Annotated in this window: 71 protein-coding genes (1 of these 71 only partly in view); 51 read left to right on the top strand and 20 right to left on the bottom strand. The window is 41.8% G+C overall.

The window, feature by feature from the left end:
- From H6F42_RS16895 to H6F42_RS16745, 31 genes are all read left to right on the top strand, one after another.
- A protein-coding gene (locus H6F42_RS16895) for an HAD-IIB family hydrolase (RefSeq protein ID WP_190400536.1) crosses the window boundary here: on the top strand, positions 1-1,493 show its 3' portion. The gene continues 229 nt to the left of window position 1, outside the view; the window shows 1,493 of its 1,722 coding nt (coding positions 230-1,722); the start codon falls outside the window, past its left edge; its stop codon occupies positions 1,491-1,493.
- Positions 1,494-1,614: 121 nt separating this feature from the next.
- A complete protein-coding gene (locus H6F42_RS16890; protein WP_190400535.1) occupies positions 1,615-2,481 on the top strand; it encodes a DUF2382 domain-containing protein in 867 nt (288 codons plus the stop codon).
- 127 nt (positions 2,482-2,608) lie between these two features.
- Positions 2,609-3,043 carry a DUF2382 domain-containing protein gene (locus H6F42_RS16885; protein WP_190400534.1) on the top strand — a complete coding sequence of 145 codons (435 nt, stop codon included), beginning with the start codon at positions 2,609-2,611 and terminating at the stop codon, positions 3,041-3,043.
- A complete protein-coding gene (locus H6F42_RS16880; protein WP_190400533.1) occupies positions 3,040-4,140 on the top strand; it encodes an iron-containing redox enzyme family protein in 1,101 nt (366 codons plus the stop codon). Before H6F42_RS16885 ends, H6F42_RS16880 begins: the two co-directional genes overlap by 4 nt.
- Before the next feature lie 173 nt (positions 4,141-4,313).
- A complete protein-coding gene (locus H6F42_RS16875; protein WP_190400532.1) occupies positions 4,314-5,051 on the top strand; it encodes a DUF3891 family protein in 738 nt (245 codons plus the stop codon).
- Between the two features lie 14 nt (positions 5,052-5,065).
- Positions 5,066-5,833, top strand: a complete 768-nt coding sequence (locus H6F42_RS16870; RefSeq protein WP_190400531.1) for an SAM-dependent methyltransferase — start codon at positions 5,066-5,068, stop codon at positions 5,831-5,833.
- A gap of 224 nt (positions 5,834-6,057) precedes the next feature.
- Entirely contained in the window at positions 6,058-6,228 is a 171-nt protein-coding gene (locus H6F42_RS16865; protein ID WP_190400590.1) for a chlorophyll a/b-binding protein, read from the top strand.
- 111 nt (positions 6,229-6,339) lie between these two features.
- Entirely contained in the window at positions 6,340-7,101 is a 762-nt protein-coding gene (locus tag H6F42_RS16860; protein ID WP_242018486.1) for a fatty acid desaturase, read from the top strand.
- A gap of 139 nt (positions 7,102-7,240) precedes the next feature.
- Positions 7,241-8,755: an FAD-dependent oxidoreductase gene (locus H6F42_RS16855; RefSeq protein WP_190400530.1), complete on the top strand. Its 1,515-nt coding sequence runs from the start codon at positions 7,241-7,243 to the stop codon at positions 8,753-8,755.
- 59 nt (positions 8,756-8,814) lie between these two features.
- Complete coding sequence (gene rd, locus H6F42_RS16850) at positions 8,815-9,018, top strand: rubredoxin (RefSeq protein WP_190400529.1); 204 nt, start codon at positions 8,815-8,817, stop codon at positions 9,016-9,018.
- 253 nt (positions 9,019-9,271) lie between these two features.
- Positions 9,272-9,808, top strand: a complete 537-nt coding sequence (locus H6F42_RS16845; RefSeq protein WP_190400528.1) for a Dps family protein — start codon at positions 9,272-9,274, stop codon at positions 9,806-9,808.
- 149 nt (positions 9,809-9,957) lie between these two features.
- The gene (locus H6F42_RS16840; RefSeq protein WP_190400527.1) at positions 9,958-11,091 is read left to right on the top strand and encodes an alpha/beta hydrolase; all 1,134 of its coding nucleotides are present in this window, start codon (positions 9,958-9,960) and stop codon (positions 11,089-11,091) included.
- A gap of 32 nt (positions 11,092-11,123) precedes the next feature.
- On the top strand, positions 11,124-11,471 hold the full coding sequence (locus tag H6F42_RS16835) for a hypothetical protein (RefSeq protein ID WP_190400526.1): 348 nt from the start codon (positions 11,124-11,126) through the stop codon (positions 11,469-11,471).
- Between the two features lie 11 nt (positions 11,472-11,482).
- The gene (locus tag H6F42_RS16830; RefSeq protein WP_190400525.1) at positions 11,483-12,154 is read left to right on the top strand and encodes a glutathione S-transferase; all 672 of its coding nucleotides are present in this window, start codon (positions 11,483-11,485) and stop codon (positions 12,152-12,154) included.
- Between the two features lie 57 nt (positions 12,155-12,211).
- Positions 12,212-12,484, top strand: a complete 273-nt coding sequence (locus H6F42_RS16825; protein WP_190400524.1) for a hypothetical protein — start codon at positions 12,212-12,214, stop codon at positions 12,482-12,484.
- 343 nt (positions 12,485-12,827) lie between these two features.
- On the top strand, positions 12,828-13,754 hold the full coding sequence (locus H6F42_RS16820) for a diguanylate cyclase (protein ID WP_190400523.1): 927 nt from the start codon (positions 12,828-12,830) through the stop codon (positions 13,752-13,754).
- Between the two features lie 211 nt (positions 13,755-13,965).
- Positions 13,966-14,148 carry a CsbD family protein gene (locus tag H6F42_RS16815; RefSeq protein ID WP_190400522.1) on the top strand — a complete coding sequence of 61 codons (183 nt, stop codon included), beginning with the start codon at positions 13,966-13,968 and terminating at the stop codon, positions 14,146-14,148.
- Between the two features lie 370 nt (positions 14,149-14,518).
- Positions 14,519-14,671 (top strand): lmo0937 family membrane protein, encoded by a 153-nt coding sequence (locus tag H6F42_RS16810; protein ID WP_190400588.1) that lies wholly within the window; start codon positions 14,519-14,521, stop codon positions 14,669-14,671.
- Positions 14,672-14,711: 40 nt separating this feature from the next.
- A complete protein-coding gene (locus tag H6F42_RS16805) occupies positions 14,712-15,014 on the top strand; it encodes a hypothetical protein (protein ID WP_190400521.1) in 303 nt (100 codons plus the stop codon).
- Positions 15,015-15,030: 16 nt separating this feature from the next.
- The gene (locus H6F42_RS16800; RefSeq protein ID WP_190400520.1) at positions 15,031-15,576 is read left to right on the top strand and encodes a hypothetical protein; all 546 of its coding nucleotides are present in this window, start codon (positions 15,031-15,033) and stop codon (positions 15,574-15,576) included.
- Between the two features lie 451 nt (positions 15,577-16,027).
- Positions 16,028-16,528 (top strand): DUF2231 domain-containing protein, encoded by a 501-nt coding sequence (locus H6F42_RS16795; RefSeq protein ID WP_190400519.1) that lies wholly within the window; start codon positions 16,028-16,030, stop codon positions 16,526-16,528.
- Complete coding sequence (locus tag H6F42_RS16790; RefSeq protein WP_190400518.1) at positions 16,525-17,124, top strand: DUF2231 domain-containing protein; 600 nt, start codon at positions 16,525-16,527, stop codon at positions 17,122-17,124. Before H6F42_RS16795 ends, H6F42_RS16790 begins: the two co-directional genes overlap by 4 nt.
- 8 nt (positions 17,125-17,132) lie before the next feature.
- A complete protein-coding gene (locus tag H6F42_RS16785; RefSeq protein WP_190400517.1) occupies positions 17,133-18,029 on the top strand; it encodes a cytochrome c oxidase subunit II in 897 nt (298 codons plus the stop codon).
- A 16-nt stretch (positions 18,030-18,045) separates the two neighbouring features.
- On the top strand, positions 18,046-18,573 hold the full coding sequence (locus H6F42_RS16780) for a type IV pilin-like G/H family protein (protein ID WP_190400516.1): 528 nt from the start codon (positions 18,046-18,048) through the stop codon (positions 18,571-18,573).
- Between the two features lie 68 nt (positions 18,574-18,641).
- Complete coding sequence (locus H6F42_RS16775; RefSeq protein WP_190400515.1) at positions 18,642-18,866, top strand: hypothetical protein; 225 nt, start codon at positions 18,642-18,644, stop codon at positions 18,864-18,866.
- Positions 18,859-19,284, top strand: coding sequence for a putative toxin-antitoxin system toxin component, PIN family (locus tag H6F42_RS16770; protein WP_190400514.1), 426 nt, complete (start codon positions 18,859-18,861; stop codon positions 19,282-19,284). The genes H6F42_RS16775 and H6F42_RS16770 overlap by 8 nt, the downstream gene beginning before the upstream one ends.
- A 110-nt stretch (positions 19,285-19,394) precedes the next feature.
- Complete coding sequence (gene ctaD, locus H6F42_RS16765) at positions 19,395-21,074, top strand: cytochrome c oxidase subunit I (protein WP_190400513.1); 1,680 nt, start codon at positions 19,395-19,397, stop codon at positions 21,072-21,074.
- On the top strand, positions 21,061-21,675 hold the full coding sequence (locus tag H6F42_RS16760; protein ID WP_190400512.1) for a heme-copper oxidase subunit III: 615 nt from the start codon (positions 21,061-21,063) through the stop codon (positions 21,673-21,675). The genes ctaD and H6F42_RS16760 overlap by 14 nt, the downstream gene beginning before the upstream one ends.
- Before the next feature lie 84 nt (positions 21,676-21,759).
- A complete protein-coding gene (locus H6F42_RS16755) occupies positions 21,760-22,860 on the top strand; it encodes an acyltransferase (protein WP_190400511.1) in 1,101 nt (366 codons plus the stop codon).
- A 29-nt stretch (positions 22,861-22,889) separates the two neighbouring features.
- Entirely contained in the window at positions 22,890-24,401 is a 1,512-nt protein-coding gene (locus H6F42_RS16750) for a GMC family oxidoreductase (protein WP_190400510.1), read from the top strand.
- Between the two features lie 714 nt (positions 24,402-25,115).
- Positions 25,116-25,628 (top strand): hypothetical protein, encoded by a 513-nt coding sequence (locus tag H6F42_RS16745; RefSeq protein WP_190400509.1) that lies wholly within the window; start codon positions 25,116-25,118, stop codon positions 25,626-25,628.
- A 399-nt stretch (positions 25,629-26,027) separates the two neighbouring features.
- Here H6F42_RS16745 and H6F42_RS16740 read toward each other — a convergent pair whose 3' ends face one another.
- From H6F42_RS16740 to H6F42_RS16710, 7 genes are all read right to left on the bottom strand, one after another.
- Positions 26,028-26,294, bottom strand: coding sequence for a type II toxin-antitoxin system RelE/ParE family toxin (locus tag H6F42_RS16740; protein ID WP_190400508.1), 267 nt, complete (start codon positions 26,292-26,294; stop codon positions 26,028-26,030).
- The gene (locus tag H6F42_RS16735; RefSeq protein ID WP_190400507.1) at positions 26,291-26,500 is read right to left on the bottom strand and encodes a hypothetical protein; all 210 of its coding nucleotides are present in this window, start codon (positions 26,498-26,500) and stop codon (positions 26,291-26,293) included. The genes H6F42_RS16740 and H6F42_RS16735 overlap by 4 nt, the downstream gene beginning before the upstream one ends.
- Before the next feature lie 37 nt (positions 26,501-26,537).
- On the bottom strand, positions 26,538-26,720 hold the full coding sequence (locus H6F42_RS16730) for a hypothetical protein (protein ID WP_190400506.1): 183 nt from the start codon (positions 26,718-26,720) through the stop codon (positions 26,538-26,540).
- A gap of 1 nt (position 26,721) precedes the next feature.
- Complete coding sequence (locus H6F42_RS16725; protein WP_190400505.1) at positions 26,722-27,051, bottom strand: hypothetical protein; 330 nt, start codon at positions 27,049-27,051, stop codon at positions 26,722-26,724.
- The gene (locus H6F42_RS16720; RefSeq protein WP_190400504.1) at positions 27,035-27,316 is read right to left on the bottom strand and encodes a hypothetical protein; all 282 of its coding nucleotides are present in this window, start codon (positions 27,314-27,316) and stop codon (positions 27,035-27,037) included. The genes H6F42_RS16725 and H6F42_RS16720 overlap by 17 nt, the downstream gene beginning before the upstream one ends.
- Positions 27,317-27,414: 98 nt before the next feature.
- Positions 27,415-27,714 (bottom strand): type II toxin-antitoxin system RelE/ParE family toxin, encoded by a 300-nt coding sequence (locus tag H6F42_RS16715; RefSeq protein ID WP_199289090.1) that lies wholly within the window; start codon positions 27,712-27,714, stop codon positions 27,415-27,417.
- Positions 27,711-27,968, bottom strand: a complete 258-nt coding sequence (locus tag H6F42_RS16710; protein WP_190400503.1) for a type II toxin-antitoxin system ParD family antitoxin — start codon at positions 27,966-27,968, stop codon at positions 27,711-27,713. The genes H6F42_RS16715 and H6F42_RS16710 overlap by 4 nt, the downstream gene beginning before the upstream one ends.
- Positions 27,969-28,180: 212 nt before the next feature.
- Between H6F42_RS16710 and H6F42_RS16705 the strand changes: the two genes are divergently transcribed.
- Together H6F42_RS16705 and H6F42_RS16700 are read left to right on the top strand one after the other, a co-directional pair.
- On the top strand, positions 28,181-28,408 hold the full coding sequence (locus H6F42_RS16705) for an addiction module protein (RefSeq protein WP_190400502.1): 228 nt from the start codon (positions 28,181-28,183) through the stop codon (positions 28,406-28,408).
- Positions 28,401-28,700: a type II toxin-antitoxin system RelE/ParE family toxin gene (locus H6F42_RS16700; protein ID WP_190400501.1), complete on the top strand. Its 300-nt coding sequence runs from the start codon at positions 28,401-28,403 to the stop codon at positions 28,698-28,700. Before H6F42_RS16705 ends, H6F42_RS16700 begins: the two co-directional genes overlap by 8 nt.
- Before the next feature lie 106 nt (positions 28,701-28,806).
- On the opposite strand, the gene H6F42_RS16695 is transcribed toward H6F42_RS16700, so the two are convergent.
- From H6F42_RS16695 to H6F42_RS16685, 3 genes are all read right to left on the bottom strand, one after another.
- Positions 28,807-29,088 (bottom strand): type II toxin-antitoxin system mRNA interferase toxin, RelE/StbE family, encoded by a 282-nt coding sequence (locus tag H6F42_RS16695; protein WP_190400586.1) that lies wholly within the window; start codon positions 29,086-29,088, stop codon positions 28,807-28,809.
- Entirely contained in the window at positions 29,069-29,299 is a 231-nt protein-coding gene (locus H6F42_RS16690; RefSeq protein WP_190400500.1) for a hypothetical protein, read from the bottom strand. The genes H6F42_RS16695 and H6F42_RS16690 overlap by 20 nt, the downstream gene beginning before the upstream one ends.
- A 72-nt stretch (positions 29,300-29,371) precedes the next feature.
- Positions 29,372-29,575 (bottom strand): hypothetical protein, encoded by a 204-nt coding sequence (locus H6F42_RS16685; RefSeq protein ID WP_190400499.1) that lies wholly within the window; start codon positions 29,573-29,575, stop codon positions 29,372-29,374.
- Positions 29,576-29,594: 19 nt separating this feature from the next.
- Here H6F42_RS16685 and H6F42_RS16680 point away from each other — a divergent pair, with 19 nt between their 5' ends.
- Both H6F42_RS16680 and H6F42_RS16675 read left to right on the top strand, forming a co-directional pair.
- Positions 29,595-29,861: a BrnT family toxin gene (locus H6F42_RS16680; protein WP_190400585.1), complete on the top strand. Its 267-nt coding sequence runs from the start codon at positions 29,595-29,597 to the stop codon at positions 29,859-29,861.
- Between the two features lie 5 nt (positions 29,862-29,866).
- The gene (locus tag H6F42_RS16675; protein WP_190400498.1) at positions 29,867-30,127 is read left to right on the top strand and encodes a BrnA antitoxin family protein; all 261 of its coding nucleotides are present in this window, start codon (positions 29,867-29,869) and stop codon (positions 30,125-30,127) included.
- Here H6F42_RS16675 and H6F42_RS16670 read toward each other — a convergent pair.
- Positions 30,120-30,278: a hypothetical protein gene (locus H6F42_RS16670; protein WP_190400497.1), complete on the bottom strand. Its 159-nt coding sequence runs from the start codon at positions 30,276-30,278 to the stop codon at positions 30,120-30,122. The genes H6F42_RS16675 and H6F42_RS16670 overlap by 8 nt on opposite strands.
- Before the next feature lie 36 nt (positions 30,279-30,314).
- Here H6F42_RS16670 and H6F42_RS16665 point away from each other — a divergent pair, with 36 nt between their 5' ends.
- Positions 30,315-30,935 (top strand): type I restriction enzyme HsdR N-terminal domain-containing protein, encoded by a 621-nt coding sequence (locus tag H6F42_RS16665; protein WP_190400496.1) that lies wholly within the window; start codon positions 30,315-30,317, stop codon positions 30,933-30,935.
- A gap of 41 nt (positions 30,936-30,976) precedes the next feature.
- Here H6F42_RS16665 and H6F42_RS16660 read toward each other — a convergent pair whose 3' ends face one another.
- Positions 30,977-31,309, bottom strand: coding sequence for a DUF5615 family PIN-like protein (locus tag H6F42_RS16660; RefSeq protein WP_190400495.1), 333 nt, complete (start codon positions 31,307-31,309; stop codon positions 30,977-30,979).
- A complete protein-coding gene (locus H6F42_RS16655; protein WP_190353320.1) occupies positions 31,306-31,536 on the bottom strand; it encodes a DUF433 domain-containing protein in 231 nt (76 codons plus the stop codon). Before H6F42_RS16655 ends, H6F42_RS16660 begins: the two co-directional genes overlap by 4 nt.
- Positions 31,537-31,734: 198 nt before the next feature.
- On the opposite strand from H6F42_RS16655, the gene H6F42_RS16650 reads away from it, so the two are divergent.
- The 3 genes from H6F42_RS16650 (at position 31,735) to H6F42_RS16640 (ending at position 33,622) form a co-directional block, all read left to right on the top strand.
- Entirely contained in the window at positions 31,735-32,031 is a 297-nt protein-coding gene (locus H6F42_RS16650) for a type II toxin-antitoxin system Phd/YefM family antitoxin (protein ID WP_190400494.1), read from the top strand.
- Positions 32,012-32,281 carry a Txe/YoeB family addiction module toxin gene (locus tag H6F42_RS16645; RefSeq protein ID WP_190400493.1) on the top strand — a complete coding sequence of 90 codons (270 nt, stop codon included), beginning with the start codon at positions 32,012-32,014 and terminating at the stop codon, positions 32,279-32,281. The genes H6F42_RS16650 and H6F42_RS16645 overlap by 20 nt, the downstream gene beginning before the upstream one ends.
- A 354-nt stretch (positions 32,282-32,635) precedes the next feature.
- The gene (locus H6F42_RS16640; RefSeq protein ID WP_190400492.1) at positions 32,636-33,622 is read left to right on the top strand and encodes a YegS/Rv2252/BmrU family lipid kinase; all 987 of its coding nucleotides are present in this window, start codon (positions 32,636-32,638) and stop codon (positions 33,620-33,622) included.
- On the opposite strand, the gene H6F42_RS16635 is transcribed toward H6F42_RS16640, so the two are convergent.
- The gene (locus H6F42_RS16635) at positions 33,619-34,290 is read right to left on the bottom strand and encodes a phosphatase PAP2 family protein (protein WP_190400491.1); all 672 of its coding nucleotides are present in this window, start codon (positions 34,288-34,290) and stop codon (positions 33,619-33,621) included. The two genes, H6F42_RS16640 and H6F42_RS16635, sit on opposite strands and share 4 nt — an antisense overlap.
- Positions 34,291-34,628: 338 nt before the next feature.
- Between H6F42_RS16635 and H6F42_RS16630 the strand changes: the two genes are divergently transcribed.
- The 3 genes from H6F42_RS16630 (at position 34,629) to H6F42_RS16620 (ending at position 37,566) form a co-directional block, all read left to right on the top strand.
- Complete coding sequence (locus tag H6F42_RS16630; RefSeq protein ID WP_190400490.1) at positions 34,629-35,246, top strand: Uma2 family endonuclease; 618 nt, start codon at positions 34,629-34,631, stop codon at positions 35,244-35,246.
- 92 nt (positions 35,247-35,338) lie between these two features.
- Positions 35,339-36,322 (top strand): tRNA-dihydrouridine synthase family protein, encoded by a 984-nt coding sequence (locus tag H6F42_RS16625; RefSeq protein WP_190400584.1) that lies wholly within the window; start codon positions 35,339-35,341, stop codon positions 36,320-36,322.
- Between the two features lie 50 nt (positions 36,323-36,372).
- Positions 36,373-37,566, top strand: coding sequence for an esterase-like activity of phytase family protein (locus H6F42_RS16620; RefSeq protein ID WP_190400489.1), 1,194 nt, complete (start codon positions 36,373-36,375; stop codon positions 37,564-37,566).
- Between the two features lie 171 nt (positions 37,567-37,737).
- Here the strand turns inward: H6F42_RS16620 and H6F42_RS16615 are convergent, their stop codons facing one another.
- Entirely contained in the window at positions 37,738-38,868 is a 1,131-nt protein-coding gene (locus H6F42_RS16615) for a HAMP domain-containing sensor histidine kinase (protein WP_190400488.1), read from the bottom strand.
- Between the two features lie 244 nt (positions 38,869-39,112).
- Between H6F42_RS16615 and dxs the strand changes: the two genes are divergently transcribed.
- Positions 39,113-41,035, top strand: coding sequence for a 1-deoxy-D-xylulose-5-phosphate synthase (dxs, locus tag H6F42_RS16610; RefSeq protein ID WP_190400487.1), 1,923 nt, complete (start codon positions 39,113-39,115; stop codon positions 41,033-41,035).
- A 91-nt stretch (positions 41,036-41,126) separates the two neighbouring features.
- Here dxs and H6F42_RS16605 read toward each other — a convergent pair whose 3' ends face one another.
- The 4 genes from H6F42_RS16605 to H6F42_RS16590 are packed head-to-tail and all read right to left on the bottom strand — an operon-like array spanning position 41,127 to position 44,758.
- On the bottom strand, positions 41,127-42,884 hold the full coding sequence (locus H6F42_RS16605; RefSeq protein WP_190400486.1) for a DUF3352 domain-containing protein: 1,758 nt from the start codon (positions 42,882-42,884) through the stop codon (positions 41,127-41,129).
- A 47-nt stretch (positions 42,885-42,931) separates the two neighbouring features.
- Positions 42,932-43,180 carry a hypothetical protein gene (locus H6F42_RS16600; RefSeq protein ID WP_190400485.1) on the bottom strand — a complete coding sequence of 83 codons (249 nt, stop codon included), beginning with the start codon at positions 43,178-43,180 and terminating at the stop codon, positions 42,932-42,934.
- Positions 43,162-43,923 (bottom strand): SprT family zinc-dependent metalloprotease, encoded by a 762-nt coding sequence (locus tag H6F42_RS16595; RefSeq protein WP_190400484.1) that lies wholly within the window; start codon positions 43,921-43,923, stop codon positions 43,162-43,164. The genes H6F42_RS16600 and H6F42_RS16595 overlap by 19 nt, the downstream gene beginning before the upstream one ends.
- A gap of 4 nt (positions 43,924-43,927) precedes the next feature.
- On the bottom strand, positions 43,928-44,758 hold the full coding sequence (locus H6F42_RS16590) for a hypothetical protein (RefSeq protein WP_190400483.1): 831 nt from the start codon (positions 44,756-44,758) through the stop codon (positions 43,928-43,930).
- Positions 44,759-45,148: 390 nt separating this feature from the next.
- On the opposite strand from H6F42_RS16590, the gene H6F42_RS16585 reads away from it, so the two are divergent.
- From H6F42_RS16585 to H6F42_RS16550, 8 genes are all read left to right on the top strand, one after another.
- Positions 45,149-45,829, top strand: coding sequence for a pentapeptide repeat-containing protein (locus H6F42_RS16585; RefSeq protein ID WP_190400482.1), 681 nt, complete (start codon positions 45,149-45,151; stop codon positions 45,827-45,829).
- Positions 45,830-46,019: 190 nt separating this feature from the next.
- Positions 46,020-46,826 carry a nitrate ABC transporter permease gene (gene ntrB, locus H6F42_RS16580; protein WP_347272325.1) on the top strand — a complete coding sequence of 269 codons (807 nt, stop codon included), beginning with the start codon at positions 46,020-46,022 and terminating at the stop codon, positions 46,824-46,826.
- A gap of 15 nt (positions 46,827-46,841) precedes the next feature.
- Positions 46,842-48,242 (top strand): CmpA/NrtA family ABC transporter substrate-binding protein, encoded by a 1,401-nt coding sequence (locus H6F42_RS16575; RefSeq protein WP_190400481.1) that lies wholly within the window; start codon positions 46,842-46,844, stop codon positions 48,240-48,242.
- Positions 48,243-48,275: 33 nt separating this feature from the next.
- The gene (locus H6F42_RS16570; protein WP_190400480.1) at positions 48,276-49,091 is read left to right on the top strand and encodes a nitrate ABC transporter ATP-binding protein; all 816 of its coding nucleotides are present in this window, start codon (positions 48,276-48,278) and stop codon (positions 49,089-49,091) included.
- Positions 49,092-49,224: 133 nt separating this feature from the next.
- Positions 49,225-51,285 (top strand): M48 family metalloprotease, encoded by a 2,061-nt coding sequence (locus H6F42_RS16565; RefSeq protein ID WP_190400479.1) that lies wholly within the window; start codon positions 49,225-49,227, stop codon positions 51,283-51,285.
- Between the two features lie 212 nt (positions 51,286-51,497).
- Positions 51,498-51,938, top strand: coding sequence for a hypothetical protein (locus H6F42_RS16560; RefSeq protein WP_190400478.1), 441 nt, complete (start codon positions 51,498-51,500; stop codon positions 51,936-51,938).
- Between the two features lie 364 nt (positions 51,939-52,302).
- Positions 52,303-54,144, top strand: coding sequence for an AIPR family protein (locus H6F42_RS16555; RefSeq protein WP_190400477.1), 1,842 nt, complete (start codon positions 52,303-52,305; stop codon positions 54,142-54,144).
- 86 nt (positions 54,145-54,230) lie between these two features.
- Positions 54,231-54,383, top strand: coding sequence for a hypothetical protein (locus H6F42_RS16550; RefSeq protein ID WP_190400476.1), 153 nt, complete (start codon positions 54,231-54,233; stop codon positions 54,381-54,383).
- Between the two features lie 33 nt (positions 54,384-54,416).
- Here H6F42_RS16550 and H6F42_RS16545 read toward each other — a convergent pair.
- Positions 54,417-54,894: IS630 family transposase (locus tag H6F42_RS16545; RefSeq protein WP_190400475.1), on the bottom strand; the 478-nt coding region annotated here is incomplete at its 5' end.

Here is a 54,894-nt window from a genome sequence, read left to right as displayed (position 1 = left end):
AAGAAATATTGTTAGGTAGTTTGCCACCTGAGAAGTTTGTGCAGGCTTTGCGATCGCGTAATATTGAACCCCTTGCCGTTGGCAAAGTGATCGTGGCAACATGGGAACCTAATGAAATGGAAGTACTCACCGTAATTAGAGAACTGGGATTAGATCTACAGGTAATCTTTAATAAAGGTGCAGTAATGGTTTTGCCAGCAGGCATAAACAAAGCTTCGGGACTAAGTGAAGCTCTTGACCGAATGGGATTGTCTGTCCGTAATACTGTGGCAGTTGGTGATGCCGAGAATGATCTATCTTTTCTCAAATTATGTGAGCTTTCGGTAGCCGTTGCCAATGCCCTCCCATCAGTCAAGAGTGAAGTAGATTGGGTAACGGACGAGAATCGAGGTGAGGGTGTAGTTGAATTAATAGAGAGATTATTAACTCTAGACCTGACAGACGATCTTCGAGAGTCTTCTATTTTGCCCGATCGCCATCGCATCTTATTGGGTAAACTTGATGGCGATCGCGATGTCTATATTCAGCCACTTAACCGCAATATTATGTTGGCTGGAATCTCGGGGGGCGGTAAATCAACCTTAGCCACAGGATTAATCGAGCGGTTTATTGATAAGAGCTACCAAGTCTGCATCATTGATCCTGAAGGAGACTATCAAAGTTTTGATAAAACAGTTATCTTGGGCAATGCTCAACAGATTCCGACTTCCGCAGAAGTGTTAACAGTTTTAAGTAAGCCCGAACAAAACTTAATCGTAAATTTAATGGGAGTGAAAATCAATGATCGCCCCTTATTTCTCGCTCAATTATTACCTTCTCTATTAGAAATGCGGGTGCGAACTGGACGACCTCATTGGATCGTTATTGATGAAGTACATCATATGTTTCATGCAGATTGGAATGCCGCAGTTACTTTGCCGCAGTCTGTTAATGGCATTTTGATGGTGACAGTTCATCCTGAGCATGTGGCAACTTCGGCTTTGTCTCTTATTGACACCGTGATTGCTGTCAAGTCACCCATGCAGACCTTTAAAGATTTTTGCACCACGGTAGGACATCCCCTACCTAATGATCCCCTTTCCCTAGAACTGGCTTCAGGATCGGCAGTTGCTTGGTTTCTGACAACTGAAGATCAACCATTTCAATTTGAAGTCATCCGCCCTCTGCAAGAACGTCAGCGTCATATGCGGAATTATGCGGAAGGGAATTTGGGCAACGATCGCTGTTTCTTTTTTAGAGGCGAAAATAATCAGCTAAACCTCAAAGCGCAGAACCTAATTATGTTTATCCAATTAGCGGCAGGCGTAGACGATCGCACTTGGTTACATCATTTGCATCTCCAAGATTATTCCAGATGGTTGCAAAATTCGATTAAGGATAAATCCTTGGCGGCTGAAGTCAGCGAGATTGAAACTGACACCAATCTCTCCCCCACTGATAGCCGCGATCGCATTAAATTAGCGATCGAAAAACGCTATACTTTACCTGCTTAAACTGAAAGGCATTACATTCTATTTCATATCAAATCAATTTAATCAAATCATCCACAAAGTCGAACTCTCTATTAATAATCTAGTTTTTAGAGCGAAACAAAATTATTTGGGAATGAATCATATGACAGTATGTAAGATTAAAGACTTTGATCCAAACTATCAAAAACACTTTGATGGCATTGATTTGACTGGATTCGATGTCTACACTGGACAAGAAAAAGTCGGCTCTATCGCAGATATTCTGGTCGAAGAAAATGGAAGTTTACGCTATTTGGTAATTAATACGGGCGTATGGGGACTGGGCAAGAAGGTTCTTCTACCAATTGGGAAAGCTAGGTTTGATCATAAATCTAAACGGGTTTATATTGATGCTTTTAGTAAAGCCCAAGTGGAAAGTCTTCCTAACTACAATGAAAACGATGTAGTTGATCGCAGCTACGAAGAGAAAGTGAGAAACGGATATCGTCCCACTGGCATGAACTCCACTGCATCATCTGCGGGAGCGGGATTTGTAGCACATCCTGCTGATGAGCAAGAGAAAGATGCTGCCATGTATGAATTGAACGATAGCGATCATCAAAACTTGAAACTCTATGAAGAGCATCTGATTGCTGACAAACAACGCCGCAAGACGGGAGATGTGATTGTCGGCAAACGTGTTGACACCGAAAAAGCAGCAGTCTCGGTTCCTCTTGATAAAGAGAGAGTGATCGTGGAGCGAAACACTCCCAAAGATGCTCATGTAGCAGTTACAGTCAATGCAGGAGCCTTTCAAGAAGGAGAAATTGCGCGGATGGAGGTTTTTGAGGAATCTGTTGACATTCGCAAAGAAGCCTTTGTTCGCGAAGAGGTAAATGTGAAAAAGATTGTTGAGAAAGAAACTGCCACTGGAGAAGAGCAACTCCGCAGTGAGCATGTAGAAGTAACAGGTGATGGTAAAGCTATTGTTCGAGATGATGCTAAGACTGCTGTAAAAGCTAGGCAGTAAATCCACCAGAATTATTGCGATCGCCCTTACAAAGCCTTTTGCGGAAATAAAGCCCAGATTTTTGTTCAAAGTGTTGCTTGGCGCTACTTGGAACAAAAATCTGATTTAATTTATATTCTCCAATATTATGGATGTTGATAAAAAAGACAATCTAATTCCACCTATCTCTTTATTAGAGGAGCGTTTAATTGCTTGTATAAATAGACATAAAGTGGGAGAGATAATTATTCGTAAAGAAGTTGTGACTCAGATTATTGAGATTCCTATTCGTCGCGAAAAATTAATAGTAGAACAAATTTCTCCTGAGCATAAACAAATTGCGATTATTGATTTGGATAGTGATCAAGATTCATTGGTTCAAATAAATGAAACAACTATTTCCGAGTCTTCTACGCTAATAGTCAAAAGTGAGTTCGACTCTATTAAGTTAGCGCATAAGTTTTTAGAAGCGATCGCGAATTTACCTGACCCAAGAATTACAGGGCTAGATATTGAAATTAAAGTAGCAGATGCTTTTACGCAAAAAACCTGTCAAGAAGTGTTAACAGATTCTTTATTATGATATTAGTCCCACCTTCTCCATTCTCCTCTAAGCAAAAGTTTGGTAGCTTATTGCCGATTGTCCAACTATCTAGTTATGAAGCAACCGATCAACAATTTGCTTGGCTGCTCACCCTAGAAAATTTAGACGAGCAGGTGAAAAAACAACCAAATTTGATTGAAAATTTTGAAAAATTTCTCTCCTTAGCTTTAATTGAAGCCTATACAGAAAGCTCAAATTCCGAACAAGCAAACTGGTTTTTGCAGCGATCGCTATATAGAATCAATCGGCTCAATCTGTTTTGGTTCGATTCTTTACAGTTATATACCAATGAGCGATCCACTTATGTAAAAGAAGTCCGCGATCGCATTGAGTCAGTCTGGCAAGCATGGGAATTAACCCAAGTGGATATTCAAAAAATCCCGCTATCAGAGGTTAAACCAGCTTTGCAAGAACGGGCTGAGGTCGATTTAAATCCGTTTATATCTGAGTCAAAGCGGTATCTACGAGAGGATATAAACTTAATGGGATATCGCCTATTGTTAGCGATCGCCTCTTTAGATGGATTAGTGGAAGCTAGTCGCCTTTCAAGGATTTTGGGTGGCGCGAGTAACGAAATTCAGTCCACTCTGATGCGCGTACTGCTCGAAGAATATGGCAATGGTCGACTTTCGAGAAAGCATTCTACTTTTTTTGCTCAAATGATGGCGGAATTAGGTTTGAACACCGAACCCGAAGCTTATCTGGATCTTGTGCCGTGGCAAGTTTTGGCAAGTATCAATCACAATTTTTTGTTAACTGAGCGCAAACGCCATTTTCTCCGCTACAACGGTGGACTGACCTATTTTGAGATAGCGGGACCCGCAATTTATACCGATTATTTGGAGGCAGCGAAACGAATGAGACTTTCAGATGCGGCTATGGGCTATTGGGAATTGCATATTCGGGAAGATGAACGTCATGGGCAATGGATGCTTACCGATGTAGCTCTACCCTTAGCGGAGATGTATCCCGATGATGCTTGGGAATTAGTACTGGGCTATGACCAAGAAAAATTTATGGGCGATCGGGCGGCGGCAGCAGTCACGACGCTAATTCAAAACTCTAATTTTAAATAACTGATTTTACGTGGAACAAAATCACCCTCACCCCTAGCCCCTCTCCCAAAAGGGGAGAGGGGAATAAAAAATTAGTTTTACTCCCCCTCTCCTCTAATGGGAGAGGGGGCTGGGGGGTGAGAGCAATTTAAATTTTGCGTAAGTCCTAAATTATTCAACCTAGAGAAAAATTTATGATCGTAAATCTGACTACAGAGGGATGGGAGGTGATTTATCATCGCGCTCATGCCTTGTTAGCCGCTCAACTAGGAGGTCAATGGCAACGCGCTAACGTTCCCATTCGCTTTTACGAAACTCTTGCGGCAATCTCGCATCATGATGATCTCGAAAAAGAGTGGCTCGACAATCACTTAACCGAATGCGGCGCTCCCTTAGACTTTACTCTCGCCCAAATACCTCCCGAAGTATCTTTAGAGAAGCTAAAAAAGCACCTTGAGAATTCTTGCTATCGCGGTCGATGGGTAACGATGCTAACTTCTATGCACATTTGTTTTCTCAATCAAAACAAAAAAGAAGTCTCCGATGAGTGGCATGATTTTTTGGAAACTCAAATAAAAGACCAAAATCAGTGGCAAAAGGAGTTAGGGATTTCTAAGGAAGAAGCAGAACGCAGTTATCAGTTTATGCAATGGTGCGATCGCCTGTCCTTAATCTTGGTGCAAAGACAAGTGCCAGAAGATGGGCGAGCCGTAGAGATTACCAGTGGTATTCGCCAGCAACGTTACGATCTGCGCTGCTTGGAAAACAAACATTTAACGGTGGAGCCTTGGCCCTTTGAGGAGAGAGAGTTTACCGTAAATGTGGAATGCTGCCATCTGTCCGATCTTAAATACGATGACAATCAAACCTTGATCAAAGCTCTCAAGCAAGCGCCGATCACCAGCTTGGAATGGATATTTTCTAAAAAATAAATATTGAGAATTATATGAATAGATCTTTATTGCGTTCTAAACCAGTCAAAACCTACACATCCGAACATGTACCTGAACACATCCCTCAAGAGATATTTTTCTGTCCTGAAGAGTCACTGTTCTATTCTCAATGTCTCGAAAGAATGGTGTTGAATACTTGCGAAGATTGCAATTCTATTGTGGAGTTTGGCGCAGGAGATGGTAGCCCCGTAATTAATAGCCTCCTCAAGAGTCAATTTAGTGGCTTAATTCAGGGCTATGAGTTAAACGCTAAATCCTGTGAAGTGGCTCAGTTTCGGATTGACCGCTATAAGCTTAGTGACAAATATGTTGTGCATAATTCTTGCTTTTTCCAAAGTAATTGGCAATCCGAAGGCAATTACTTGATCTCTAATCCTCCCTATCTGCCAGCAATCAACAATGATCTCTATATGCCTGCTTTGCATGGTGGAACCGATGGGTCATCAATAACTAAGCAACTTCTTGGGATGAAGTGCCAAAATGCAATGCTGATGATTTCCGCATATTCTGATCCTGTGGACACCATTGAGTATGCGATCGCTCAAGGTTATCAGGTGCAGGATTTTATTACTTCACCGATGAATTTTGGGTATTACAGTTCTGAACCTCAGGTAAGGCAGAGAATATCCGAAATGCATAAGCATGGCAAGGCTTTCTATTCTTCAAACATCTATATTCTCGCGGGTGTTCTGTTTAAGAAGTACGCTCCATGGAATGTAGATTTGTCTTCTGAGTTGATTAAGATCATGACTGCATTATGAATCTATTCATCTTGATGTTTTTTATTAACATTTGAGAGCTATTTATACAAAATATACGTTCTCATTTATTCTATAACCTGATTTCTATCACTGATGTGTAATTCTAGAAGGAAGTCGTAAGACTGAATCAATTTTATAATTTTGGAACAACTACTATGCAAACTGAAACACCTACAACTAGCACATCTCAAACAATCACCCCACAGGCTGATAGAGTTAATGGAATGTCTCGCAATGCTTGGATTCTCGGATTTACTCCTCAAGCAGAACTTTGGAACGGTCGTTTTGCCATGATCGGCTTTGTATCAGCGATCGCGATCGAATTGTTCACCCATAAAGGTGTTCTTGCGTTTTGGGGTATTTTGTCCTCAGGCGCAGTTCCACCAGTTTCCTAAACTGAATTACACAGTCCCAGAATAAAGCAAAAAGGAGGGGGAATCCCCCCCTCAAAAACATCAAATTACTTTGAGGTTAAACATTTTAAACCTCCATTAAAAATATTTCCTATGAATCTAACTTCAGAAAATTCCGACCCTTCGATGCATCCTCTATTTGATGACTCGAAAATTGGTATGACTGGAGTAGCGATCGCTCTATTGATTATTATCATTTGGGCGATTAGTTTTTGGTTCTTATTGAATTCTGTATCTATGGAACGGATTTCTTGGGGTTGGCTAGGAGCGATGATAGGGTGGCAAACTTTTCTTTGTACAGGGCTTTTTATCACAGCCCATGATGCGATGCATGGCGCAATTTTGCCAAAGCATCATCAAATTAACAACTGGATTGGTTCTTTTGCCCTCTTGTTGTATGGTTTCTTCTCCTATGAGCAGATATCAAAAAAGCATTTGCAACATCATCACGCTCCCGCTACAGATTCTGATCCTGACTTTCATGATGGCACACATAAAAATGCGATCGCTTGGTACATCTGCTTTATGCAAAGGTATTGGAGTTGGTGGCGATTAGCAGTTTTACTGATTGCCTATGTAAGTATGCATAGCTTTCTGAATATTGCCTATGCCAATTTAATTCTATTTTCAATAGTTCCCACGATTTTAAGTTCGATTCAGGTTTTCTATTTTGGGACTTTTTTACCCCATCGCGAACCAATCGGTGGTTATCAAAATTCTGCTCACGCTCAAAGTATTTATCGTCCTCTCTTGTGGTCATTGCTAACTTGCTATCATTTTGGCTATCACCAAGAGCATCATTCACATCCCAATATACCTTGGTGGAAACTTCCTTCATTACAATTTATTTCATAATCAACCAAATCATTCAATAAACCAAACCCTGACTTGTGATAGTTAGCGTAAGGAAATACCTTCCAATTCCAAGTATTAAATTAGGAAGATATTCTATGAACTTTGCACAGTATTTTCACGCGCCAGTTCTTAATTCGCCATGAAAAATCTATCTGAAAAACACGCCTCCTTTTGGATTGACTCCACTCCCGCAACTACCTATCCTTCTCTTGAAAATAGGGTCACAGTGGATGTAGCGATTATCGGCGGCGGTATTGTCGGACTGACCGCAGCAACACTGTTAAAAAAGGCTGGAAAAACTGTCGCGATCATTGAGTCTAGACAGATTGCCGCAGGTGTCAGTGGTCATACAACTGCGAAAGTGACAGCATTACATCAATTAATTTATGCTGATTTAATTAAGCAAATTGGAGAGCAAAAAGCAAAACTTTATGCAGAATCTAATCAAGCTGCGGTTGAGCAAGTGGCAAATTTTGTCGCTGATGAGCAGATTGATTGTGATTTTAGTCGTCAAAGCGCTTACACTTTTGCGGAACCAGATAGCGAACTGGAGCTAGTTAAACTTGAAGTGGAAGCTGCTCATAAATTAGGACTTCTCGCCAGCTTTGTTACCGAAACATCATTGCCCTTTGCGATCGCAGGAGCAATTAAGCTGGATAACCAAGCTCAGTTTCATGTTCGCAAATATTTACTCCATCTTGCTAAAAATATTACTGGCGATGGCAGTTACTTATTTGAGAACACCAGAGTTCAGAAGGTTGATGAAGGTGATTCCTGTTACGTTGTTACCGATCTGGGGGTAATTACCGCCAAGGATGTAATCGTCGCAACGAATCTACCGATTCTAAATTTAGGACTTTTCTTCGCTAAAACCTATCCCGAACGCTCCTACATCGTGGGCGCAAAAATTGAGGCTGCGATCGCACCCGAAGGAATGTATATCGGTAGTGGCGAAAATTCGCATTCGATTCGTACTACTCCCTATGAGGATGGACTACTCCTATTGGTTGGCGGTGAAGGTCACAAAGTTGGCACAGTTACTAATACGGAAGAGTGTTATCAAAAACTAGAATCCTATGCTCGCGATCGCTTCAACATTGACACCTTTGCTTACCGTTGGTCAAACCAAGATATGGTGTCATTTGACAAGCTTCCTTTCATTGGCAACTTGACTCCTTTTAACAAGCATATCTATGTCGCCACAGGATTTAGTCTCTGGGGCATGTCGAAGGGAACCATGTCTGCGATGATCCTGACTGACTTAATTCTCGGAAAAGAAAATCCCTACGCAGATTTATATGACTCGCTGCGGGCGACTCCATTTGTAACAGTGGAATCGGTCAAACAAGAAGCTGATGTGGTAACTCGCTGGATTGGCGATCGCTTTAAAGGGTTATTGTCTAATTCTTTTAGCGAAGTAGCTAAAGGTGAAGCAAAACTACTGACTATCGACAATGAGAAAGTGGCTGCTTATCGCGATGAAGAGGGAACTGTCCACTCTGTCTCGGCGACTTGTTCTCACCTCGGTTGTATCGTGAGTTGGAACAACGCTGAGAAAAGTTGGGATTGCGCTTGTCACGGCGCAAGGTATAGCTGCGAAGGCAAGGTGATTCAAGGACCTGCTGTCAAGGACTTGGAGCCAGTCGTTAGCTAAATTCACCATCAAGTATGTGCTTCTAAAAACATTTTATATTTAGGAATTTGGAGTCAAAAATGGAAAAGTATATCTGTAAAACTTGTGGATATGTCTACGATCCTGCGATCGGCGATCCCGCCTCAGGTATTGAACCTGGTATTCCCTTTGGAGCCTTGCCCGATGATTGGGTTTGCCCCAATTGTGGAACCCCCAAATCTGACTTTGAGCCAGAAGATGCACCCGCAACCGATGTTCCACTAATGGAACCAGCCCTAGTCTAATCTTCTATTTATTAAAGATCCCCCCAGTCCCCTTAAAAAGGCATTCATATACTTGACACACCTAATATCTAGACCCCCCTCAGTCCCCCCTTGGAAGGGGGAGAACTCAGACTTCCCCCCTTCCAAGGGGGACTGAGGGGGGTAAGAATTTGGTAAAGGGCGTCAAGTATATTAACGCCCTTTTTAAGGGGGATTGAGGGGGATCTCTTCCAGTCTTTAACCAACATCATTTATTAATTCAAGGAGATCTATTATGAAAAACATCAACATTGGACTAACCGAAACTCAACGTCAAGGCGTGATCGACCTCCTTAACAATGACTTAGCCGATAGCTATTTGCTCCTCGTCAAAACCAAAAAATATCATTGGGATGTCGTGGGACCTCAATTTATGACCTTGCATAAACTATGGCAAGCGCATTATGAAGCCCTTACGATTAATGTCGATGCGATCGCCGAACGGATTAGAATGCTCGGTGGTTATCCTGTCGGCACAATGGAAGGATTCCTGAAAATCTGTTCTCTCAAAGAACATGCTGGTAAAATCCCCACTACAACAGAGATGGTATCGTACTTGCTAGATGATCACGAAAAAGTTATCCGTAACTTGCGTGATCATATCGAGAAATGCTCTGAGAAATACAAAGATGATGGAACTGCCGACTTCTTAACAGGTTTAATGGGACAACATGAAGAGATTGCATGGATGCTCCGTTCTTTTATCGAAGGTGAATCTTTAGAATCTAATGGTGCAAAGCCAGAACCTAATAAGAAAACTGTCGGAGTTTAAGAAACTCCAATGTTGAACAAGAAGGGGCAATTCATGAATTGCCCCTTCTTGTTCAACTTGTATAGCTGTCGTCAACCCAAAAAAAGGAGTAGCGGCGCTTCGTGCCGCCACTCCTTTTTTGGATTTAGAGTAAACCAATAATTAAATATATGTCTATTTTCCCCCTAGCTCCCCTAATTATCATACTGCTCGGAATACTTTCTACAGCATTGCTTGGTTTCGGCTTGTATTTTGTCATTGGTTGGTATCTGGGTTGGATTACAGTGGTTGCTCTGCTTGTTACAGGCATTGTCATGCTAGTTTTTAGCCTATTAGGACGCTTTATCATCCTAGCGTTGCTAGCTAGTCCCGCCGAAAATGAACCCACACCTTCGCGTTCCAGAGAAGTTGAACAAATCCATCGACCTGATGGAACCAATATTCACGTTGAATTTTTTGGCGATCGCGATGCACCACCGATCATTTTTACCCACGGATGGAGTTGTAATAGTACGCATTGGTACTACATCAAACAAGCTTTAGAAAATGAATTTCGTTTAATCCTATGGGATGTACCGGGAACAGGGAAATCTGGAGAAGTTCCTGATAACGACTATAGTATGGAGAACTTAGCGACTGATCTGGAAGCTGTCCTCGATTTAGCAGGCGATAAACCAGCGATTATCTTTGGACATAGTATGGGTGGCATGATTTTGTTAACATTCTGTCGTCTCTTTCCTCAGCATTTAGGAACGCGGGTAGCGGGGCTTGGTTTAGTTAATACCACTTTTACAAATCCTGTGCATACGGCTCCCCTCACAAACATTTTGCGAGCCTTACAAAAGCCACTATTGGAGCCAATCCTTTACATAATGATTGCTTTATCGCCAATTGTTTGGGTGCAAACATGGTTGAGCTATTTGAATGGAACTTCACATATTACTGGAAGACTTTCTTCCTTTGCAGGTCGCCCAACTATGGGGCAGTTGGACTATTTAATGAATCGCTCTGCACGAGTCTCACCTTCAGTCTTAGGGCGACAAATGTTAGGGATGATGCATTATGATGCCACTGGAGTTCTAGAGAAGATTCAGATACCAACCTTGATCATTTCTGCAAATAAAGATGCGGCTACAGTTGTTGAGTCAAGTCACTATATGCATGAGCAGATAAAAAACTCGGAATTAGTAGTTCTCGCACCTTCGGGACATATGAGTATGATGGAACAACATGAAGAATTTGTTGAAGCAGTAGCTAGTTTTGCCCGTCGATGCACTCGTTCGACTTATTCTTCTGTAAACTAATGGAAAACATATTTTTCATTAAAGGCTAGGCAATGTTTAAACTACCTACTAAGTTATTTGTCGCTCTATTAGCGATCGCAACCACATTCCTAATGCTCTATTTGCAGCCATTGTCAGCAAAGGCTATTTTGTCTAATTCAGTGACTACTCCTCAACCTAAATTGATTGCAACTGCGGCAACTGCGCCTCGCCTCGAAAACGCAATTTTGGGTGGCAAACCGATCAGTGTTCTCTATATAACTCGTAATAGTGATACGGTGTTGGTACGGTGTTATCCCAATTATCAGCCAGTCATGAAGATTCGGGCGATGGGTAGTAAACCTAATGCAAATACTCAACAGGAAGGGGTTATGACCTGTCAACCTACTTCCACAAAATAAGAGAAAATTTCATGATCACCGTTCATCACTTAAATAACTCCCGTTCCCAACGGGTACTTTGGCTACTAGAGGAACTGGAACTCCCCTACGAAATCAAGCGCTACGAACGTGATCCCAAAACCATGTTGGCTCCCCCATCTTTACGGAAAGTACATCCCCTCGGTAAATCACCTGTGATTACTGATGAAGATCTAACCGTGGCGGAATCGGGAGCCATTGTCGAGTATCTAGTCGATCGCTATGGCAATGGACGCTTAAAACCTGCGCTAGGCACGCCAGAACATTTACGCTACACCTACTGGCTTCACTATGCCGAAGGTTCGGCGATGCCGCCGCAATTACTGAAGCTTGTCTTCGATACAATTGACAAGACTCCTATGCCCTTCTTTGTGCGCCCGATCGCTAGATCAATCACAAATCGCGTCAAAAGTTCATTTATTGATCCTCAGATCACTCTGCACCTAAACTATATGGAGGCAGAGATTGGGAAAAGTACATGGTTTGCGGGTAATGAATTTACCGCCGCCGATATCCAAATTAGCTTTCCATTGGAAGTAGCAGTAGCACAGGGTAATCTCAGGGCTAGTCGTCCCAAGCTTGTAGCATTTTTGAAGAGTATCCAAGCACGTCCAGCCTATCAACAAGCCCTAGAGCGTGGTGGAGATTACGATCTTTTGAGTTAAGCCAAGCGCTGTCGTTATTTTTGGACTTTTAAAAACCACAGAAGAGAGAGAAATTTAATGGGAAATACAATATTTGATCAAGTGTTTCGCGATCGCGAAGGCGAAATTGTTCTTGCCCAGATGCCGAATTTGCCTATCATTGTTTGGATTGTAGCTACTGTATTAAAGCTAATTTTTACAACAGGTAAAATTTCTATCGGATTAGAAGTAATCGCTTTTGGCTCTTTATTTACTTGGGCTTGGGAAGAATTATTTCAAGGCGTTAATTACTTTCGGAGAGCCTTAGGACTTATTGTGTTGGTCAGCCTGATCCTATCAAAAATTCAATAACTGTAATCGCAATACATACAGTTAAAATCCCGACAAATCCCTAAGAAGTCTTCTTTGCAGACTTCTTAGGGATTTGTCGGGAATACACAAAATCATACCCCCCACTAAATAAAGACGGCACTTCGTGTCGTCTTTATTTAGTGGGGGGGGTAATAGATCCCAACTATCAGCATTTTAATCGTAACTTATTGTAAAGATTTGTAATGTTTCTATACAGATCATTCAACTTCTACTTAGCTCAAACATGATTTACATCATCAAAATGACATGGTGATACTTGTAAACAGGATTTAGTAAGAATTTCAGAAGATCTACTTTAATTTTATTAGTGTGGGAGAATATTATGGAAAATGAAATTAAAGATAGTTCCAGTACAACTGATACATCGAATCAGGCGGTAAATACTAAAACCACTCCTCTTAAAAATGCACTTGATCAAAACGAAGAAATCAAAGAAAATGTCCAGCAAGCTGCGGGTCAGCTTAGTACAGTAAATGCAGTTCTCAAAAATGATGAGAAAATTATTCCTCCATTTCCAACCATCGAAGAAGTAATTGCTCAAAACGAAGAAGCTGAGAGAAAGGTGGTAAAAGCTGCGGAAGATCTACATCAGGTTAATACCACACTCACCAAACAAGTGGCTGATAGAATCAGAATTGAATCTGAACTGAAGCAAACCCAGAAAGATCTATTCGAGTTGCGTACCGATTTATCAAAATCCCAAGCCAAAGAGAAAGATGCGCTACATATCGCACTTCATGATTCACTAACAGGGCTTCCAAATCGTTTATTACTGGAGCAGCGTCTTGATCATGGCTTGACTCAGTCAAGACGACATGGGTGGAAACTTGCACTCATGTTTATCGATCTCGATAAATTTAAAAATATTAATGACTCTTATGGTCATGACATTGGCGATAAGGTCTTGATCACCGTAGCAAAGCGTTTACAAGATTTTGTGCGCGGTGAAGATATCGTTAGTCGATGGGGAGGCGATGAATTTATCTGCATTTTATTAGATGTCAAACTCGAAGATGAAGTCATTAACCTTGCAAAAAGAATGATTGCTCGAATTTCTGAGGACTGTGATTTTGACGGAATTATTGTTTCTATAAGTGCCACGATTGGGATTGCTATATGTCCTCAAGATGGAGAAACGGCTGAAATCCTCTTTAAACAGGTTGATAGAGCGATGTATAGATCGAAAGGTACAGACCAGAGCGTTATGCTTTTCAATGAAGCCATTTTGGATGTTCCCAAGATTGAATAGGTAAGGACGAGAAAAAATTTATGACAAAATCTCTACAGGTGAGTCGATCCCTGTTTCACACCGCCAAGTCCGATATCTGTAGGTAAAGGTTTGTATCGTAATCAATCATTTCATTCAAGAAATCAAACAGTCCTCTGTCATAGTCGCTCCATAAACCAGAGGGGTTAATTCCTCTCTAGTAAATATTGTCCAATCTAGGAGTACATCAATCATGAGTTTAGAAAATAGAGTTAAAGCTGCTGCTAAAAATGTTGAAGGCAAAGTGCAAGAGATTGTCGGTGATGTAACAGGAAATACTAAGGATAAGATCGAGGGCAAGGCTAAGCAAGCTGAAGCAAACGTGCGTAATGCTGCTGAAGATGTCAAAGATGAAGTCAAAAAAGTCATTGACTAATTTGTCTAATTGCCATTGCCTTGAGGCGATCGCTATATAAGTATAAGAATTCTAGCTTCTCTAAAGAAGCTAGAATTCTGGTTATTGGTAAGTTTAGAAAGCATTTAAGAATTACTTCTTACGGTCAAAAGCCTTAAGAGATCTCCCCCAATCTCCCTTTTTAAGAGCGTTAATATACTTGACGTACCAAATATTTAGAACCCCCTCTAACTCCCCCTTGGAAGGGGAGAACTCAGACTTCCCCCCTTCCAAGGGGGGACTGAGGGGGGTAGGAATTTGTAAAGTGCGTCAAGTATATGAATGCCTTTTTTAGGGGGCTGGGGGGATCTAGACAATTCTTAAATGGTTTCTTAAATAGAATTAGGAGATCATTATGAATCTAATCTGGACTGGTATTGGCATCCTGATCATTCTCTGGATATTAGGATTTTCTATTAACATTGGTGGTGGATTAATCCATATTCTTTTGGTTTTAGCCCTGATTGGGATTGTCTACAATCTGTTTGTAGGACGAAGTATCTAAATTTTCTTGATCCTTTTAATCGATACCCTAGGAAAAAATCATGCAAAGCGATACTCCAGCCAAATTTGAATTAGATGGGAAAATTATTGGCAAGATCAATAAAGGATCTGAATTCCCTCAGTCTCCTGATCATCCAGAACCCATTGGAAAATTAAATACCAACGTCTCCTTTGAAGGGATAGTAATCGAAAATTCCAATAAAGTGATTTTTAGAATTACTGAGGTAAATGATCACGGAAATGAGCAGGTTGAGCAGATGAGAGAGAAAGGAATGCAAGCAATTACCGTAGGTCAGATTTTTTCGGTTGATGAACTAACTGGATGGGATATCAAACCTATTTAAATTGAGAGAGTTTAGCATGGCGTTAAAACATAAAAATGCGATCAGTATATTTCCCGATCGCCAACGTATTGAATCCGCGATCGCCCAACTGCGAAAGACTGAATTTCCAATGAGTAAAGTTTCGGTAGTTGTCGAGCATCTTAATGCAGAAGACACCACCATAGGAGGATTAGTAGAGCCAGTTGTGCAGTCTGAGAAACAGTTTGCCCAAGATCGTACCAGAACTCAAATCGGGCATGGTGCTTTAGACGCTGGAGTTTTAGGAAGTGTTGTGGGTGGAGTCGTTGCAGGACTCTCCACCCTAGCTTTTCCCGCAGGTGGTGGTGCGGTTTTATTAGTTGGGATGGCAGCAGGAGCCTTTTATGGAACCTTATCGGGCGGATTGCTCGGAGGTGCGATCGGTGCGGGTATTTCTGAAGACCAAGCCAAACACTACAGCAATCTTTTAGCGCAAGGAAATTATTTAGTAGCGATCGAGGGAACTGATACTGAAATCGATATGGCTGCATTAGTTCTGAAGACGGAAAATATTCAAGATTGGATAATTTTTGATAAGTTCTAACATTAAGCCTTGGATTCAGATTGACCTCTCCCCACAACAGACTCAACCAGAGTCCAGTCAGTCTCTGAGTTCATCCACATCTCTTACCCGATAGGTAAAGAGGGTCGGCGCAAAGCGCCGACCCTCTTTTCTTGGGAACAAGACTGGCTATAGCTATAAAGTTCTAAAAAACACAAAATGGCTAAGCCATTTTGTGTTTTTGTATTAGTTACGCCCTATAGCAAAGCAAGAGTTAGCCAGTACAAACCAAAACCCAAAAAGCAAGTTGCGGCGCTTCGCGCCGCAACTTGCTTTTTGGGTTTTATGTCCTAAGCAAAACTTACATTGCTATATAAAAAACATTCTTAAATCTAAATGAACATTAGGCTAAGCTCCAGATGATTGCTTTAGCCTAATAACAACGCACAAAACCCAACCCTTTCATTAAGCATTGAGGAATAATTAAATACCTATGCTGGAATACCTTCCGCCATTAAATGACCATAATCTACCTTATCCCGATACAATTCATCCGATTGTGGTGCATTTTGTTATAGCGATGGTGTTATTTGCCGTAGTATGCGATGCGATCGCCTATTTCACGCGCAATCCTCGCCTATATGAAGTTAGTTGGTGGAATCTGTTTTTTGCCACGATTTCTATCTTTATTGCCATTGTCTTTGGACAAATTGAAGCTGGACTTGCAGAACCTTATAGTTCAGTAGAACCTACTTTAAACCTCCATACAATCATCGGCTGGTCATTATCGGGGATTATTGCGGCGATGACAGGATGGCGGTATGTCTTGCGTATCCGTGATCCCAAGACTTTACCTGTTTCCTTTCTCTTTGCAGGTGTACTATTAACAGGAATAGTTCTGTTTCAAGTTTATTTAGGTGATTTATTGGTTTGGGTCTATGGGCTGCACACAGTTCCCGTTGTCGAAGCTTTAAGGGAGGCTAGTTTGAAATGATTGCAACTTTAATCGATCAATTACATGGTCAATTGGGAGTGAATGGTTTACCCTACAGCATTCCCATCCATCCGAATCTCGTTCATTTGACCCTCGGTCTATTTATTGTGGCGATCGGCTTCGATCTGGTGGGCGTATTTTTTGTTTTGGAAAAGCCGCTATTCAAATTTATGGCGATTCCTGCGGCGCGATCAAACTTTTTTGATGTCGGCTGGTACAACATGGTCGCCGCCGCGATCGTTACTTTCTTTACTGTCGGCGCAGGTTTTTACGAAATATTACTCGCTACGCCCGATGAGAATGTCAAAAGTGCTTGGGGTTTTCAAGCAATGGAGACGATGATTTGGCATGGAGTGGGTGGAGTGCTGTTATTAGCTCTAATTGTGGGGATGACAGTCTGGCGAGGATTTCAACGCTTCCTCTGGCGCAAGGATATGGGACAACAGGTGCAATGGAGCTATTTGTTAGCAGGACTCGCTATTTTCGTGATCATGTTTGCTCACGGGACTTTGGGCGCACAGCTTGCCTCAGAGTTTGGCGTACATATCACCGCCGATCGCCTGTTACGCATGGGTCAAGATCTTAATTCGCTATAGGGATAACCATGAAACTTCGTACAATTTTAATCTTAGCGGTTGCAGCGATCGTGATCGCTCTCATCAGTCTCTGGATGGGGCAAGCCGCCTATACATGGTTCCCACCCCAAGCTTCGGCGGAATCAGTATTAGTTGATAACCTATTCAGCTTTTTGGTGACCTTAGGAACTTTCATCTTTCTCGGTGTGTTTGGCACTTTGACCTATTCGATCTTGTTTCAACGCGTCGAGAAATACGATCTTAGTGATGGCCCTCACATTGAAGGTAATGTCAAATTAGAAATCATTTGGACAGTGATTCCCTTTGCTTTGGTAGTTTGGATCGCGGTTTATAGCTATCAAATCTATGACCAGATGTCGATCTTAGGACCAATGGATCATAGTCACGGAGCGATGATAGCATGGGCTGATGCAGCTAAAATTAGCGACTCTAAAACCTTAGAAACCGAAAAAATCCAAGTCCTAGCGCGGCAATGGTCATGGGAATTTCGCTATGGCGATGGCACAGCCAAGGTCAGCAGTACAGAATTACATTTACCTAATAATCGCCGAATTAAGCTAGTTCTCCATTCTGAAGATGTACTGCATGGCTTGTTTATCCCTGCTTTTCGGATAAAGCAAGATGTAATTCCCGGACGTGATATTGATTTTGAATTTACGCCTATCCGGGAAGGCAAATATCGCTTGCGCGATTCGCAATATAGCGGTACTTATTTTGCAGCGATGCAAACCGATGTAGTAGTAGAATCCCCTGAAGCCTATCAAAAATGGTTGGCAGATGCTGCTAGTGCTACGCCTGCTATTGCCTACAACCGCGCCGCGAGTGAGTATGCTAAACGCGCCAATGCGAATAATTGGGCAACAGTTATCCCTGCGGCTCCACCTGTGGTGAATTATTCCAATTAAATATGGAGGTCAACTTATGTCTGATCTATTAGAAAAAAATCTAAAAGAAGGTTCTAGGAAGAGAAGCCCTAAACGAATTATTGCATTGACTGCTATTGGGGCAATTCCCGTGGGTATTGGAATTTGTTTTATTCAAGTTCCGATCGGTTGCGCTTGCGGTAATCCGGGAATTCAAGCGTCTGGTACTTATCTGAGATCCCAAGAAGCTTACTACCTAGAGCATCAGACTTTTAGCAAATCTTTCAAGTCCTTGAAGATTGCACCGATTCCTGACACAACAACTCGTTATCTCTTCTCTACAGAAGTAATTAGCGATCGCGTTTATATCCATGCAACCCCAAGGGAAGTGCCAACTGACCTATTTGGGCTAGGACTCACTAAGGCAAAGATATATGCTCTTGTAGGTGCTGTTGCCTATGACAAGAAACGGAAAGCAACTGATTCAGTTCTATGTATAGCTGAAGGTAGTACTTTCGATAAGCCACCTAAACCTGTATTCAATGGTGGGAAATTTACTTGTCCAAGTGGATTTTATGCTAGATAGCGATCGCTGGTAATTTCAACGATAATAAAGGCTAAATGGTCTAGAAATATTTTTGGCAGGTAAAATTTATGGAAGTTAGAGAAATTAAAATCTGTGTGGATGCAGAATCGGCAAAAATTTATGAGTCAGCTATCTTTGCCGATCGCCAAAAGCTTGATGCTCTTCTTAGCTTAAGGTTGAAAGAATTTGCCAGAAATCGCCGACCACTAGAGGCGGTTATGAGTGATATCAGCCGTAAAGCTCAGGGTAGAGGATTAACTCCAGAAATTTTGAGTAATTTGTTAAATGAATAAAGTGCGATACGTTTTTGATACCAACGTGATTATTAGCTCTGTGCTATTTGAGGGGAGTAAACCTGACTTGGCAATTAGGTATGCACTCCAAAACGGTAACATTTTATTTTCATTAGAACTAATAGAAGAGATTGACGAAGTTCTCAGTCGTGCAAAATTCAGAAAATATATCACAGACGAGGAGCGAGAAGAATTTTTGGATAGCTTCATAGATAGAGGCATATTGATTGAAGTAATAGATGTTGTTAAGGAATGCCGTGATCCCAAGGATGACAAGATTTTAGAGTTATCGCTTAGCGGTAAAGCGGATTTGATTATTAGTGGAGATAAGGATCTATTGGTTCTCAGTCCATTTCGCTCAATACAAATACAATCTGTTGAGCAGTTTCTAAAAAGTGTCGATTACTATCCGCCCTAACCAGATGCGTAGCAAATCACTGCACCCGACCATAAAACTAGACTGAATCTTATGTCTAGATTCAACAAAGGCGGGGAAATTCAACCGTTAAACTTTTCAATCTATAAATCATGGCAAATATCTCTATTGATGCGATCGCCGATCTTCCACCTCAGTCTGAGCAACCCGAAGACTGGCGGCGATTTTTTGGGTTTAGTACCGATCATAAAGTGATTGGGATTCAATATATTGTTACTTCCTTTTTCTTCTTCCTCATTGGTGGCGTTCTGGCAATGGTGATAAGAGGTGAACTGATTACCCCTGAATCGGATTTAGTTGATCGCGCTGTGTATAACTCCATGTTCACGATGCACGGCACGATCATGCTGTTTCTCTGGACATTTCCTGTGCTTTTGGGAATATCCAATTACCTAGTGCCATTGATGATCGGCGCTCGTGATATGGCTTTCCCTAAGTTAAATGCAGTTGCCTTTTGGATGGTTCCTGTGTTTGGCGTGATCCTGATGGCAAGCTTCTTTGTGCCTGGGGGATCTTCGCAATCGGGCTGGTGGGCTTATCCGCCTGTGAGTTTGCAAAATCCTACGGGAAATATTGTTAACGGTCAATTCCTTTGGTTAGTTGCAGTCGCCATTTCGGGCGTGGCTTCGATTATGGGCGCGATTAACTTCGTGACTACCATTTTCCGAATGCGAACTACAGGTATGACTTGGTTCAAAATGCCTGTGTTTGTGTGGACAGTCCTTGCCGCGCAAATCATTCAGTTAATTGGATTGCCAGCCCTGACCGCAGGAGCCGTGATGCTCTTGTCTGATTTGACTTTTGGAACCAGTTTTTTCGATCCAGCCAAGGGCGGCGATCCTGTTCTCTTTCAACATTTTTTCTGGTTCTATTCTCATCCCGCCGTCTATGTGATTGCTTTGCCAGTGTTTGGGATTTTCTCAGAGATCTTCCCAGTCTATGCGCGTAAGCCTCTCTTTGGTTACAAAGTCGTGGCAGTATCTTCCTTAATCATTACGGGATTAAGTGGCATTGTGTGGGTGCATCATATGTTTGCTAGTGGCACGCCTAGCTGGATGCGGATGCTATTTATGGCGACGACCATGTTGATTTCTGTGCCGACGGGAATCAAGGTTTTTGCATGGGTAGCGACCATCTGGGGCGGCAAGATCAAGCTAAATACAGCGATGTTGTTTGGCTTAGGTGCGATGGTGATGTTTGTATTCGCAGGGATCACTGGCATCATGCTGGCTTCTGTTCCCGTAGATATTCATGTGAATAATACTTACTTCGTGGTTGGACATTTCCATTATGTAATTTACGGCGCAGTGGTAATGGGAATCTATGCAGGGTTGTATCACTGGTTCCCAAAAATGACAGGAAGAATGTATTCCGAAGGTTTAGGAAAGCTCCATTTTATCCTCACTTTTATTGGTACAAATGCCTGTTTCTTTCCAATGCATCCCCTCGGTTTGCAGGGAATGCCTCGCCGCGTTGCCTCCTACGATCCAGAGTTTGCCTTCTGGAATGTGATCGCTAGTTTAGGCGGTTTTCTCTTGGGCGTATCAACATTGCCATTCTTGCTCAACATGATTGGCTCATGGGTACAGGGTGAGAAAGCTCCCAAAAATCCTTGGCGAGCGATCGGTTTGGAATGGCTTATTTCTTCGCCGCCATTCCATGAGAACTTTGAGGAGTTACCGATTGTAATTTCCGAACCCTACGGCTATGGCAAAGATGAACCCTTAGTTTCTAATCCTGATAAGTTGGAGATAAATCATGCAACCAGTTGACACTTCTGTTAGCAACAATCCTATTTTGGAAGTTGCCCACGAATCGACTCATAGTGAGCATCCCGACAATCGGCTATTCGGCTTTGTCGTCTTCCTACTTTCCGAAAGCGTCATCTTCTTGAGCTTTTTCGCCGCCTATATTGTCTATAAAACCACTTCTCTCAATTGGCTTCCTAATGGTGTCACAGGTTTAGAAATTCGCGAACCTGCGATTAACACAGTGATTCTAGTTTCCAGCAGTTTCACCAGCTATATCGCTGAGAAATTCCTCCATAAAAAGCAGCTTTGGGGCTTTCGCGCCTTTTGGCTCCTGACGATCGCTATGGGTAGTTATTTCCTTTATGGTCAAGCAGTGGAATGGAGTGGTTTAGCCTTTGGCTTCGGTGATGGCGTGTTTGGTGGTAGTTTCTATTTGCTGACAGGATTTCACGGGCTGCACGTTTTAACGGGTGTGCTGTTGCAGCTAATCATGTTAGTGCGATCGTTCTTTCCTGACAACTACGCAAAAGGAGAATTCGGAGTGGAATCCACTTCACTATTTTGGCATTTTGTCGATGTCATTTGGATTGCTTTGTTTACTTTGATTTACATGTGGCAATGAGCTAAAAACTCGTTCAAACTACTAATTAATTAGGACTTGAACGAGTTAATAATTATTTAAATAATTTGAGATAAATAAAAATAAATGAACAAGATATCGGTGATCAATGGTATTAGAGGAATATCTGCACTGTGGGTAGTAATTTCACATTGTTGTATCTTGGGAGGATATACAGGATATAACCCAAATGCAAAAGTGGCAGTAGATATATTCATGATGATATCTGGATTTCTTATGATGTATACTAGTGATTATATTGATATAAAAGAACCATTTGAAAACAAAAATAATTGGATAAGATTCTATTTAAGAAGGTTTTTTAGAGTTTCGCCTGCATATTATTTAGCGCTTATTGTTGCAATATTTTTAGTGGATTATTTTGTTCCAAGCTTTAGGGAACTTGCTTTACTCAATAACAATACAGTACTAGCCAGTATTCCAGTAGACTTTAGTGCGTGGAATATCCTACTGCATATTACCTACACTTTTGGATTTTTTCCTAAACAATCCTTTTCAACCCTTTTACCCGATTGGAGTTTGTCTTTAGAAATGCAATTTTATTTGATTTTTCCTATAATTTTTCTGTTTTTTAAAAAGACTCGTAGCTTAATTAAAATAACATTGTTTACTATTTGCATATTATTATTAAGTGTGATATCAAAAAAATATTTTATTCCTCATTTTCTAGAACCTTCATTGATATTTTATCAAATGCCAATATTTTTGATTGGTATTTTTATATATCTTGGAACGAGTAAATTAACTGTATTTAAAAAGCAAAGAATTGTTTTTCTTGTAAGTGCTTTGCTGCTATGCATTTATGCCATTCTTACAAAAGACAAGCGAGATAATTTTTATTTGCTATTTGCTTCAGTATTATTGACAATCTGCTGCCTTGAAAATTTTTTCAGTCAAAGAATAAATCACTTTTTTGATAATAAATTCTTCAAGACTTTATCAGATTTATCTTACTCAGTATATTTATTTCATATGTTTTTTCTGTCGATTATAGGTGCTTATATAGAGCGTAATTTATATGCATTAGGATATTCGCCTAATCAATGCGTAATAATAATAGTATTTACTATAATTCCTTTAACATATGTAACCGCTTATTTCTTGTATAAATATATAGAATTGCCTGGTATTAGGCTTGGGAAAATTTTGATTAAAAAATTCAAATAATTACAAAATAATTTAGCGACGACAAAATTATGATTATTGATGACAATTATTACGATGTGATTATTGTGGGAACTGGTGCGGGGGGCGGAACCCTTGCCTATAAACTAGCTTCCACGGGTAAGAAAATTCTGATTCTGGAACGCGGTGACTTTATGCCTCTTGAAGAACAGAATCGCAGCAATATCGACATCTTTCAGCGCGATCGCTATCATGCTCCTGAACAATGGTATGACCACACAGGCGAGCCATTTTCACCGCAGACTAACTATGCGATCGGTGGGAATACTAAAATCTATGGCTCGGCTCTCTTGCGGCGGCGCGAGAAGGACTTTGAAGAAGTCACCCATCAAGCAGGAATTTCGCCAGAATGGTGCGTGAAGTATGACGAATTTGAGCCTTATTACACCGAAGCTGAAAATCTCTATAAGGTGCATGGTGAGTCCCAAACTGATAGTACTGAGCCAACTCACAGCACTGATTATCCCTATGCTGCGGTGAGTCATGAGCCTGAGATGCAGAAGATCTATGAGGCGATCGCTAATCAAGGTTTGCATCCATCGACCATTCCCCTCGGCTTAACCCGTAAAGATGATGACCCCACTAGCGACTCTGAAGAAAGCTGCCTTGTCCCCGCCTTGCAATCGGCAAATGTCACCTTGAAAACCCAAGCCAAAGTGATCAGTTTACATACCAATCCATCGGGGCGATCGGTGAAGGGAGTAGAAGCGGAAGTGGGCGGACAGTCCTATCTCTTTTTAGGTGATATCGTCGTGCTTGCCTGTGGGGCAATCAATTCGGCGGCGTTACTGTTGCGATCGGCAAATGATTCCCATGCCAAAGGGCTTGCCAATAGCTCCGATCAAGTGGGACGGAATTTGATGAAAAGCCTGTTGTCATCGGTAGTTCAACTTAGCACTAAGCCGAATAATGGTTCTTTCCAAAAGTCTATTTATGTGAATGATTTCTATTGGGGTGATGCGGATTTTCCCTATCCAATGGGACATATTCAGAATTCGGGTGGACTGCTCACAGACATCATTTTTGCAGAATCCCCCCCTGTATTCTCGATTGTGGCGCGGCTCATGCCCAACTTCGGACTGAAGCAGTTAGCGACCCATTCCATCGGTTGGTGGGCGCAAACGGAGGATTTGCCAGATCCAAATAATCGGGTGCGTTGGGAAAACCACAAAATCCATATTGATTACAATCCCAACAATACGGAGGCACATGATCGCCTAATTTATCGCTGGACTGATGTTTTAAAAAATATCGAAAAGTCCCTAGATGGTTTCCGTACTGGTTTCATGCATCCTCGCTCTGAGTCACCGTTGCAAGTGGTCGCCAATCAATGCGGAACCTGTCGCTTTGGTGACGATCCTTTAACTTCCGTTTTAGATCGCGATTGCCGCACCCACGATCTCGATAATCTCTACGTTGTAGATGGCAGTTTCTTTCCCTCTAATGCGGCGGTGAGTCCTGCTTTGACGATTATTGCTAATGCTTTAAGAGTAGGCGATCGGTTAATTGAGAGGTTGAAATAATTTTTGTAATGCGATGTGCAACTACTCTAATTTATAGCCCCATTATTGTCTTATCTGATTGAAATTGTAGTTGACTAGCAATTCAGAAGAGAAAGTCAAGGCTTTTAGATTTGGGTTTCACATCGTACTTACATTACAAGAGTTTGGACAATTACATTGATTTTTATGATCACTATTTTTTACAGTCCATTCTTCCCCACACCATAAGCAACAATACTCACGAGGATAAGGATTCTCACTGCCTAATTCCCAAGTTTTAGAATTCACACCTGCTCTGAGCGTTTCAGTATATCTCTCGTAATTTCTAGATTTTTTTGTCAAAAGCTGAAATGTTCTCTTTAGACTTTCTTCCACTTCTGGACTAAGTTCTCCGCATTCTTTCAAATTATCTCTAAAGTCAAGAAGAGCATACAGTAAGGGTGCAGCGTCTCGGTTGTCTTGTATTTTGCCCATAATTCTGAGTTTATATTATAGTTTTTCCTTAAAAATATTATAGATGACAGACTGTTACATCACTTTCCAGTCATTAAAGATTAGTTGAACAGATATCTAAATCGACACCAGTGAGTGTTATCATATTATTGCCTGAGGGAATGAATGGGCGATCGCGCTTTTGTGATTGATTGGGCGCTCGCATTTGACTTAAAGTAGAAATTTGCGATATTTTAAGCCAAACGAATAATTTGTACAATATTTGCAATGAAACTGTAAATTATGCTTAAAGTGACGAATACACACACCAAATTCCTAATCCATGTCTCTGCTTTGCTAGCTTTTCTTACGATTCATGTTTTAGATGTAGATGCAAGAGTAAGAGTCCGTTTTCGTGGTTTAGGGCTTCGCAATAATATCCAGAATTCAAGTCCAGTTCTCTCCCGTGAGCAACTTCGTTCATGTGTTAGACAGCAAAATCGTCTCAATAGCGACAGTGTTCAAATTGAACAAATGAAGTCAAGGCTAAAACAAAAATTGTCTGAACTTGAACGTTTTGAGCAAATAATTTCTCAACGTAAACCGTTCATAGACAGATATAGCCAAGAATCGGTAGACAGTTTCAATACACTAATAACAAACCAGAGAAAACTTGCATCTTCATATAACGAGGAACTGCCCACATACAATGCACAGGTAGATAAATATAAAATATTACAGCAGAGTTTTAACACTACCTGTGCTGGGCAGTCTTACTATGAAGACGATATGCAGGCAGTTATTTCAGATAAATAATTCCAACAATTCGACCGTGCTATGTTTGTTTACCTGTAACCGTCCAATGGGGTAATGAAAATTAAAGATCAGAGAGGACAAAAAGAGACAAGTTAAAAACTATGCCAAAAGAAATCAATCTATAGAGGTTTTGTTAGGGGGATGATTGGGCGATCATGTTTTTTGTGGTTGGTTGGGCGATCGCGTTTTTTGTGAGTGAATGGGCGATCGCGTTTTTGTGAGTGGTTGGGCGATCGCGTTTTAGGTGGGTGAATGGGCGATCATGTTTTTTGTGAATGGTTAGGCGATCGTGTTTTGGGTGATGATTGGACGATCGCGTTTTGGGTGATGATTGGGCGATCGTGTTTTTTGTGAGTGATTGTGCGATCGTGTTTTTTGTGGGTGAGTGGGCGATCGCTTTTAAGGGAAAAACTTGTAAATATCCTTACGGTGCAAAAATCTTACAAAAATTACTTCATTTTCCAAAACTTCTATCCCTATCCTGTAATCACCTAGACGAATGCGATAAAAACTATCATATCCCTGCATCTTTTTTAGGTTATTGATTTCCCCCACCGATTCAGCTTGCTTACAGGTCAAAATCACCTGCTTCAACCTTGCCAAAAGATTACGATCCTTGACTAACTTCAAGTCCTTTTCAAACCTAGACTCAAACCTAACATTCATGCAACATCACCATCCAGAAGCGCAAAGATATTCTCTTCAGGAACAAATTCATTTCTTCTACCCTCAGCGATCGCATTCCCCAAACCGACCTCTTCTAAAGCATCTTGGAATATTTCCGCAAAAAGCTCCTTTCTAGTCTTAATCAAATCAATTAAGATTTCCGTAAGCATTTCTCTTGTCTTCTCATCGTTAAGGAGTATTTGCATATTGAAACTCTCATGAACAAACCAACTTTATATAATTCTAACTCAATAACATCAAACAGCTTGTGGCGATCTCGTCTTTTGAGGTAATTGGGCGATCATATTTTGATGAGTGTTTTGGCGATCGCGTTTTTTGTGGGTGAGTGGGCGATCGCGTTTTTGTGGATGGTTGGGCGATCGCGTTTTTTGTGAGTGGATGGGCGATCGCGTTTATAAAAAGCAACTCAACCCATTACCCTTTCTTTCGCCTTCTCATAAGCATGATCATGAATATCGAAACTAATCACCCTTACCCTTTTCGGGGCAGGCTTTTCAAAAATCCGATAGACCAGCCTATACTCGGCCTCATCAAAGCGAATCTCCAAAGCGTGATAACCACGCAAACCACCCTTTAACTTATGGCAACTCAAAATCCCACCAGTATCAGGGTATGACTGCAAAATCGGCTTGAACAAACCCTCAAAATCAGTCCTCAAAACCATCAGCAAAATTGGCAAATCCTCTGATATCACAAGCGGATGCACTTGCAAAAAATACTTAGCGCGTATAGCCACGCAACTTAATCTCCCTATTCACCTGTTCCAAATCAAACTCCTCATCTAGAGTTCCTATCGTCACCCACTCATCTTCCTTAATAGGTTTAGCAATGCGATCAATTGCCTTAGACTCAGCAGAACTCAAAACTAATCGGTTTTCCCGTTGCAACTTCTCTGCGATCGCTTCCCGCAACCAATTCATCCGCCCCTGTGAGGGCAAACTACTAAAAACATCAGACGTTAAAGAAACTGTGACGCGCTTAGTTATGCCTTTTGCCTTCACTTAACTACCTCTCCAAATCAGTCCTTTTAAATATTCTATCCTAGCGCAATAACCATAGGCGATCGCTTTTTTGTGGATGATTTGGCGATCGCCCTACATTAGTTCTGTTTAAATACTTGCTCAATATCCTTTGAACCATGAAGCAATCGAATCACATCAATACCACCCTCAATCTGCTGATAAAACACAACATAATTACCAATAGGAAAGCTCCGTAAATCTGGCAATAACTCTGGTCTTTTCCGTCCCAAACCTGAATTCTGAGCTAAAGTCAACAACTTACCTTCTATTCGGTCTAAAAAATCATCTGCTCTATCTGGACTATCATCTGCAATATAATCCCAAATATCCAGTAAATCCAACTCAGCAAGCGGACGCTTCAGAATGATTGCCATCATTGCACCTGCTTCTGTTGCTTGCGCTGCCGTGCTTTTGCCTTCACTGCCTGTATATCAAGAGGCGTAGCATCACCACTATTTAAACCTGCCTGAATATCTTGACGTAACTCCTGCAAACGCAACTGCTGGAGTTGATCCCGTTCTTGCAACAATCTCAAACCCTCACGCACAACCTCACTAGCAGAATAGTACAAGCCAGTACTAACCTTTCCTTGTATAAAGCTTTCTAGCTCAGGCGTTAGAGACACATTCATAAATTTAGTCCTCTAATAATCTTGATATTAATATTCTCGCTGCAATAACAGTAAATAGCAATAACTGTTATCAAATTTATTGAGAGATCGCGTTTTTTGGGGATGAGTGGGCGATTGTGTTTTTGTGGAGGGGTGGGCGATCGCCTTATGCTACACACATTTCTTGTTTTTGCAGTAAAGTAAGTTTATTATCTCTACATGGACTTACGTTTATGACCGTAGAATTTGCACCAATTTTTGAGCTAGGACTTTCAGAAAAGCTACAACTTCTTGAGGATTTATGGGATAACATTGCAACTCAACCAGCTAATGTTCCAGTATTAGACTGGCAAAAAGAAGAACTAGCTAAAAGAAAACTATCTCACTCACAAGACCCTAGTTTAGCAAGTTCGTGGGACTCAGTAAAAGCAAGAATTCGTAATAATCAAAGAAATGGCTAAGAGTCTTATCATTCTCCCAGAAGCGGAACAAGACATTACAGAAGCCTATGATTGGTATCAAGAAAGGGAACTTGGATTAGGAGAAGAGTTTTTGAGATGTATTGATGCTTCCATCCAAACTATTAAAAGAAACCCTGAAATATATGTATTTGTCCACGAACAATACCGCAGAGCCTTAGTGCGCCGATTCCCTTACGCTATTTTTTATGAATACTTTGAGGACACAATAACTGTTTACGCTGTCTTTCATTGTTCTCAAAACGCTAAAAAATGGCGTAATCGTTTAAATTAGACGACTGATTGGGCGATCGCTTTTTTTGAGGTAATTGGGCGATCGTGTTTTTGGTGGTTGGTTGGGCGATCGCGTTTTTTTGAGGGGATGAGTGGGCGATCGCTATTTAATAAACCTCATCATGACTCCCAACATCAACCAAAAAAATCACCATCTCCAATAACTCTTCATCGTCAGAAAATCTAAAAACAATCCTACAATCATAAGCCACAGAACAAGACCATAATCCAGCTAAATTTCCTCCCAACTTATGAGACTTTAATGAAGGCGTAAATGGATCATCTCCCAACAGCCTTAATGCTTTTACAATTGGCTCAGTTAATTGCGGATTTTTCTTTGTAATTTTTTTGAAAGACCGTTTAAATCCATTACTCCAAACAACTTGCATCATCATCCCCCAGTAAATCAGCAATCAAATCATCTACACTTCCTCTTTTTGCTGTTCCCTCTTTAAATGATTTCCTTACCTCCTCAGAATTAGCCAAAATCTCCTGCCGCCGACTTTCAATTCGTCGCTTACGGATTAGCTCAAACAAATAATCCTGATCTTCTATTGATAAACCCTCAATAGAATCAATGATTTGCTGAAAGACCATCATAAGACTTCCTTAACTATTACAAAATTTCTTAACAACTATATTCTGGATATTTCTCATTCTAACTCACTAACATCAAACGACTCTAGGCGATCGCGTTTTTTTGTTGAATGGTTGGGCGATCGCGTTTTCTAAGGGGAGTAATTGGGTGATCGTGTTTTTGAGATGGGAAAGTGGGTGATCGCGTTTTTGTGTGGGATGGTGCGATCGTGTTGTACTTTTTTGTGAGTGAGGGGGCGATCGCTTTGATACAAATTTATGGCAGAGTTGTATGTACACTTGTACACACTATAATTAGATAAAGTATCAATGGGACAAAAACAAAGACTCATCAAACCTGCAAAAACATGGCATTGAGTTCGCCGATGCAGTATCTGTATTTTCAGACGATCTCGCCATCACCATTCCAGACAACAGATTTGATGAAGATCGATTTGTCATTATTGGCATGGATGCCTTTGGCAGAATTTTGGTCATTGTTTTCACATGGCGGGGTGAAGACATTCGCCTAATTTCAACACGTTTAGCAGAGTGTCGCGAACGTAAACAATATGAAGAGGATTAAAAAACATGGAAACAGAATATGACTTCAGTAAAGGAAACCGTGGCGCGATCGAGCCAATCAAAGGCAAAACTCGTATTACAATTCGGCTAGATGATGAGATCTTAGAATGGTTTCGCGCAGAAGCAAACAACAAAGGTGGCGATAATTATCAAACATCCATCAACGAAGCCTTGCGTCAACATATCCATCAACAAACTCAAGAACCTCTAGAAAGTATATTGCGTAGAGTATTGAGAGAAGAGCTTGCTCAAAGTCAATCTAATTAAAATCGTTCTCGTCCAGACTTGTGAGTGGTTGGGCGAGAACGTTTTGGTGGGTGATTGGGCGATTGTGTTTTGTTAAAAGGATGATTGGGCGATCGCGTTGGACTTTTAGGGGGGTGGTTGGGCGATCGCGTTGGATATTTTGTTTTTGCACTACTATTAAGATTATTACTTCTACCTAGAATTCATCATGGTTCAGGCGATCGCAGCAAAAGATGTAACTTTCAAGGAATTAAAGCAAAATTTTGGGCTTCAGATATCTCAAGATCCTATTTTTTTTACGGAATGGTTGGATGATTTTACACCATTAAGACAAGAAGATCTCCATTTATTAGATCGGGTGAAAGCTAATTTTTTAGAATTGATGGAAGATCCACCAATGTTAGAAAATACAGTCAAGATGGTAGTGCTTGCACCATTGTTAGATCTCGCTGGCTTTTATCACAAGCCATTTCGGATCGAGACAGAAACCGCTATAGCCTTAGAAATGAAAGATGAAGGAACCATAATTCGAGGGCGGATCGATGTATTGGTAATAAAGAATCAGCTTTGGTTATTAGTCATTGAATCAAAGCGAAGTGATTTTGCCGTAACAAGAGCGATTCCACAAGCTTTAGCTTATATGTTGAGTAATTCGGAAACCGTTCAATCAACATTTGGCATGATTACCAATGGGAATGAATTTTTGTTTTTGAAAACTTCACAAAACGAGTATGCAAATTCGCGATTATTTTCTTTGGTAAACCCTAATAATGAGCTTTACGAAGTATTACAAGTACTAAAACATTTAGGCTCAAAAATATGTATGTAAGCTTGGAGATCACGTTTTGGTGGGTGATTGGGCGATCGCGTTTAGTAAACCTCTAGGCAGTCTATATTTACAGCATCTTTCAACCCATTAATCACTCCACTCCCGAAACTTAATATTTGTTCGACCTGACTCGTTGGCACATTTCCACAACGTAACCAAATCACCTTTGGAGGCGAACCACACAAACAACTTCTCTCTGCAAAATCCGCATCTTGAGTCACGATATAGAAATTATTGATTTCAGCAAAATCCCATATCTCAGTATCAGTTTTATCATCTAAATCATGAAACTGAACATTGCTGCAATCAGGAAAAATATCAGCTAATCTTCCTTCCAACTTACGATTCAAATTTTGATCAAAAAGCAACCTCACGCAGCACCCACAAAAGCCATCAATCTATGTTCTCTATCCGCAGCAAACTCTAAACAAGCCCTAATATCCTGCTCTGTCAATTCTGGAAAGTCATCTAAAATTTCTGCATGGGACATTCCCGACGCTAACCATCCTAAAACATCATACACAGTAATACGCATCCGCCTAATGCAAGGCTTTCCACCACGCTTATCTGGCTCAATTGTTATGATGCTTCGATAGTTCATATTTGCTTACAATCACGCTGCTCAAGCTTAGCATAAGAGCTATTTCATGTGAGTAATTGGGCGATCTCGTTTTTGGTGAGTGGCGGGACGATCATGTTTTTTGTGAGGGGGATAAATTGGCGATCGCCTTATACTTTTTTCTCAAAAATCAGCTATATAATATGTGTACAAATTTATTTGTACATTTTGTAATGGCGTATGAGTCTTACAGTCAATTACGATCAAGCACTCAACCAATTCTCAGAAATTTGCGATCGCGTGATTGCAGAAAACAACTTTGTCATTTTGGAACGTGGCGACCGCGAAAATGTGGCAGTGATTTCAGCTAAAGAGCTATCAAGTTTGCTTGAAACTTTGCATTTACTTAAATCTCCTAAAAATGCAATTCGTTTATTTGAAGCTTTAGAAGAGGCGGATTCGAGAACAGTTTTGCCAAAAACTTTGAATCAACTCAGTCAGGAGGTGGGACTTGGCAGTGCCAAAGAAACCGCGTGATGCTGTTTTTGTGTCACAATTCAGACAAGATCTAGTGTATTGGGTAAATACGGATCGCAAAATTGCTGTTCGAGCGATGGAACTAGTTGAATCGGTTCTTGATGATCCATTTAAGGGAATTGGCAAGCCTGAACCTCTCAAATATGTTGGTGAAAATACATGGTCAAGAAGATTAACTCAAGAACATCGAATGGTCTATCGCATTAAAGATGATCGCATTGAGTTTCTTCAAGCTCGTTATCACTACTAGGCGATCGCGTTTTTTGTGGGTGGTTGGGCGATCGTGTTGTACTAGTGGATGATAATTGAGCGATCGCTACCTAATAAACCTCCTCATGACTACCACCCTCAGATGCTGTCAAGTTTAATTGAGAAATTCCTTTGGTAGGGTAATCTCGTCAGTTCGTTAGATCAGCTTATAGAGGGAAGGGAAAGTCTCAACAAACTGCTATAGTCCATAGACTTTAGATCTTTCGGATAATTTTTTTGGACGTATCTAAATTAATGAACTGTAGACCTTTTGCTAAGCAAGTGTGCCTGAGCAGGCTTTTATCCTAACCGTTTACATTATTTTCAACTTTAAACCAATAGGAAAACGACAGAGATGAATACCCGCCTCATCATCAACCCCACTTCTGGCCCTGCTGACAAACCTGATCAGTCAACTGAAATTGTCGATGCTTTGCAAAATCAAGGCATCGAAGCTGAACTCTGCACCACTTCTCCTGATGAAGATGGTGAGAATCTTGCGGCTGAGGCTGCTCAAGCAGGTGCTGAACTTGTGATTGTAGCGGGAGGTGATGGCACGATTGAAGCCGTAGCGCGAGGATTAATGCATACTCAAACTGTGTTAGGCATTATTCCGATGGGAACCCGTAATAACATTGCCGCTAGCTTAGATATCCCCAACGATTTATCTCAAGCCATTCAGACTCTGGTAGAGGGAACGCGTGGTCGGTTTGATATGGGCAAGGCAAACGATCATTACTTTGTGGAAGTGGTCGGCGTGGGTCTAGAAGCCACACTTTTTCCTTGTGGAGATGAAGTCAAAGAAGGAATCAAGAAAAATTATTGGACTGCTTTTAAAAGTATCCTGTCAGGTATACAAACTTTTTTGCAATTTAAACAGCACCGCTTAGTCTTGCGCCTCGATGGCAGACGGATGCGACGTTTACGCATCTTGCAAGTCAATATCTGCAACAGTCCTCGCTATGGGGTGCAATTTGCCTTAGCGCCTGACGCAAAAATGAATGATGGAAAGCTGGACGTAATATATATTGATAACCCCTCCAAATGGGATCATCTGTGTCACTTCTTTAAAGCTATGCGGGGTGAACGCCTTCCCCATGAGCGGCTCAAGACTCATCGCGCTGCTAAAATTGAGATTAAGAGTTATCCACCATTAGAAGTTCATGCCGATGGACAGTATCTAGGCGTTACCCCCATCATTGTGGAAGTGGTTCCAAATGCTCTTTTAATTTGTGTTCCTACGCCTGAGTTGCTATTAAAGTTTGCTGACGAAAACAACAGCTATGGTTTGCCAGAGCAAGTGGGGAGCATTTCCACCGATCGCCCATCAATCTCTGCTTAAATTCCACTAATTTGAACTAGTCCGTATAAGCAGGATGCAAGCCATATGCCGCCAGCAACCCATCCACTGAGGACATCTGTGGGCCAATGCACCCCAAAATACACTCGACTAAAGCCTACTCCCAAGGTTAAAAACCCTGCCAAGGGAGCAGTAATCCATAGAGGAATACCTAGAGACTGCGTCAAGATCGCCGCTAATAAACCGTAGAAGGAAATTGCACTCATCGAATGACCGCTGGGATAACTGTAATCCATTGGACGTTTAGAAGAAGCCCATAGATCGGGGCGTTTGCGGCGGAAGAAAGACTTAAAAATGCCGTTAAGCAACCATGAACCGCTTAACCCGATCGCTAAGATCAGGACTGGAACTGCCTCCTCGCGATAAATAAGAATTCCTGCGATCGCAATCAGTATAGGAATAGTAATTTCGCCCTGAGCCATCCAAGTTAGAGCCGTCATGTATCTATCTAGGGTTGGATTAGACCATTCTTTGAGAGTTATCAAGCATAACTCTTCAAAAGGTAGTAACCAATCCCATAGAAGGAAACGAGCAATGAAAACACCTAGCGCTAAAACAAGCGTGCCTGCTAGCAAACCTGCCAGCAGATAAGGAGCGAAAGCAATGAGTGATTGGAACAACCAGTAAAGACGAATACTAACCTGCGCCATCGGCAATCTCCTAATATTAAAGATTAATGTAATTTTATAAGTATTGTAGGCTGTTCATTGCCTAGCTATCGCAATAAGAGAATTACTTAGGACAAAAAACCTCAGGGATAAAAAGTAAGGCTTTTCTGCTTTTGAGTCCCGTAAAATCCTTTTTTTTCTATGTGTTAAGCATTTACCATGTATTTTAGCTCACACCCAAAGTGGAATTGTAACGCAAAACGTTGCAATTCCACTTTGAGTAGGAATGGAGTGGCAATAATTGAGAGAACGCCCCCAAGGGGTATTCTCTCAACTATTGCTATATAATCAAACTACATGATTGCAAAACAGGTAACCCAATGGTTCAAGCCTTAGCGAAAACCCAATTAGTAACCTACGAAGAGTTTATCCAGTGGAAGCCCGACCAAGGTTTCTATGAGTTACATAATGGAATAATTATTGAGATGCCACAACCTAAAGGAGCGCACGAATCAGTAAAGGGATTTTTATCGACAGAATTAGTGTTTGAGTATAGGCGATTGAATTTGCCATACCTTATACCTAGTCAAGCCTTTGTAAAAGTTGCTGAGGCTGAATCAGCCTATTTGCCAGATATTCTAATCTTAAATCGTTCTAACTTAAGCAATGAGCCTCTGTGGGAAAACGAATCTACGGTGACTCAGGGAGCCTCGGTTATTATTGCGGTCGAGGTGGTGAGTACTAATTGGCGCGTTGATTATTTGACAAAAGTAAAAGACTATGAAGAGATAGGGATCCCTGAATATTGGGTTGTGGATTATTTGGGTTTAGGTGGGAGGAGATTTATTGGTAATCCCAAACAGCCTACGATATTTATCTATCAGTTAGTCGATGGAGAATATCAAGTTACATCGTTTCAGGGAGACGATCGCCTAGTTTCGCCGACTTTCCCAGAATTAAATCTCACGGCTAATCAAGTTTTTCAAGCCGCCGCCTAGGATTCGTAAGCTTCTTAAATCTAATAATTGTGTCTTCTCAAACCTTGCCACCACCGATTTTAGCGGGACAACCCTTCACTGCACTTGCGCCCATGCAGGATGTAACCGATCTTGCGTTCATGCAAATGCTAAGTGAATATGGATGTCCTGATTATTATGTGACCGAATATTTTCGCGTCTATGGGAACTCTAGTATTGACAAAAAAATCCTCAAATCCATTACCTTGAACACAACAGGAAGACCTGTATTTGCTCAATTAATTGGTGAGAGTATTCCCGATCTGTTGCGGATTGCTCAGCTACTTACGAAGTATCCGATCGCAGGAATTGACCTTAATCTTGGTTGTCCTGCACCGCGAGTTTATCGAAAGAATGTGGGTGGGGGGCTATTGCGCGAACCTGAAACGATTGAGCGAATTTTTGATGCTTTGCGATCGCAGATTACAGGACTTTTCACAGTGAAGATGCGGGTGGGATTTGATTCCATTGCTAATTTTGAGAAGCTATTGGAATTAATCAATCAATATCAAATTGATCTGCTCAGTCTGCATGGGCGCACGGTCAAGGAGCTATATCGAGGCGAAGTGCATTATGACTTAATTCGTCAAGCCGTGCAGACAGTAAATTGTCCAGTGTTAGCTAATGGGAATGTAACTTCCTATCTCAAAGCGGAACAGGTATTACAAGAAACGGGAGCCGCAGGGGTGATGATTGGGCGATCAGCGATTCGTAATCCTTGGATCTTTCAGCAAATACGCGATCGCTTTGCAGGGAAGCCCGTACAGGTGATTACGCTAGCGGATGTAAATCGCTATATCCAGCACCTATTTGCGATTACCAGCCGTGAAGATCTTCGTGAGAAATCCCATGTAAATTGCTTGAAAAAGTTTCTAAATTTCATTGGTACTGGGATTGATCCAGAGGGAAGTTTTTTAGCGGGAATGCGCCTCGTGCAATCTAAGCAAGAGCTTTTTGACCTATGCGATCGCCATTTACTAGCTGAACCTGAGCGCCCCTTTGCGATCGAACCCTATGAGAATTTGATTGCCCGTCCTAGTTGTGAAGCTGAGATATAGTCGGCGCAAAGCGCCGACTATATCTTAATGAAATAAAAAAATCAAAAAATATGCGAAACCTTAAATATTTACTAGTTAGTCTGCTGCTGAGTTTGGGAATAGTTATTTTGAGTGGATTGACGGCTTTGCCTGTCTTGGCAAGCGATCGCACATTTCTGAATGTCTCTCTAGACTTTATTAATGAATACCAATTACCGAAGCAGAAATTTGAAAATACGCCTGTTGGTGGCTTGTCGGGACTCGCTTACGATCGCTTTGAGAATATTTTTTATGCCATTTCCGATGATCGTAGCGAATTTTCCCCAGCCCGATTCTATGCGCTGAGGTTACAATTTGCGCCTAAATCCGCAAATCCTCAATTAGAGAATGTGGAAGTGATTGGTTTAAATATTCTCAAAGACAAAAAAGGTAATACCTATCCACAAGGCGAAATTGATCCTGAGGCGATCGCACTTACAGGCGATCGCACCGTATTAATTGCGAGCGAAGGTGTTGCTAGCAAAGGAATTGATCCCTTCATTGATGAATTTGATCTACTGACTGGTAAAAAGCTGCGGAGTCTGCCAATTCCCTCTCGCTATTTACCAAAAACGGAAGCAACGGAACCTAATCAAATCCCAAATTCCAAAGGACGTAACAATCCAGAAATTTTGCCCAGAGGCGTAAGAGACAATCTTGGCTTTGAAGCGATGACTGTCATTCGTGATTCTGTGGGCGACCCCTATCGCGTCTTTACGATTACCGAAAATGCCCTTGCTCAAGACGCTCAAACCGATACCAGCCAACCTTCCGAAAGTCGGTTTCTGCATTATTTAGTTGGTAATATTGCACCCCTGATCGTTGCTGAGCATCGCTATCCTGTAGAAGCCATGACTTCCCCAATTAATCAAATTGGCGTTAATGAAATTATTGCCCTCGATCGCGGAGGTCATTTTCTCACCCTTGAGCGCTCTAATGGGGCTAACGGACTCAGTGCCAAAATCTGGCAAATCTTTACAGGTAGCGCCGATGATACTTCATCAATCACCAGCTTTCGAGCTAGCCCTAATCTGCGATCAATTCGCAAAAAGTTAGTTCTCGATTTGGCAATCCTTGGGATTAAGTTAGATAATCTCGAAGGAATGGCGATCGGACCCAAATTAGCCGATGGCTCTCAAAGCTTGATTTTAGTGAGTGATGATAACTTCAGTAATGATCAAGTTACCCAATTTCTGTTCTTTCGTTTACAGTCACGAATTGAGTAACTGATGTTACGTGGAAGTTTGTAAAGCCCTCACCCCTAGCCCCTCTCCCGCAGGAGAGGGGAACAAGAAAATATGGATTTTGCTCCCCTTCTCCTGCGGGAGAAGGGGGTAGGGGATGAGGGTTCCACGTAACATCAGTTAAGTAAAGGTGGCACAAAGTGCCACCTTTACTTAAATTCTCTTTAGGGTCACCGCAAAAGTACTGCCTTTGCCAACTTGACTGATCACATGAATACTTCCTTCCATTTTCTGGACTAATTCATTAGCGATCGCCAGTCCTAATCCCGTACCTGAAATATCGCCATCCGCCTGTCTACCCCGAAAATTGCGCTCAAATAAGCGTGGCAAGTCAGCATCAGGAATACCGACACCCGTATCTTGGACATAGATGTAAACTGTGTCAGGTTTTACATCTGCGCCTAATAACACATAGCCACGTTCAGGCGTATATTTGAGCGCATTCTCGGCAAGATTGCCGATCGCTTCCCTTAGAGCCGACTCATTACCTAAAACTTTGGGCAAATGGGAAGGGATATTTGATAAAAATTGAATATTTCGTTCCTGCGCGATCGCGTTGGCAAAGTTAGTAATTCCATCCAGAATTTCACTAAGATCAATCTCTGTTAGTTCTATCGTTGCCGCAGGTAAGAGCGCCTTTTCATGTTCCGCTTCCGATAGTAAGAGTGGCGCAGGGCGATCGGCTTCGCTTAGCAAATCTTGGATATGCTGAGTTTCACGTAAAATTCCTGTCACAAATTTTTGATTAGGATCGTCCGCAACAATGCGGCGCGATAGTAATTGAGCAAAGGTGCGAATTGCAGTAAGAGGATTGCGGAGTTGATGTAGTAGTGAGGCTAAAAAATTGCTTTGTTCTTCATAGTTACGCTGTTGATTTGCGGCTAACCATTGATTGCGGCGATCAAGAGCGCAAGCGATCGCTAAGGTATTAGCAATTTGTTGAATTTGCGATTGTTCATAATCGAACCAATCCCGATCTTCCCGTCCCGTCATCAAAAAACCTAAAATTGCCTCTTCATAAATCAAAGGCAAGACAAAGCGGCGCTGTCTTACTAAGCCACTAGCCCCCATCGCCAACATGGGCAAAGATTCAGAAGTAAAAGTCTCTGGCAGAGCGATCGCCCCCTCTTCTGGAAACACAGCCACTTCGATCAAATGGGGCGGCATCCCATCCGCCACCGTCTCGGTGATATACATAGCGCTAGCGACTGCACCCAAGCTCTGGGTCAGTAAAATAATTTGCGATCGGGCTAGGGCTATAAGGTCAGGACTCGCGGAAAGCATGGGAAAATAACTAGAGAATCACATAGGACAAAGTCTTATTTAAATATCAGTATAACCCTCCGATGAGTTGATACTAGTAAATAGCGGGGACTTAAAATAAGAGTAAAAACCTGTGGCATACACTGCGCGTGCGCCACAGGTTTTTACTCTTATGATGGATTTTAAAGAACTGCGATCGCGATGAACGTTTGGGGGGTGTGCTTCAGTTAAACTAAAGGAAGTCATTTTATGAAAATAATTATATATGCGGTTAAGTGATGTCACCCATCCTAACCAGTTGCACGGTCTGACGATCTCGCAATTGGAATCTATTGCTAAGGAAATTCGGCAAAAACATTTAGAAACGATCGCCGCCACAGGGGGACACCTTGGTCCTGGGCTAGGTGTAGTCGAGCTAACGCTCGCTTTATACCAAACCCTCGATTTAGACCGTGACAAGGTCGTTTGGGACGTAGGACATCAGGCTTATCCCCACAAACTGATCACAGGGCGCTACAAGGATTTCCATACCTTGCGTCAAAAGGACGGCATTGCAGGTTATCTCAATCGTCGCGAAAGTGAATTCGACCATTTTGGTGCGGGTCATGCTTCGACCAGTATTTCCGCAGCCCTTGGCATGGCGATCGCTCGCGATTTGCAAGGCGAAAATTACAAAACTGTGGCGATTATCGGTGATGGCTCCTTGACAGGCGGGATGGCGCTTGAAGCAATCAACCATGCAGGACATCTTCCCAAAACTAATTTATTAGTTGTCCTCAATGACAATGAAATGTCAATTTCGGCAAACGTCGGCGCAATTCCTAAGTACCTGAATAAACTGCGCCTCAGTCCACCGATGAAATTCATCACCAATAATCTCGAAGGACAAATCCGCAATATTCCCTTCGTTGGTGAACAAATCAGCCCTGAGATTGAGCGCATCAAGGACAATCTCAAGATTGTGACGATGGTACAAAACAAAGTAGGAGCCGTATTTGAGGAACTTGGCTTTACTTATATTGGTCCCGTCGATGGTCACAATCTCAAGGAATTGATCGATACCTTCAAAATGGCGCATACGCTTACTGGCCCCGTGATGGTTCACGTCAGTACCACTAAGGGTAAAGGCTATAGCTATGCTGAAGCCGATCGCGTTGGCTATCATGCTCAAAATTCCTTTGATATTGCCACAGGCAAAGCGAAACCCTCAGCTTCCAGTAGTAAACCCAAACCTCCCAGCTATTCCAAGGTTTTTGCGGATACGCTGATCAAACTTGCTGAGCATGACAAACGGATTGTGGCGATTACCGCCGCCATGTCCACAGGTACAGGCTTAGATAAATTCCAAGCCGCATTGCCTAATCAATTTATTGATGTTGGTATTGCGGAGCAGCACGCCCTCACCGTTGCCGCAGGGATGGCTTGCGAAGGGATGCGTCCCGTCGCCGCGATTTATTCCACCTTCCTGCAACGTGGTTTCGATCAGATTGTGCATGATATCTGCATTCAGAGCTTGCCCGTTTTCCTTTGCCTCGATCGCGCAGGTATCGTTGGAGCCGATGGTCCTACCCACCAAGGGATGTATGACATCGCCTATTTGCGCTGCATTCCGAACATCGTCTTGATGGCTCCTAAGGACGAAGCCGAAATGCAGAACATGATCGTCACTGGGTTGACCCATAATGGCGCGATCGCCATGCGTTATCCTCGCGGTAATGGCGTGGGTGCACCACTGCAAGATGAAGATATCGAGCCATTACCAATCGGTAAAGCGGAAGTACTGCGCGAAGGTAAGGATGTATTACTATTAGCCTACGGCTCGATGGTTTATCCTTCCCTACAGGTTGCGGAACTCCTCAATGAGCATGGAATCAGTGCTACTGTCGTTAACGCCAGATTTGCAAAACCTCTGGATACTGAGCTAATTCTGCCCCTTGCTCAAAAAATCGGCAAAGTAGTCACGCTTGAAGAAGGTTGCCTAATGGGTGGATTTGGTAGCGCGGTACTTGAAGCTTTGAATGATGCGAATGTTCTAGCTCCTGTTTATCGCATTGGTGTTCCCGATATTCTCGTGGAACATGCTTCGCCAGAACAGTCTTTCAATTCTCTCGGTCTATCGAGTGGACAAATCTGCGATCGCATTCTCCACCAGTTCGCTTTTAATCAGCAAGCTGCGGTTACTAGTTAGGCTTACAATAAAGCCCCGAATGGCTCCGCCATTCGGGGCTTTATTATTACAAATAAAAAATATAGGGGTTGCTCTGCAACCCCTATATTTTTTATTTGCCGCCTTTCTTGAGAGCTAAAATAGCCTCAACTTCAGCAGACTCAGCGCTAGGATAGGCAGCCGTTACTGCTAAACCTCGAATTGAAGCAATTAGAGCCTTGACCTCCGCAGGAGTCTTTTCCTTTTCCGCAGGAGGCATAAAAGTTTGAACGATATTCCATGTCTTATCGGCATCAATATAGAAATAGCCAATATTATTAGCAGGTAGAGTGCTAACTACATCCTTGAAGGTGGGATCAGTCTCGATCGCGGTTGCAGGTTTGGGGACAAACATCGACACAATAGGCGAAGCAGTAATAAATACGGTGTCCTTTTGACTCCAACCGTGAGATATGATCGCCCCAGGCGCTCCTGTGACAGACCATTCAGTTACGGAGACACCACCAACATCTTTTTTGCTAACCTTGCCACCATTTTTAGCGACAAAATCGTCGAATTTTTTGAGTAAAGACTCACCCGCCGCCCGATTATTAGTTTGGAGCAAGAGAATCGGCGCAAGCCCTTGAGTTTGCGCGAGAATGCCTTCGGGTTTACCCGACACCGAAGCAAAGGCAAATTCTCCATCCATCCATCCAAAGATATCTTTGTCCAAATCGATCGCTAAAGGTGAAGATTTTAATTGAGTTCTCGCTTCTTCAATACTTTTCTTCACTTCAGGTGTATTTTCGGCAGACTTGACAAACTGTTCCCAAGAACTCTTGATATTGGAGCCAGTAATTAGGGAAAAGGCTTGAGAAGGAATCTGACCAATAATTTTATTGGGTGAATTTTTGAGAGCTGCGATCGCCGCAGGATCAAACTTACCAACTACCTTAAAGCGAATACCTGTGTCGTCAATGCCAAAGCCCATATTCATCGACTTGACCTTCTTCAATTGCTCCAAAGATTCAGGAGGAATAGTTTGGGCATTTGGATTAAGCGCCGATAGCTCCACAATGGATTCCCCAAAGTTGGGAATGTAAATTTGAGCAACGGAGTTTTTGAGTTTGAGATCGTCAACTCCAGCCGAGCTAGCTAGCGAAGCCTCACCCTTAAAGGTGTCGATCGCCTTTTGAGTGGTCTTTTCTTGAGGAGTGACAATCAAATAGTCGCCGACCATCGCTGTAGCGCTGGCGCTTGAGCCTTCGCCGTATTGCGTAATTTTTACCCCTTTGTAATCCGACTGTTTTTCTTTACCGCCTGATTTGACTTTGACCTTTTCTGTTAAAAACTTTTCCGCTCCAGCTTTATCTTTAACCTCAAGTACGATCAAAATATTGGGGGTTGCCTCCTTCGGGGCTTCTTTAATTTGAGGTGCTTGCACAAATTGAAGAGAACCTGTGTCGCTCATCGGCACATAACGGGGCTGAAGTGCGGACTGAGGTGTGGAAGGGCTAAGGCGAGCAGTTTTGCCCGATGGCAAGAAGGCAACCGTGACATTTTTGCCAACCCAAGGCTTAACATCTTTGTCATAGTCAATGTCACCCGATGCAAGATTGTTTCTGATCTGGGCGATCGCTTTATCATAGATTTTTTTGGTTTCTGGCGAGAGAAACTGCTCTAGCTGAGCCAAAGATGCTCCGTCGGTGGAAATGGACATCGCCATCAAGGACTGCTTAGGGACGACGGTGAGAGTTCCAGAGGCAGTACTACCGATACCTGTAGGTAAATTAACTGGTTTATTGAAGAAGAAATAAGCTCCTACACCACCAGCAACTACTACAGCCGCACCACCAATAATTGGCAATAAATTTGTTTTCTTTTCAGTCATAAAATGAGACCTCCCATATTTTTAGTTGCAAAATGTCAGTATAGGGCTTAACAAAAAATAGCCATAGACTTAATGCACATAGAGCCTGTGAGTTTGCTCACAGGCTCTATGTGCATTAAGTCTTGATTTCTTGATATATCAATATTTTCAAGCCCTTTAAATCTCTGATCAATAGACGTTGATTTGTCCAAAATCTCTCCAAAGACATAATAATGGTGGCGCACCAAACCACGTAATACCAAATGAAGAAATGGCGTAGCCATTTCTTCATTTGGTATTACGTGGCTTCTAGCCATGCGGGAATAATCTTCCATGCTTGATTGAGAGACTTATCCAGAGATTTGTAATTTGGCTCAAACTTACTGACTAAACCCCAAAATTTATCCGAGTGATTCATGTGAACCGTATGGCAAAGCTCATGGAGCAGAACATATTCCACCACTTTATTGTCTAAAAATAGCAACTTATAGTTAAGACTAATATTGCGATCGCGTGAACAGCTACCCCAGAGAGTTTTTTGACTGCGTACCGTAGTCGTGCGATAGGGCAGATGGTGGCGAGTACTGACTTGGCGTAACCAACTAAAGAGATGCTTCTCGGCTTTTCGCATTAACCATTGCTTTAAGAGAGCCTTACAAGCTTGCACATTCGCCACATTTCCACTTACGACTAGCAACATCGGCTCGGGCTGTTCACTAATGCTGATAGCATTTGAAGTCAGGGAAATCGCTAGATATTCTATGCGCCAATGCTCGCCAAGCGATCGCAGATTAATAGATTCAGGCAGTTCATGGGGAGACTGCGACTGCAAAAACGCTTTACGCTCATCTAATTTATTTTGATGTCGCGCAATCCAATCACGTTTTGTATGAACGATTTCGGGAATCTTACGGCGATCGTAATTGTCAGGTATTACTACCTCTAAACCATCTTCTACAGACAGCGAGAGGCGAACGCATTTAGCGCGAGAACTTACCCGCACCGTATAGTTTGGTAAATCCGTTAAAGATTCTATTAAAGATTTGGGAAGAGATACCATAAGTTTAATCTTGAATCAAAATCGTACCTGAAAATTGAGAATTTAAGCGATCGCGTTCGCGATGGGCATTACTGCGATTGGTATAAGTACGGACTTGAATATAGGATTTACCCTTAAGAATCGTAACGAAAGCATCAGGAGCGCTTTCACGGATCAGTTTCAAAGTGTTGGCATTACTGTTGGGAACTAAAACTCGATAGATGATTTTTTTAGAGCTATCAGGGTTTTGAGGATTTGCAGGATTATTGGGCGTTGGAACAGGATTTGGAGGGGCTAGATTATCAGGCGCTTTAGGGGCAGAAATTAGCTCAGCGCTGATAACTTGGGCAGCAAGCCCTTGATTGCGAAGGAGAACGGCACTGCTATTAGCACTCTGTTGGCTAAATAGAGGTGCGGCTAAAATCACCGAGCGGTTACTAAAAGTCGCAAAAACGGCTCCCTTCCCTGTGAGCGATCGCACTCTTTGAAGGACTGCATTAGGGTCATTGCTCGGATCAACCAGAATGGCAGCACCTTGAAGATTTGCAGGAATATCATTTACCTTGGCGGTGAAAGAATGAACGATCGCATCTAGTCCCAATTCCCGTAATTGGCTAGCCCGAAATGTGGAGGCTTGAGCATTATCAAAACCGCCAAAAAATGTCATCGAACCATTAAGATAAGTGCAGGGAACGGCGGCGATCGCTAAAAATTCAGGTAACTGGGGTAACAAATTTGCTGGTCGATCTAACAAAACCACATAGCGCCGATTGGTTAACTGGGGACAGGCGTTAGCAGGCTGGATAGACTGGGCAATTGAGAGATTAGGGGCGGCGATCGCGATTGAGTTCCCCATGCGATCGCTTAAAACGACACCAGCAAAAAATAGGCAAGCTACAAAAGTAGCACTCGACCCCGATCTTGTTCTAGGAGGGCTTAACACTCTCATATGGTTAAACTCACTGTCACTAGAGCCATCGTCTTATTTAGTTTGCTCATCATTCGATCACCATAATGATTGATTGAGATATACCACTTTATATTGCGAATTGTCATAACTGGATCAAACTTTTTCAGTCTTGAATTATTGTTAAGTTGAGGTGGTTTGCCTAGTTATTTAGAGCAGGTTGCTTAAAAGTAGATATCAAGAGCGAACGAACCACAAGAAAATTTTGAAAGCTTTGCTTAGCAAAGCTTTCAAAATTTTCTTGATTTGGGTTAACCAAACAAGTAGAGCGACAAAATAGTGGCAAATAAAGACCATCTAATTCAACTGCAAAAAGGGGTCAGTAGTTGGAATCTATGGCGATCGCAGGAATATCATATACAAATCGATCTCCGAGAAGCCAATCTTTCCTATGCAGAAGTGAGCAAAGCTAATTTTAGCGGTGCTGATTTGAGCTTGGCTAATCTCGGCGGTGCTAACCTCATTGGCGCAAATTTGAGGGAGGCAAACCTCACCTTAGCCAATCTCAGTGGCGCAAATCTTAGCCTTGCCACATTTCAGGATGTCACCCTCTGCATGACCAACCTTAGCGGCACAAATTTGAGTTTAGCTAATCTCAGTTCTGTCAATCTCAGCCTTGCCAATCTCAGTGGCGCAAATTTGAGTGGTGCAGTTCTTCGCAATGCTAATTTGATGGGGGTAAATTTTAGCGGAGCCGATCTGACGAATGCGGATCTCACTGATGCGAATCTTATTGGCGCAAATCTAAATGGGGCAAATTTAAGTAACTCTTCTCTTTGTGAAACAGAGTTAAGTGGCGCAATCTTGAATGGAGCGAATCTCACAAAGGCAAATCTAAGTGGTGCGGTGTTACGGAAAACCGATTTCAATGGGGCAAAGCTCAAAGAAGCCGATCTCCGAAATACCGATCTGCATTTAGCAAAGCTAGATGGCGCACACTTAGAAAACGCTAAGCGTTAAAAGTCCCAAGCATCTAATTTTCCCGCAAGGCGGGAAAATTAGATGCCTATTAAAGAGATCGCGATTGACTTAAAATCGCGACTTACGGTAACTTGTATTTGACTGAATAGAGACTACAAAAGGCTTCATCACAAACAAAGTTATGTCCCGCGTGGTTTTGATGAATTTAGCTACTGATGTTCGCACTTTTATGAGCGCTTTAATAACTTGGTTCTTTCGCAGCCTCTTGCGAGCCACTGTCCTTTTACCGATCGCTGGCTTTGTAGGAGTGATTGCCCTCTGGTGGGCGATCGCTTTATTTCGCCATGAAATGATGCCTACGCCACTCGAAGCGCTGATTAAAAATTTAGATTTTATTTTAAATCCATTTTATCAGCGCGGACCGGGTGATATCGGGATTGGCTGGTTACTGCTAGCTAGCCTCCGCCGAGTTTGTATTGGATTTTCCTTGGGGGCTGTAGTTGCCATTCCTGTGGGCGTTTGGATTGGGTTATCGCGTCATGCTTGGTTAGCAATTAACCCGATTATTCAGGTTTTCAAGCCTGTTTCTCCCCTTGTGTGGTTGCCGATCGCCCTTGCAATTTTTAACGCTGCCGAGCCTTCCGCAATTTTCGTGATTTTTATTACCTCCCTTTGGTCTACGATCATTAACACCGCCGAAGGTGTCAGTAACGTTCCCAAAGACTATTTGGAAGTTGCCCAAGTTCTCGAAATGCCCCGATGGAAGCAGTTAATTAAAGTGATTTTACCCGCTAGTTTGCCCTATATCTTTACAGGTTTACGCATCAGTTTAGGGATTGCATGGCTAGTAATTGTCGCCGTAGAAATGCTCACGGGTGGCATAGGCATAGGCTTTTTTGTTTGGGATGAATGGAACCGACTGAATGTAAGTGCCGTATTTTTAGCGGTCTTTGTAATTGGCGTAACGGGATTGATTTTGGACTATGCCCTCGCCAAATTGCAAGCGATCATCACCCGTCGCCCTGCCCAGTCCTAAGAGGCGGAGATAACTATGTACAGTTCGCGTACCAGAAGAGAATTTCTCAAGGGGATGACCGCTACTGCTTCAGCGATCGCTTTTTCCGCTTGCGCCCAAGAACAATCACGAAACCCCACTGGACTATCGGAAACAGCCCTTGCGGTCGAACCAATTATTAATCCTGCCAGTCTCGAAAAGCCTAACTTAACTGTCGGCTTTGTCCCTGTTAACGATTGCGCTCCCTTTGCGATCGCTTGGGAAAAGGGATTCTTTCGGAAGTATGGATTGAATGTGACGCTCAGTCGTGAAGCAAGCTGGGCGAATTCCCGTGACGGAATTATTTTTGGGCGCTTAGATGCTTCTCCCGTCGTATCAGGGGCTGTCACTAATGCAAGAACAGGTGCAGAAGGCGCAAGGCATTTTCCTCTGTGTGCAGCGATGACTATTCATCGTCATGGCAATGCAATCACCTTCAATCGCAAATTGTGGGAAGCAGGTATTCGTCCCTTATCTACTTATAATGGAGACTTAGAGAAGTTTGGAAAAGATTTGCGAGGCTATTGGCAAACAGCACCTGTCGAGGAGCGAGTATGGGCAACGGTTCTGAGTTCCGCTATCTATGAATATTTCCTGCGCTATCTGCTTGCGGCGGCGGGTATCAATCCCGTTACTGAGTTGCGTTCCATTATTACCCCACCACCTCAGATGGTGAGCAATATGCGAATGGAAACGATTCAAGCTTATATGGTTGCGGAGCCTTGGAATACAAGAGCGATCGCAGGTAATGAAGGCATAGGATTTACTTTTGCTCAAGGGCGAGAAATTTGGAATGGTCATCCTGATCGCTTGTTAGCTGTGCGCGAATCTTTCATTCAGGACTATCCCAAAACCTACCGATCGCTAGTCAAAGCGATGATCGAAGCTTGTCAATATTGCAGCAAACCTGCTAATCGGGAAGAAGTCGCTAAAATCATTTCTCAGCGCTCTTTTACAGGCGCAAATGTGAAATATACTCGCCCTGCCATTGTTGGAAATTACAACTATGGTGGCTTTGATCAGCAACCTCGCATCACCAACAGCATCGAGACAACGCTATTTTTTGAAATGCCCCCTTCTGTCTCCGAAGTTGCCCATGACCATTCCACTTTTCTCTGGCAATCCCAAAGCCTCTGGCTGATGACTCAAGCAACCCGTTGGGGACAAATCCTCGAATTCCCTAAAAATGCCGAAGCGATCGCCCGTCAAGCATGGCGAACGGATTTGTATCGAGAAATTGCTGCGGAAATGGGAATTAAATGTCCGTCGGAGGATTATAAAGTGGAACCTGCCTCAGCTTTTATTGATCGCAAATCCTTTGATCCTAGTAATCCCATCGGCTATCTCAGTAGCTTTGAAATTAGGGCAAATGCACCTCAATCCTTTTTTCTTGCGTAATTTTTCCTTGCATAATATTCTTGCTTAACCTTTATGACTACTCAACTATCGCTCAATTCTACTCCTCCCCAAGACAAGACATTTCTGGCGATCGAAAATGTCGTCAAAGCATTTCGCAAACCTGATGGTAGTCAATTTGTGGTTCTAGATGGCATTGATCTGGCGATCGCTGAGCAGCAATATGTCTCGGTGATTGGTCACTCAGGCTGTGGCAAATCAACCCTCTTGAGGATTGTCGCAGGGTTAGAGAAGCCAACATCAGGTTCAGTTACTCTGGAGGGAAAAATCATTCGCAAACCGGGGGCGGAACGGATGATGGTTTTTCAGGGCTATTCCTTGCTGCCTTGGTTGACGGTCAGAGAAAACATCCGTATGGCCGTGGATGAAGTATTTAAAACCACAAGCCGTGCCGAAAAAATCGCGGTAGTAAATGAGCATATTGACATGGTGAATCTCACCGCCGCCGCCGATAAATATCCCCACGAACTTTCAGGCGGTATGAAACAAAGAGTTGGGGTGGCGCGAGCCTTGGCGACTCGTCCTAAAATGTTGCTGTTAGATGAGCCATTTGGGGCGCTAGATGCCTTGACTAGACCTAAGCTCCAGCAACAAGTTCTAGATATTTGGGAAAATCATCGCCAAGCGGTGATGATGATTACCCATGATGTGGATGAGGCGATCTTTATGTCCGATCGCGTGGTGATGATGACCAATGGACCCAAAGCGACCATCGGAAAAGTGTTAGATATTTCCTTACCACGTCCCCGCGATCGCCACGAATTGCGGGAGTCTAAGGAGTATTACGAATTACGCAATCAAGCCTTAGATTTTCTGGAACGCTATCAATAAAAACCAGAAGGCAAGTTGCACTAGCCTTCTAGCTTTGAGGCGGCGCAAAGCGCCGCCTCTTGTCTTTTGGGTTTTATGTTAAGCCCGATAGATGGCAAAATAGCTTTTAACGTTGAGAGATAGAGGCTAAGCGATGTCCCTAAAAGCTGGCAAAGAGGCTTTATTGCGAAAGCACTACACCGAAGCGATCGCCATCTTGTCTGAATATAGCCAAGATAGTAGCAGCACGAAATCAAAAGACTATGTACAGGCGCAAATCTGGCTAGTTTCGGCATACAAAAAAACAGGACGTGCGGACAAGGCGATCGCCATTTGCGAAAAATTAGCCGCCTATACTGACCCGCAGATACAGACTTGGGCGCAAAAGTCTTTAATTACCCTAAATGCGATGCTAGATGCACCTCCTGACGATCGCATCCAGCGTAACCAAGAAGTCGCTTCTGTCGTTAAGTCCGATCCACGTCGCTATCGCAAAAACAATGTCACTCTATCGCTGCCCTCACGTTACACATATTTTCTGATTGCCGCCCTAATTCTGACGACTCTCACTATTCCCGCTTTACAATTTCTGTTGGGCTATGGGATCTCGCGATTCTTTACGGACTACTTTACCGATACTTGGTTTAAGACCGTGGCGATCGCCGCCAGCGTGATTAGCATTCTGCTATTTTTTATGTCACCTTGGATTATCGACATTACCCAAAAGCAATATCACCGCATTCAATGGATTACCTTGGCGGATTTGGATTTAAGAAGTCCTGAGTCCGTAGAAATAATTGAGGAATTTTGCGAAAGACAAAATATTTTTGTCCCAAGGTTAGGATGGATTGAAGATGACGCTCCTGTTGCTTTTATCTATGGAGTCATTTCCAATTCCGCCAGAATTGTGGTGAGTCGAGGTCTATTTGATTGCCTTGATGATGATGAATTGGCTGCGGTTTATGCCTATCAACTCGGGCGCATTCGCAATAAAAGCTTTGCCGTTTTAACCTTCATTTCTGCCCCCGTTCAAGTTCTCTATTACATTTATGTACTGCTCAGCCGCCGTAGCTACCAAGCTAAAAGCGCCAAGCAATTCTGGCAAGTTGCCGCAACTTTCGCGAATGTCATCTATTCTGTTAGTAACTACTTGCTGATTTGGCTATCCCATGCCAGTACGATTGTGAGCGATCGCTTTGCAGCGGAAGTTACAGGCAATCCCAACGCCCTCGCCCGTGCCTTGCCCAAAATGGCGCGACAAATGCTGCCCTATAATCAGCCCGCCATGCCCACTAATCGCCTTTTAGAATCCACCAGAGCCTTAGGGATATGCGATCGTCAAACCATGACTGCGATCGGTTTAGCTATGGAAATCGCCCATGCAGGACAAACCGATCAAAATCCTTACCGCGTATTTCTCTGGGAAATGTTTAACCCTTGGCGACGTTGGCTCGAAATTCATTCTACTCATCCCTTGGTCGGCAAACGCCTCCAGCTTTTAGCAGGATATTCTAAACAGTTAGGACTTTTAACGGAATATGACTTTGCTGAACTATTGAAGGAAGAGAAAAAGCTAAATAAAAAAGTTTTATATCAAAACTTTTGGCGCGATTTATTGATTCAGATTTCGCCTTTATTGGGAGTAGCGATCGCGCTAATTGCTGCTAGTTTTTTAACTCAACTCTATAATCGCTGGCTCTGGCTCAGTCTCTCCCTCATCGGCTTAGGTTTGGGATTTATGTATCAAGGTAGTTTACGCTATCCCGACTTTCGGAAAGTTGCAGACACCGATCTCGTTAGCTTACTTACTGATCCCTACGCCAGTTATGTTCAAGGCAAGCCCGTGCAGATTGCTGGCGAATTGCTAGGCTATAGCACCGATGAATTTTACATTGGTTACGCCTTGAGATTAGAAGATCAAGGGGGCTTAGCTTTTCTCAATTACATACCCAACTTCCAGCAGTGGGTTGTTGATCCTTCCAACTCCATTAAAAATCTCGAAGTATTACGCGATCGCTCGGTCATCGCTTCAGGCTGGTTTCGACGAGGCAAGTTCCCAATTGTCGATCTGTCAACTCTTCAACCGATTATGGAAGATCAGCCCAAAAAACGCGCTTCCCTTATTAGCTATCACCAATTCTGGAATAATATCGGAAGCTCTATTCTGGTTTTAGTCGGTTTAGCCAGTCTCATCTTAACTTCTCGAATTCTTTAGTCTACGCTATCAAATCCAGCAAATAATTTATGAACAAGGGGCTTAAGCCCCTTGTTCATAAATTATTTGCTGAAAAAAAGCCATATTTTTTAGATTTTAATAAATTTATACGTTAATGGTCATGCAATAATAGGTAAACATAAAAAATTAAGAAATAGAACTTCTGTCTCTTAATTTTTATTTTATGTATTTATCTATTTTATCCAGACACCATGCCTTCAAATTATACAATCAAGGACTATAGCCTAAGAGATGCTGACTACTACATGGATCGCATCCCTGAGGCTATCATTGAGAAATTGAGTACCGAAGAACATAAAAATATTAAAGATGTAATTTCCTCCGCCCTTCCCAAGCCTTCACCGAAATTGATAGATGTAAGGTTTGTGATTAACTTGCTCTTTGCAAGATATTTCTTTGTTTTATTGATTGGTAAAGATCGTTATAAAAAACGGATAAAAGTTCAAGATATAGCCGCACCTCATCACACCCGTCCCTTAACCAAAATCGCCCATCGCATTATAGCGTTATTGCTATTTTTTGCTATCAATCTATTAGTGAGTGGATTTATTGTTTTATTTGTCTATGTAACTTTAAGTTTCTTAGGAATTCATTTGTTTAGTAATTATCTCAATACAGCTTTGCGTTGCTAAACTCGAACATAGCTACAATACAAAATATACTAACTGGTTTGCCTGATTACAGGTAAGTACTCATTTGTGGCTTATCATCAGCATTAAGTGGAACCTCCTCCACAAAAAATCAAACAGCGATCGCCCCTTCAAAACCCCAAATCACGATCGCCACTTCACAACAAATCAAACAGCGATCGCATTTAGTAAACTGAAATACTAGAAGCTTGAAAATGGTTATCATGAAATGAAATTTAAGTTTGCAACTGTGCTAAAGGAGTTGGAGAGTATGTAGTATATTCTATATAAGATTTAATCTTCTGTCGAAAATCCGCACCAGTTGCTATAAAAAATTCAATAAATACTCATTTCTCTTTAACTTTATATGTTTACTAAAGATTTTTACAACATTATAGATGGCGAACTAAATGATCTCTTAGAAAAGTATAAAGATGATAAATTCATACAAAAACATAGAAATGCTATCAACAACCAGAAATCCTATGCTCTTTTAATTTGGTTTCTTGAATTTTATGGAAAGATATCTAGCTACACAAGTTTTATCACTGATGGAGATAATGATAGCTCTTGCGATATCGTCTTTGATAAGATAAACAATTACGGCGATAAGATTTTCTATGTTGTTCAGTCGAAGTGGAACAATGCGGGTAATTCGGAAAAAGAATCAGACAAAGATGAAATACTCAAAGCTTTGAGTGACTTTACCACAATTTTGCGAGGTGAGAAAGACGACTTTAATGATAAGTTGAAATTAAAAGTAGAAGAGTTGGATAAACATCTCAAAGAGAATGGAGAAGTTAAATTTATTTTTTTGACCCTTTCTCAATATAGAAGAGGAGCCGATGAGAATATTAAGGCGTTCATAAATAATGACGAAAAAATCAAGTTTGAAGTTATTGATATTAATCGAATTAAATTAGATTACATAGATAGAAAATATAAAAAAATTGAGCCTTTAAATCCTCTAGAAACCTATCAAAATCCAGAGGAAAGTCTCATTGATATTGAGATTGTACAAGGGAATGGACGTATTGAAATACAAAAGCCTTTTGAGGCATATATGTTTTTACTTCGTCCTAAAAGTATATATGATTTATTTGAAAAATATGGTTTTGCACTTTTCTATAAGAATGTTAGAAATCCTCTCCTACAATCAGAATTTAATGAGGAAATAGAAAAAACAGCAATTGAAAACCCTGCTTATTTTTGGTATTACAATAATGGTATTACTGCTATTACATATCTATTGCCTAAAATTGGGAAGAAGGCTGAAAAGTTACAGCTCACTGGGTTACAAATTATAAACGGCGCACAAACTGTTTATTCTATTTACCGAGCTTATAAAAATGCGTCTCCGACAAAGCGTATTCAAATGGATAGTGAGTCTTTGCTTACTTTACGTCTTTTGAAATCAGGAGGAACTGATTTTGATTTAAATGTAACTAGATACACTAATTCACAGAATCCCATATATGATCGCGACTTTTGTGCTAATGATGACATCCAAATTAGGCTGCAAAATGATTCATATCAAACTAAATTTTGGTATGAAAAAAGGCGCGATGAGTTTCGCGAACTTCCAGAAGGTATCACTAAAGTTACCAACCATATTTTTGCCAATGTATATCTAGCTTATCATTTGCAAGATCCTGTAAGTGTCATAAATAACTACAAGCATTACAAGGAAACTAGCAAAGAGCTAATTTTCGTTTCACATAGAGAACATCAAGATGGACTGTATGAAAAAATATTTAACGACAGAACATCATTTGAAGATATGTTATGTGCATTTTATATATTTGATATAGTTTGCGGCTATTATTTTTGCTCTTATGAAGATACATTTGAAACAGCTTATTATCATCTAATTGCTTTATTTAAGGTTTCTTTTACAAATTATTTGCAAGCGAAATTTGACAAAAAACTAAATGTAAATAAGTACATTATTAATACCTATGAAAAAAATGAAAAAGAGTCTATTCTTAAAACCTTTAAATTTATAGATCAATTTGTTAGGAAACAACTTGAAATAGAAAACAATGAAGAAAAAACGACAGATGGAATAATAAAATTCTTATTTAAACTATCTTATTACGAGAGAATAAAAGATGCTTTAAATGATTTGGATATTTCTGTAAAAGATATTGAAGATATTGTGCTGGAAGATGGCGATGAGATTATTGAAATGGACAATAGCGAAGATTAGCTCGATCATTTTCGGTAAGGGCTTTTGGCGATAGAGAACTGAGTTAATATCCGCTCCAGCGATCAGATCCGCAACACTTCAACAGCATGATCGCCTCTCCAAAAAAATCAAACAGCGATCGCCCCTTCAAAACCCAAAATCACGATCGCCACTTCAAAAAATCAAACAGCGATCGCCCCATCAACCCCAAAAAACACGATCGCCACTTCACAGAAAAGCAAACAGCGATTACTTATTAGAAATATTTTCTGTTATAGCTGTCGCCAAGTGTATTAGGACGCAGAAGCGGCCAGAACAGATTCCATGGCATCACGTAAATTGTCAGAATTGCGTAAAAGTTTGCGAATTCGATGCTTCAACCAAGCCCAACATTTTTCAATGCGATTGAGGTCAGGAGAATAAGCAGGAAGATAGACTAATTTACATCCAGCCGCTTCAATTAATTCGCGAATTCTACCACCGTGATGAAAGGTAGCATTATCGATAATTACCCACTCCTTGGGTTGGAGTTTTGGGATTAAACAAGTTACTAGCCAAATTTCAAAAACGTTGCGATTACAGGCTCCTTCAATAGTGAAGGGAGCAATTATTTGTCCATCCCGATAGCCAGCAATCATATTGATACGCTTTTTTCTAATCCCAGACTTTAGTCCATAAATCCTTTGTCCCGCCTCAGACCATCCATAACTGTGCTGATCTCTTTCATCCATGCCAGACTCATCGACATAGACTAAGTGTGCTGCTCTGGGG

This window comes from Pseudanabaena sp. FACHB-1998 (assembly GCF_014696355.1).
Lineage (GTDB): Bacteria > Cyanobacteriota > Cyanobacteriia > Pseudanabaenales > Pseudanabaenaceae > Pseudanabaena.
Note: the sequence above shows the minus strand (reverse complement) of the source record. Positions and strands in the feature narration are given on the sequence as shown.

Excerpts from the sequence above, each read along its gene's own strand:
- H6F42_RS16890 (WP_190400535.1), top strand. The coding sequence starts at position 1,615 with ATGACAGTATGTAAGATTAAAGACTTTGATCCAAACTATCAAAAACAC.
- H6F42_RS16885 (WP_190400534.1), top strand. The coding sequence starts at position 2,609 with ATGGATGTTGATAAAAAAGACAATCTAATTCCACCTATCTCTTTATTA.
- H6F42_RS16880 (WP_190400533.1), top strand. The coding sequence starts at position 3,040 with ATGATATTAGTCCCACCTTCTCCATTCTCCTCTAAGCAAAAGTTTGGT.
- H6F42_RS16875 (WP_190400532.1), top strand. The coding sequence starts at position 4,314 with ATGATCGTAAATCTGACTACAGAGGGATGGGAGGTGATTTATCATCGC.
- H6F42_RS16870 (WP_190400531.1), top strand. The coding sequence starts at position 5,066 with ATGAATAGATCTTTATTGCGTTCTAAACCAGTCAAAACCTACACATCC.
- H6F42_RS16865 (WP_190400590.1), top strand. The coding sequence starts at position 6,058 with ATGTCTCGCAATGCTTGGATTCTCGGATTTACTCCTCAAGCAGAACTT.
- H6F42_RS16860 (WP_242018486.1), top strand. The coding sequence starts at position 6,340 with ATGAATCTAACTTCAGAAAATTCCGACCCTTCGATGCATCCTCTATTT.
- H6F42_RS16855 (WP_190400530.1), top strand. The coding sequence starts at position 7,241 with ATGAAAAATCTATCTGAAAAACACGCCTCCTTTTGGATTGACTCCACT.
- rd (WP_190400529.1), top strand. The coding sequence starts at position 8,815 with ATGGAAAAGTATATCTGTAAAACTTGTGGATATGTCTACGATCCTGCG.
- H6F42_RS16845 (WP_190400528.1), top strand. The coding sequence starts at position 9,272 with ATGAAAAACATCAACATTGGACTAACCGAAACTCAACGTCAAGGCGTG.
- H6F42_RS16840 (WP_190400527.1), top strand. The coding sequence starts at position 9,958 with ATGTCTATTTTCCCCCTAGCTCCCCTAATTATCATACTGCTCGGAATA.
- H6F42_RS16835 (WP_190400526.1), top strand. The coding sequence starts at position 11,124 with ATGTTTAAACTACCTACTAAGTTATTTGTCGCTCTATTAGCGATCGCA.
- H6F42_RS16830 (WP_190400525.1), top strand. The coding sequence starts at position 11,483 with ATGATCACCGTTCATCACTTAAATAACTCCCGTTCCCAACGGGTACTT.
- H6F42_RS16825 (WP_190400524.1), top strand. The coding sequence starts at position 12,212 with ATGGGAAATACAATATTTGATCAAGTGTTTCGCGATCGCGAAGGCGAA.
- H6F42_RS16820 (WP_190400523.1), top strand. The coding sequence starts at position 12,828 with ATGGAAAATGAAATTAAAGATAGTTCCAGTACAACTGATACATCGAAT.
- H6F42_RS16815 (WP_190400522.1), top strand. The coding sequence starts at position 13,966 with ATGAGTTTAGAAAATAGAGTTAAAGCTGCTGCTAAAAATGTTGAAGGC.
- H6F42_RS16805 (WP_190400521.1), top strand. The coding sequence starts at position 14,712 with ATGCAAAGCGATACTCCAGCCAAATTTGAATTAGATGGGAAAATTATT.
- H6F42_RS16800 (WP_190400520.1), top strand. The coding sequence starts at position 15,031 with ATGGCGTTAAAACATAAAAATGCGATCAGTATATTTCCCGATCGCCAA.
- H6F42_RS16795 (WP_190400519.1), top strand. The coding sequence starts at position 16,028 with ATGCTGGAATACCTTCCGCCATTAAATGACCATAATCTACCTTATCCC.
- H6F42_RS16790 (WP_190400518.1), top strand. The coding sequence starts at position 16,525 with ATGATTGCAACTTTAATCGATCAATTACATGGTCAATTGGGAGTGAAT.
- H6F42_RS16785 (WP_190400517.1), top strand. The coding sequence starts at position 17,133 with ATGAAACTTCGTACAATTTTAATCTTAGCGGTTGCAGCGATCGTGATC.
- H6F42_RS16780 (WP_190400516.1), top strand. The coding sequence starts at position 18,046 with ATGTCTGATCTATTAGAAAAAAATCTAAAAGAAGGTTCTAGGAAGAGA.
- H6F42_RS16775 (WP_190400515.1), top strand. The coding sequence starts at position 18,642 with ATGGAAGTTAGAGAAATTAAAATCTGTGTGGATGCAGAATCGGCAAAA.
- H6F42_RS16770 (WP_190400514.1), top strand. The coding sequence starts at position 18,859 with ATGAATAAAGTGCGATACGTTTTTGATACCAACGTGATTATTAGCTCT.
- ctaD (WP_190400513.1), top strand. The coding sequence starts at position 19,395 with ATGGCAAATATCTCTATTGATGCGATCGCCGATCTTCCACCTCAGTCT.
- H6F42_RS16760 (WP_190400512.1), top strand. The coding sequence starts at position 21,061 with ATGCAACCAGTTGACACTTCTGTTAGCAACAATCCTATTTTGGAAGTT.
- H6F42_RS16755 (WP_190400511.1), top strand. The coding sequence starts at position 21,760 with ATGAACAAGATATCGGTGATCAATGGTATTAGAGGAATATCTGCACTG.
- H6F42_RS16750 (WP_190400510.1), top strand. The coding sequence starts at position 22,890 with ATGATTATTGATGACAATTATTACGATGTGATTATTGTGGGAACTGGT.
- H6F42_RS16745 (WP_190400509.1), top strand. The coding sequence starts at position 25,116 with ATGCTTAAAGTGACGAATACACACACCAAATTCCTAATCCATGTCTCT.
- H6F42_RS16740 (WP_190400508.1), bottom strand. The coding sequence starts at position 26,294 with ATGAATGTTAGGTTTGAGTCTAGGTTTGAAAAGGACTTGAAGTTAGTC.
- H6F42_RS16735 (WP_190400507.1), bottom strand. The coding sequence starts at position 26,500 with ATGCAAATACTCCTTAACGATGAGAAGACAAGAGAAATGCTTACGGAA.
- H6F42_RS16715 (WP_199289090.1), bottom strand. The coding sequence starts at position 27,714 with ATGATGGCAATCATTCTGAAGCGTCCGCTTGCTGAGTTGGATTTACTG.
- H6F42_RS16710 (WP_190400503.1), bottom strand. The coding sequence starts at position 27,968 with ATGAATGTGTCTCTAACGCCTGAGCTAGAAAGCTTTATACAAGGAAAG.
- H6F42_RS16705 (WP_190400502.1), top strand. The coding sequence starts at position 28,181 with ATGACCGTAGAATTTGCACCAATTTTTGAGCTAGGACTTTCAGAAAAG.
- H6F42_RS16700 (WP_190400501.1), top strand. The coding sequence starts at position 28,401 with ATGGCTAAGAGTCTTATCATTCTCCCAGAAGCGGAACAAGACATTACA.
- H6F42_RS16695 (WP_190400586.1), bottom strand. The coding sequence starts at position 29,088 with ATGCAAGTTGTTTGGAGTAATGGATTTAAACGGTCTTTCAAAAAAATT.
- H6F42_RS16690 (WP_190400500.1), bottom strand. The coding sequence starts at position 29,299 with ATGATGGTCTTTCAGCAAATCATTGATTCTATTGAGGGTTTATCAATA.
- H6F42_RS16675 (WP_190400498.1), top strand. The coding sequence starts at position 29,867 with ATGGAAACAGAATATGACTTCAGTAAAGGAAACCGTGGCGCGATCGAG.
- H6F42_RS16665 (WP_190400496.1), top strand. The coding sequence starts at position 30,315 with ATGGTTCAGGCGATCGCAGCAAAAGATGTAACTTTCAAGGAATTAAAG.
- H6F42_RS16655 (WP_190353320.1), bottom strand. The coding sequence starts at position 31,536 with ATGAACTATCGAAGCATCATAACAATTGAGCCAGATAAGCGTGGTGGA.
- H6F42_RS16650 (WP_190400494.1), top strand. The coding sequence starts at position 31,735 with ATGAGTCTTACAGTCAATTACGATCAAGCACTCAACCAATTCTCAGAA.
- H6F42_RS16640 (WP_190400492.1), top strand. The coding sequence starts at position 32,636 with ATGAATACCCGCCTCATCATCAACCCCACTTCTGGCCCTGCTGACAAA.
- H6F42_RS16635 (WP_190400491.1), bottom strand. The coding sequence starts at position 34,290 with ATGGCGCAGGTTAGTATTCGTCTTTACTGGTTGTTCCAATCACTCATT.
- H6F42_RS16630 (WP_190400490.1), top strand. The coding sequence starts at position 34,629 with ATGGTTCAAGCCTTAGCGAAAACCCAATTAGTAACCTACGAAGAGTTT.
- H6F42_RS16625 (WP_190400584.1), top strand. The coding sequence starts at position 35,339 with ATGCAGGATGTAACCGATCTTGCGTTCATGCAAATGCTAAGTGAATAT.
- H6F42_RS16620 (WP_190400489.1), top strand. The coding sequence starts at position 36,373 with ATGCGAAACCTTAAATATTTACTAGTTAGTCTGCTGCTGAGTTTGGGA.
- H6F42_RS16615 (WP_190400488.1), bottom strand. The coding sequence starts at position 38,868 with ATGCTTTCCGCGAGTCCTGACCTTATAGCCCTAGCCCGATCGCAAATT.
- dxs (WP_190400487.1), top strand. The coding sequence starts at position 39,113 with ATGCGGTTAAGTGATGTCACCCATCCTAACCAGTTGCACGGTCTGACG.
- H6F42_RS16605 (WP_190400486.1), bottom strand. The coding sequence starts at position 42,884 with ATGACTGAAAAGAAAACAAATTTATTGCCAATTATTGGTGGTGCGGCT.
- H6F42_RS16600 (WP_190400485.1), bottom strand. The coding sequence starts at position 43,180 with ATGGCTAGAAGCCACGTAATACCAAATGAAGAAATGGCTACGCCATTT.
- H6F42_RS16595 (WP_190400484.1), bottom strand. The coding sequence starts at position 43,923 with ATGGTATCTCTTCCCAAATCTTTAATAGAATCTTTAACGGATTTACCA.
- H6F42_RS16590 (WP_190400483.1), bottom strand. The coding sequence starts at position 44,758 with ATGGGGAACTCAATCGCGATCGCCGCCCCTAATCTCTCAATTGCCCAG.
- ntrB (WP_347272325.1), top strand. The coding sequence starts at position 46,020 with ATGAGCGCTTTAATAACTTGGTTCTTTCGCAGCCTCTTGCGAGCCACT.
- H6F42_RS16575 (WP_190400481.1), top strand. The coding sequence starts at position 46,842 with ATGTACAGTTCGCGTACCAGAAGAGAATTTCTCAAGGGGATGACCGCT.
- H6F42_RS16570 (WP_190400480.1), top strand. The coding sequence starts at position 48,276 with ATGACTACTCAACTATCGCTCAATTCTACTCCTCCCCAAGACAAGACA.
- H6F42_RS16565 (WP_190400479.1), top strand. The coding sequence starts at position 49,225 with ATGTCCCTAAAAGCTGGCAAAGAGGCTTTATTGCGAAAGCACTACACC.
- H6F42_RS16560 (WP_190400478.1), top strand. The coding sequence starts at position 51,498 with ATGCCTTCAAATTATACAATCAAGGACTATAGCCTAAGAGATGCTGAC.
- H6F42_RS16555 (WP_190400477.1), top strand. The coding sequence starts at position 52,303 with ATGTTTACTAAAGATTTTTACAACATTATAGATGGCGAACTAAATGAT.
- H6F42_RS16550 (WP_190400476.1), top strand. The coding sequence starts at position 54,231 with ATGATCGCCTCTCCAAAAAAATCAAACAGCGATCGCCCCTTCAAAACC.